The organism is Arthrobacter sp. BC5, from assembly GCF_056680255.1.
In genome coordinates this window covers 3447698-3505368 of record NZ_CM155273.1, presented here as the reverse complement: position 1 = coordinate 3505368, position 57671 = coordinate 3447698, and the positions used below count along the sequence as shown (strand labels likewise).

Below are 57671 nucleotides of genomic sequence, written 5' to 3'. Positions count from 1 at the left end.
CCGCGCGTCCGAAAGGCGACCATGAGCAACATCCCCGATGGCCTGTACTACACCGCGGAGCACGAGTGGGTCAGTGAGCCCGCCATCGACGGCACCGTGCGTGTCGGTATCACCGACTTCGCCCAGGACGCGCTCGGAGACGTCGTCTACGTCCAGATGCCCGAAGAGGGCACCAGCGTGGCCGGGTCCGACGTCATCGGCGAGGTCGAGTCGACCAAGAGCGTCAGTGACATCTACGCCCCCGTGACCGGAGAGGTGGTCGCGCGCAACGAGGCGCTCGACGACGATCCGTCACTGATCAACTCCGACCCGTACGGCGAGGGCTGGCTGCTCGAGATCAAGGTGTCCGATCCGTCCGTGGTCCAGGGCCTCCTGAGTTCAGCCGACTACTCCCAGCAGGTAGGCTAGATCTACCCTGCGGAAGGCAGCAGGGGTGGTGCGGTCGGCCACAATCAGCCGTACTGCAGTAGGGGAGGAATGACCGATGGTGCCCAACGACAATCCAGCCGTGAATGGAGAAGAGCCGCACATGACGTCTCCTGAGACAACGACGATCGGTCTGCCGCCGCAAGCCGCGGCGATCGAGCTGGAACGCCATCTGACGAAGGAGGAGCAGGCCTCCGTCGCTGCGCTCCCCGCCGGTTCCGCGCTGCTGATCGCGCACTCCGGTCCGAACGCCGGTGCACGTTTCCTCCTCGACGAGGACATCACGAAGGCCGGGCGCCACCCCAACGCCGACATCTTCCTCGACGACGTGACGGTGTCACGCCAGCACGCCGAGTTCCGCCGGACCGGGAACGGCTTCATGGTCGTGGACACCCGCAGCCTGAACGGGACGTACGTCAACAACGACCGCGTGGACAGCGTCGCCCTGCGCAACGGCAACGAGGTCCAGATCGGCAAGTTCCGTCTGACCTTCTACGCCGCCCGCACCCCGGCGGGCCAGTCCACGCAGCACACGACAGCGCGGGCCTAGTCCGGTTCATGCCTGCTTCCCAACCCGCCCGCCGACCGGCCGGCGTAGCTTCCGGCCATTCAGGCACCGGTGTCCACAACATCGGTGAGGTTCTGCGTGAACTGGCGGAGGAGTTCCCCCAGGTCACGGCGTCGAAGATCCGTTTCCTGGAGGAGAAGGGCCTGATCTCCCCCCAGCGGACGCGCGCCGGGTACCGCAAGTACACGGCACACGACGTCGAACGCCTCCGCTTCGTCCTGGCGCTGCAGCGCGACCAGTACCTTCCCCTCAAGGTGATCAAGGACTACGTCGACGCGATCGACCGCGGCGAGCGGCCCGAGTCCCTGCCCGGGGGCATGACGCTCTCACCGCGCGTGGTCTCCGACCAGTTGTCCCGCGAACTCAGCGCGCACGGTCGACGGCTCACCTCGGAGACCCTCGCGGCCGAGGCCGGGGCACCCCGCCGACTCGTCGACGACCTCGTGAGCTTCGGGCTCATCACCGCCGTGGACAACCGCTTCGACGAGCACGCGCTCAAGATCACGAAGGCGTGCGTGCAATTGGAGAGCCACGGGATCGAGCCGCGCCACCTGCGGCCGTTCCGTGCGGCTGCGGACCGTGAACTCGGTCTCGTCGAGCGCGTCGTCGCTCCTGTTGCGTCGCGGAAGGACGTGGCGTCCAAAGCCCGTGCGGCGGAGACGGCGCGCGAGATCAGCGAACTCTGCCTGGGACTGCACAGTGCCCTGGTGCACAGCCACATAGCCCGGATGGACAGTTAGGCGGCTTCCTGTGATCGAAGTAGAAGTAGTGGGCGTCCGGATCGAACTGCCGTCCAACCAGCCGTTGGTCCTGCTGCGGGAGATTGCGGGGGAGCGGCACCTGCCCATCTGGATCGGAGCCCCCGAGGCCAGCGCCATCGCCTTCGTGCAGCAGGGCATCGTGCCGCCGCGCCCCATGACGCACGACCTCCTGGTCGACGTCGTTGCCGCGGCCGGCAAGGAGATCACGGAGGTGCGCATCACCTCGGTGGAGGACACCGTCTACCACGCGCAGCTCGTCTTCCGTGACGGTGTGACCGTGAGCTCGAGGGCCTCGGACGCCCTGGCCGTGGCACTGCGCGTCCCGTGCCCCATCTACTGCGCCGAGGAGGTCCTCGCCGTCGCGGGCGTCGAGATCGCCGACGCCGATGCGGAGGACGCGGAGGATGGAGGGACGGAGGAGACAGCCGAGAAGGAGGTCCTCCAGTTCCGTGAGTTCCTCGCGGACGTCGAGCCGGAGGACTTCGAGCGCTGAGATCCGGGGCTCCGCCGGAACTGCGAACGGGCGGTACGCAGGCCGGCCGGCGACACGCTGATTCTTGAGTGGCTGCCTCTTTGACCTTGCCCCTTCCTCGATCTAACGTCGAAGCATACAGTTCCCATTGCGTGTGTGGGGGACTCGGGGCACACTTGAGTGCACGCCTGAGGTTCCGCCTGATCAGCAAACTTTGCGGGAACCCGACGAGGAGGCAACACGTGAGTCCGAAGGGTGACGCCGGCAAGGCAGCCAGCCCGGCAGGCGCTGGTGTCCCGGCAAGTGCCCAGGGCTTGCTGTTCACGGAAGACCTCCCCGTGCTGGATGAGGATGCGGGCTATCGCGGCCCCACAGCGTGCAAGGCCGCAGGCATCACCTACCGCCAACTCGACTACTGGGCCCGCACCGGTCTCGTCGAGCCTGCCGTCCGCGGCGCGTCCGGTTCGGGTACGCAGCGGCTGTACGGGTTCCGCGACATCCTGGTCCTCAAGGTGGTCAAGCGCCTGCTCGACACCGGAGTGTCCCTCCAGCAGATCCGAACCGCCGTCGAGCACCTGCGCGAGCGGGGCGTCGAGGACCTCGCGCAGATCACCCTCATGAGCGACGGCGCCAGTGTGTACGAATGCACGTCGGCGGACGAGGTCATCGACCTCGTGCAGGGCGGCCAGGGTGTCTTCGGCATCGCCGTCGGTCGTGTCTGGCGTGAAGTGGAAGGCAGCCTCGCGGCCCTTCCGAGCGAGCATGCGCTCGACCAGGACTTCCCGGGCGACGAGCTCAGCAAGCGCCGCGCCACGCGCCGGATCAGCTAGTCACCGAGCACCACCCACCGGGGGCGGAAAGCACCAGCAGGTAGTGCTGCTCGCCGGTCCACCTGCTTCAGCTGGCCCGGTCCGTCCCGGGCCGTCGAACCGCTACGGGCGATCGACGGGGGCAGCGATCAGCGCCTCGCGCCCCGACTCCGCATCCTGCCCGAGTCCATGACGCTCTTCAGCAGTTCGTCGAAGTACCCGGACGACTGCTGCGCGGAATCGCCCGGCCAGTGGTGCACGGAGTGGGCGGCGCCCTGGATCTGCTGCCAGTTGGCCTGGTCCGGGATGGCGGGGCTCAGCAGCAGATCGCCGAACATCTGCTTCATCTCAGCCAGGCGGAACGAGTGCTCGTTCGAGGTCGAGCGGACGCGGTTCGCGACGATTCCGGCAGTCTGCAGCTCAGGGGCGAATTCGCGGCGGAAGAGCTCGAGCGCGCGCATGGTCCGCTCGGTGCCCGCGACGGAGAACAGTGCGGGCTCGGCGACCAGGAGGACCTTGTTGCTGGCGGTCCAGGCGATACGCGTCAGTCCGTTGAGCGACGGCGGACAGTCGATCAGCACGAGGCTGTACCCCTCGACGCGGGACAGGAGGGTCGCCAGCCTGCGCTGGTCGCGGCGCCCGAGGTCCGGGCGGTCGTAGATACCGGAATAGGCGGAACCGATCGCGACGTCGAGCCTGGCCGCTCCTGCGCTCGACCGCTTCGCGGCAGTCTCCGCCCAACCACTCGGAACCGTGTTGGCGGCGAGATCGCCGCGCCTCGCGTTCTTCAGCAGCCGTCCGATGTCGGTCTGACCGGATGGCCGGACCGCGAGGCCGGTGGTGGCGTCCGCGTGGGGGTCGAGGTCCACCACGAGGGTAGGGATCCCCGCTGCCAGTGCCGCCGAGGCCAACCCCATGGTCACCGACGTCTTGCCCACGCCGCCTTTGAGGCTGCTGATGCTCACTACCTGCACGTGATAAACCCATACCTATCTTCGGCCGCCGGTCGGGGCGGCTCGCATGTTGATCCCCGTCCATCATAGGGCGCCGCGGCTGACGGTCCCGGAGGGGCAGTACCGGTGCGGCCAGCTGTGCCCATGGACGCCCGGGGCCTGCCGGGTAGGATCAGTGCAGCGTGCATGACCCGACCCGCAAGGATGCAGGAGTGCGATGTTCTCGAAGATTCTGGTGGCCAACCGCGGCGAGATCGCGATCCGTGCCTTTCGGGCCGGGCATGAGGTGGGCGCGAAGACGGTCGCGGTGTTCCCGCACGAGGACCGGAACTCGATCCACCGTCAGAAGGCCGACGAGGCGTACCTGATCGGTGAGGAGGGCCATCCGGTCCGGGCGTACCTGGACATCGAGGAGATCATCCGGGTGGCCCGTGAAGCCGGCTGCGATGCGATCTATCCGGGGTACGGGTTCCTGTCGGAGAACCCCGGCCTGGCACGTGCCGCGGCGGAGGCGGGGACCACGTTCGTGGGTCCGCCGGCGGATGTGCTGGAGCTGGCCGGGAACAAGGTCAAGGCCCTGGACGCCGCCCGCGCGGCGGGGATCCCTGTGCTGGCGTCGTCGCGTCCCAGCGCCGACGTGGACGAGCTGATCGCGGCGGCGGACGAGATCGGGTTCCCCGTGTTCGCGAAGGCCGTCGCCGGTGGCGGCGGGCGTGGCATGCGGCGGGTCGATACGCGTGAGGCGTTGCCGGAGGCGCTCGAGGCCGCGATGCGCGAGGCGCAGTCGGCGTTCGGGGATCCGACGATGTTCCTGGAGCAGGCGGTCCTCCGGCCGCGTCACATCGAGGTGCAGATCCTCGCGGACGCGCAGGGCAATGTGATGCATCTGTTCGAGCGCGATTGCTCGCTGCAGCGCCGGCATCAGAAGGTCATCGAGATCGCGCCCGCGCCGAACCTCGACGAGGGCATCCGGCAGGCGCTGCACCGGGACGCGGTGAAGTTCGCGACCGCCCTGGGCTACGTGAACGCCGGAACGGTGGAGTTCCTCGTGGACACGGTCGGGGAGCGGGCGGGCCAGCACGTGTTCATCGAGATGAACCCGCGCATCCAGGTCGAGCACACGGTCACCGAGGAGGTCACCGATGTGGACCTGGTGCAGTCCCAGCTGCGCATCGCCGCCGGTGAGACGCTCGCGGACCTGGGCCTGAGCCAGGACACGGTGACACTGCGCGGTGCCGCCCTGCAGTCCAGGATCACCACGGAGGACCCCGCGAACGGGTTCCGGCCCGACGTCGGACGGATCTCCGCGTACCGGTCCGCAGGCGGCGCGGGGGTGCGCCTGGATGGCGGGACGGTGTATGCGGGGGCGGAGATCAGCCCGCACTTCGACTCGATGCTCGTGAAGCTCACCTGCAGGGGCCGGGACTACCCGGCCGCGGTCACCCGCGCCCGTCGTGCCCTGGCGGAGTTCCGGGTCCGCGGTGTCTCCACGAACATCTCCTTCCTGCAGGCGGTCCTGGACGACCCGGACTTCATCGCAGGGAATGTGGCCACCTCGTTCATCGACGAGCGCCCTGAACTGCTCACCGCCCGGGTCCCTGCCGACCGGGGTACGAAGCTGCTGACCTGGCTCGCGGACGTGACCGTCAACCAGCCCAACGGCGCACGGCCCGCGCACCTGGACCCGAGGGAGAAACTCCCGGACCTATCGGAGGACCAGCGCGACCAGCCGTTGCCCGCAGGTAGCCGACAGAAGCTCCTGGAGCTCGGTCCGGAGGGCTTCGCACGGGCGCTGCGGGAGCAGACAGCCGTGGCGGTGACGGATACGACGTTCCGGGACGCCCACCAGTCACTGCTGGCAACCCGGGTGCGGACGCGTGACCTGACCGCGGCCGGTGCGGCGGTGTCGGCCCTGACGCCGGGCCTGTTCTCGGTGGAGGCGTGGGGAGGTGCCACGTACGACGTCGCCCTGCGGTTCCTGGGTGAGGATCCGTGGGAACGCCTGGACGCGCTGCGCCGCGACCTGCCGGACATCTGCCTGCAGATGCTGCTGCGTGGGCGGAACACCGTGGGCTACACCCCGTACCCGGAAGCGGTCACCGCGGCCTTCGTGCGGGAAGCGGCGGCGTCCGGGATCGACATCTTCCGGATCTTCGACGCCCTGAACGACGTGTCGCAGATGGAACCGGCCATCCGGGCGGTCAGGGACACCGGGACCGCCGTCGCCGAAGTCGCGCTCTGCTACACCGCGGACATGCTCGACCCGGCCGAGACCCTCTACACGCTGGACTACTACCTGGATCTCGCCCAGCGGATCGTGGACGCCGGCGCGCACATCCTGGCGATCAAGGACATGGCAGGGCTCCTCCGCCCCGCCGCGGCCGCGCGGCTCGTGACCGCGCTGCGGGAGCGCTTCGGCCTGCCCGTGCACCTGCACACCCACGACACCGCGGGGGGCCAGCTCGCCACGCTGCTGGCCGCGGTGGATGCCGGGGTGGATGCCGTGGATGTGGCCAGCGCACCCCTGGCCGGCACCACCAGTCAGCCCTCGGCCTCGGCCCTCGTCGCGGCCCTGGCCCACACACCCCGGGACACGGGCCTGGACCTGGGGAACGTGTGCGCGCTGGAGCCCTACTGGGAGGCCGTGCGGCGCATGTATGCCCCGTTCGAGTCCGGCCTGCCCGGACCCACGGGGCGCGTCTACCGGCACGAGATCCCCGGCGGGCAGCTCTCCAACCTCAAGCAGCAGGCCATCGCCCTGGGCCTGGGTGAGAGATTCGAAGCCATCGAGGACATGTACTCCGCGGCCGACAGGATCCTGGGCAGGCTCGTGAAGGTCACCCCGTCCTCCAAGGTGGTGGGGGATCTGGCCCTGGCCCTCGTGGGCAGGAACGCGGACCCCGCCGAGTTCCAGGAGAACCCGCAGGACTATGACATCCCGGACTCGGTCATCGGGTTCCTCAACGGGGACCTCGGGCTTCCTCCGGGCGGGTGGCCCGAACCGTTCCGCACCAAGGCACTGAAGGGCCGCGAACTCAAACCCCGCGACGTGGAGATCACCGCCGACGACGAAGCGCAGCTTGCCGGCACGTCGAAGGAACGCCGGGATGCCCTGAACCGCCTGCTGTTCGCAGGCCCGACGAGGGACTTCGCAGCCACCCGGGACACGTACGGGGACGTGTCGCTCCTGGGCACCGCGGACTACCTCTACGGGCTGCAGCCGAACACCGAGCACGTCATCGAGCTCGAGAAGGGGGTCCGGCTCATCGCGACCCTGGAGGCCGTGTCCGAACCCGACGAGAAGGGCATGCGCACCGTCATGTGCACCCTCAACGGGCAGATGAGGCCGGTGAGCGTCCGCGACAAGGCCATCACGAGCACCATCACCACCGCCGAGAAAGCAGACCCCGGCACCCCCGGACACATCCCCGCACCCTTCGCCGGATCCGTCAGCATCACCCTCGGCGAGGGGGACACCGTCACCGCCGGCGACACCGTGGCCACCATCGAAGCCATGAAGATGGAAGCCAACATCACCACGCCCATCACCGGCACCGTCCAACGCACCACCCACACCGGCGTCGCACCCGCCCAGGGAGGCGACCTCCTCCTCGTCATCGCTCCCGCGTGAGGCTGCGCCTCGCGCGAGCGGCGACAGGACGGCAGGCTAGAGTAGGGCGCTGGAGAAAGCAGGACGGCGGCTTCGCGCACCAGGGCGGAGTGGCGCGAGCGACGATGTGAGGAACCATGGCAAGCGATCCGACCGATCCTTCGGCAACCCACCCCGACGGTGTGCCGCCCGGCGGTGACCGGACGAGGACGGCCGCCACGCACGGCGTACCCATCGTCCCCGGCGTCCCGTTCCTGGCCGGACAGCTCACGGACACGCAGGCCCGTACGGACGATGCCGGTGACGGCGAGCGCGCAGCAGGGGAGGAGAGCGCAGCGGTGGCCGGCGAGGAACCGGGCCACGACCCTTCCGGGGATGCCGACAGCACCGACAGCACCGACAGCACCGACAGCACCGACAGCACCGACAGCACCGGCAGCGTGCCCGGCGGCGCGATAGCGCTGACGGGCGACGCGGCCACTGCGCCCAACGGAGTCCACCTCAACGCCTACGCGGTCCCGGTATCCGCCGTCCCGTCCGTCCTCCAGGGCCCGACCCTGACCGTCCCTGCACCGCTCACTCCTGCAGGCACGCCGACCCCCGCAGACAGCTTCGTACCGGCGGACGAGCCCGCCGCTGCGCGGGAGACGGACCCTCCGGGCTGGGTCCCGTCGACGACGGGCCCGGCATCGGCCGGCGCCTCCGCAGGTGCGCGCGAGACGCCAGTGGCAGCAGAAGCCTCGGCCCGCGCGGAGCGGGCCGGCCGGCGGGAGAAGGACCTGGGCCCGGAGCCGGCGTCGGCACTGACGGCCGACCGCCTGCTCATGGGGACCGCCAGGCCGCCGGTGGCCGGGTGGCGCCGCTGGCTCCACACGCTGACGTTCGGCCGTGTGAACCTGGGCGACTCGGACGCCGTGCGTGTCCAGCGCGCGCTGGAACACAGGATCTCCGTGCGGCTGGGCGGCAGGACGCGGTATGTCCCGGTACTCTCCCGCAAGGGTGGCGTGGGAAAGACGACCGTGACCACCCTGCTCGGCATGGCCCTCGCCGACATCCGCGAGGACCGCATCATCGCCATGGACGCGAACCCCGATCGCGGAACCCTGTCCGACCGCTCACCCGGACGAGCCGACCACACGGCGCGGCAGCTCGTGAAGAACCGCTACACCATCGACTCCTTCGCCCAACTGGCCGACTACGTGACCCGGGACGGCTCGCGGCTCCACGTGCTCGCCTCGGATACCGACCCGACGGTCGCGCAGGCCTTCGACGACTCGGACTACCGCGCCGTCACCGACCTGCTGAGCCGCTACTACTCCGTGGTGCTCACCGACTCGGGCACCGGCATGGTGCATTCGGTCATGAAGGGGACGCTCGAGAAGGCGGACTCCGTGGTGCTGGTGTCGGGCGGAAGCGTCGATGAGGCGAGGCTCGCCTCCGAGACCCTCAGCTGGCTCGAGGCACACGGACGGCAGGACCTCGTGGCCAGGGCGATCGTCGTGGTCAACCTGTCCTCCGGTCATGGCACGCAGGTCGACGTCTCGGAGATCGAGCAGCACTTCCGGTCTCGCGTGAGGACGGTCGTCCGCATCCCGTACGACCGGCACCTCGCCGAGGGCTCGCGGATCGACCTCGGCAAGCTGAGTCCGGCAACGCGACGGGCCGTGACCGAACTGGCGGCGCTCGTGGTGGATCAGCTGGCCACCTGAGCGCGGCTAGACTGCCGGGGTGACCCACTACGACCTCGCGATCATCGGCTCCGGCTCGGGCAACACGCTCATCTCACCGGAATGGGATGACCGGCAGGTCGTCCTCGTCGAGGGCGGCACCTTCGGGGGGACCTGCCTCAACGTCGGCTGCATCCCCACCAAGATGTACGTCTACCCGGCCGGGCTGGCGACCGCGGCGGCGGAGTCGTCGCGGCTCGGTGTGGACCTCTTCCTCGACGGAGTGCGCTGGCGGGACATCCGGGACAGGATCTTCACCCGGATCGATGCCATCTCCCGTGGCGGCAGGAAGTACCGGGCGGACGAACTGCGGAACGTGCGCCTGATCGAGGACTACGTCCGGCTCACGGGTGAGAGAAGTTTCGAGACGCCGTCGGGCGAGGTCGTCACGGCGGACCAGCTGGTGATCGCCACCGGTTCCCGCGCCGTCCGGCCGGAGATCCCGGGGATCTCCCTGCCCCAGGTGCACACGTCGGATACCGTCATGCGACTCGAGGACCTCCCGAAGCGCCTGCTGATCCTGGGCGGAGGATACATCGCGGCCGAGTTCGCGCACGTGTTCGGGGCCTTCGGCACCGAGGTCACCATCGCGGTGCGGTCAGGCGGCATGCTGCGCCACCTGGACGAGACCGTGTCCGAAGCGTTCACGGAGCAGGCCGCCCGCCAGTGGGACCTCCGCCTGCACACGGACGTCACCCAGATCACCGCCAACGACGACGGCAGCGTGACCGCACGCTTGAACGGCCCTGCCGGCCCGACGGACCTCGGGGTCGATGCCGTGCTCGTGGCCATCGGACGCACCCCCAACACGGACACCCTCGGCGCGGCCCAGGCCGGCCTGGACCTGCACGACGACGGCCGCCTCGCCGTGGACGGCTACCAGCGCGTCCTGCGGAACGGGGCGCCCGTCGAGGGGCTGTGGTCGCTCGGCGACGCGAGCAGCGCCTACCAGCTCAAGCACGTGGCGAACCACGAGGCGAAGATCGTCGCCCACAACCTGCTGCATCCGGAGGCACTGCGCGCGAGCGACCACCGCTTCGTACCGGCAGCGGTGTTCTCGCATCCGCAGGTCGCCGCCGTCGGCATGACGGAGGAGGAGGCACTCGCACACGCCGATGCGACGGGTGCCGCGGTCGTGACGGCCGTCCAGCACTACGGCTCGACGGCCTACGGGTGGGCCATGGAGGACACCACCGGGTTCGTGAAGATCATCGCCGAGCAGTCGACCGGGCGCATCCTCGGCGCGCACATCCTCGGTCACGAGGCGTCGCTGATCATCCAGCCGGTCATCCAGGCCATGTCCTTCGGTCTCGATGCGCAGACCATGGCCCGCGGGCAGTACTGGATCCACCCGGCACTCACCGAGGTCCTCGAGAACGCGTTGCTCAATCTGAAGACCGACTGACGGGCTTCCCGCCGCGGCACGCGGAGGGAAGCCCCGGGGTCAGACCCTGGCGGACGAGTAGATGGATTCGACGACGTCCGAGTAGTCCTTGAGCACCTGGGCGCGCTTGATCTTCAGCGACGGTGTGAGGTGACCGGTGGTCTCGGTGAAGTCGGTCGGGACGATGCGGAAGACCTTGATCGCCTCCGCCCGGGACACCGTCGTGTTGGCCGTGTCCACGAGTTCCTGGATCTCCGCGAGGATCTTCGGGTGCTCCGCCGCCTCGGCCGTGGTGGTGCCCGCGGGCAGCTGGTGCCTGTCGAGCCAGCCCGGCAGCGCCTCCTCGTCGAGGGTGATGAGCGCGGAGATGAAGGGGCGCTGGTCGCCGACCACGACGCACTGGGAGACGAGCGCGTTCGCGCGGATGGCGTCCTCGAGCATCGCGGGGATCACGTTCTTCCCGCTCGCCGTCACGATGATCTCCTTCTTGCGGCCCGTGATGCGGAGGAACCCGTCATCATCCAGTTCGCCGATGTCACCGGTGCGGAACCAGCCGTCGACGAACGCTTCGTCGGTGAGGTCCGGGCGGTTGAAGTAGCCCTTCATGACGCAGACGCCCTTCGCGAGGATCTCGCCGTCATCCGCGATCCGGACGGAGTTGCCGGGGAGCGGAGCGCCGACGGTGCCGATCTTGATGCGCTTGGGCGTGTTCACGGTGATGGGCGCCGTGGTCTCCGTCAGGCCGTAGCCCTCCAGGACCATGAGGCCGATCCCGTGGAAGAAGTGGCCGAGCCGGTCGCCGAGGGGAGCGCCGCCCGAGACCGCGTGCTGGACGCGGCCGCCCATCGCGGTGCGGATCTTGCCGTAGAGCAGCCGATCGAAGACGGCGTGCTTCACCCTGAGGGCCAGCGGGATCTTCCCCGCCTGTTCGGCCTTCGACCAGGCGATGGCGACGTCGGCCCCGGCGTGGAAGATCTTCCCCTTGCCGCCGTCCTCGGCCTTCAGCATCGAGTTGTTGTACACCTTCTCGAAGACGCGCGGCACGGCCAGGATGAAGGTCGGCTTGTAGCTCTGCAGGTCCGGGAGGAGGTTCTTGACGTCGGGCGTGTGGGCCACCGTCGCTCCGGCCGCGACGCACAGCACGGAGATGAACCGCGCGAAGACATGGGCGAGGGGGAGGAACATGATGGTCTGGGCGCCCTCGTGCGCCACTTCGGGAAGTGCGGCGGCGGCGTTCTCGGAGAGCTCGACGAAATTGCCGTGCGTCAGTTCGCATCCCTTCGGCTTTCCCGTGGTGCCGGAGGTGTAGATGATCGTCGCGATGTCGTCGAGGCCGGCGTAGGACCGTCGGTCGACGAGCATCTGCTCGTCGGTCCCCGCACCGGCGGTGCGCAGGGTATCGAGCCCGTCGCCGTCGAACTGCCAGACATGCTGCAGGGATCCGATGCCCTCCAGTGCCACGGCCTCGCGGACCACGTTCTCGTGCCGCGCCGACTCGACGAAGGCGCCGACTGCGCCGGAATCACTCAGGATCCAGGCGACCTGCGCGGGTGAGGAGGTCTCGTAGACCGGCACCGAGACGGCGCCGGCGAACCAGATGGCGAAGTCGGCAAGGGACCACTCGTAGCGGGTGCGGGCCATGATGGCGACGCGGTCCCCGGGCTGCACGCCGGAGCTGATCAGCCCCTTCGCGACGTCCTCGACCTGGCGGCGGAATTCGGTCGCGGAGATGTTCTCCCACTCGCCCGACGTCCCCTTGACGGCGAACAGCGCGGGATTCGACGGCTTGGCCGCCTGCCGGATGACGAGGTCCGCCGTATTGCTCCTGCGGGGGACGTCCACGAGGACGGGAACGCTGATGTCGCGCACGATAGCTCCTTTGATATCACCTTGACCCTGGGGTCGTTTCAGCCTATAGCTTTACCTGCTCAAATTACCGTCCAGTAATGTACAAGTCTGTAACGGCGGCGCCGGCGCGCTGATCCACGACCGGGAGAGGACCCCATGCCGATCATGCCCGATGCGGCGGGACCCCACGTCCGCCGACACCGCACCGAAGCAGGTCCGGCGTGGCGTGGCGACGGACGCCTGACCGCGCGGGCGGCGCGCAGCACCTTCCCCAATCCCGCGCGCCGCGGACTCTCCGTGGGTGTCGACATCGGCGGCACGAAGGTCGCGGCGGGCGTGGTCGATGTGCACGGGAGGATCCTGGCGGAAGCACGCCGGGCGACACCGGGCCAGGACGCCCGGGCCGTCGAGTCGGTCATCACCGAACTGGTGCGGGAACTCTCGCGGGAATACCGGATCCGCTCGGTCGGTATCGGGGCGGCGGGATGGATGGACCTGTCGAACAGCACCGTGCTGTTCAGCCCGCACCTCGCGTGGCGCAACGAGCCCCTGAGGAGGAACCTCGAGAAGCTGCTCCGCCGTCGGGTGACGGTGGTGAACGACGCCGATGCCGCCGCCTGGGCCGAGTGGCGGTTCGGTGCGGGCCGGGGGGAGCCGCGCCTGGTCTGCGTCACGCTCGGTACCGGGATCGGCGGGGCCATGATCATGGGCGGTCGGGTCGAACGCGGTCGGCACGGGGTCGCCGGGGAGTTCGGCCACCAGATCATCGTGCCCCAGGGTCATCGCTGTGAATGCGGCAACCGCGGCTGCTGGGAGCAGTACGCCTCCGGCAACGCACTGGGACGTGAGGCACGCGAACTGGCGGCGGCGAACTCCCCGGTGGCGCAGGCGATCATCGACGCCGCGCCTGCCGATGGCTCGGCGATCACGGGTGCGCTCGTCACCCGCCTCGCGATGGAAGGGGATCCCGCGTCCCAGGAACTCGTCGACGACGTCGGGCAGTGGCTGGGGCTGGGCCTGGCCAATCTGGCCGCTGCCCTCGATCCGGGGACGTTCGTCATCGGCGGAGGGCTCAGCACCGCCGGTGAGCTCCTGCTGGACCCGGCGCGGCGGGCCTTCGGCCGCAACCTGACCGGTCGGGGCTTCCGGCCGGCGGCGCGCATCGAGCGGGCCGCCCTGGGACCCGAAGCGGGCCTGATCGGGGCGGCAGACCTGTCCCGCATGCTCTCGCGCAGCGGAACCTGACCGCGCGGCGGCGCCCCGCGTCGGGTCAGACCTCCGCGCCGTCGTCCCCGATGTCCCGGTGCTTGGGCAGCTTGGTGACGAGGTAGCCGGCTCCCGCGAGGAACAGTGCGAGGACGCCGAGGGTCGCGGCCAGGGGGGCGTCCTGCCAGAACATCGCGAACAGCAGGAGCAGGATGGGACCGCCCGCCGCACCGACCCACGCGAGCACGGTCAGCGGATCGCCCGAGCCGAGGGGCGGAGGCTCCTCCGGGGTGAACCCGCCGTCGTCGTCCGGATCCTCGAAGGCCTCGTAGTCACGCGGGCCTGCCGACGTACCGGGCTGGTTCCGGAAGACGGCATCGACCCGCTCGCGGTCGGTCAGGCCGTCCCCGTCCGCGTCTGGTCTCGTTCGCGCGTCGTCGTCGTCGTCCGTCCTGCGGACCGCTGAGGTGCCCTGGTGCGGAGGAACCGGCCGGGCGGGCGTGGCACCGGACCGGCGCTGGGGCGCGTCGGGGGAGTCGGGATCCGCGGAGGGACCCTCGAGCCGCGCCACGAGGTCCAGCCAGACGGCGTCATCCGTGGATTCGTTCGGTTCCTGACCTCGGGGGCCCATAGTTTGCTACCTGCTGTCGCGTGGTGCGGCCTGGGTTCGGAGGGTCTCCGCCCGGCATCCTGGAAATCAGAGGGCGTGCTGGTTCAATCGTGGACACCGTGCGCCGCTACGTCAACCGGTCCCCAGCGTGTCGGTACCGCTCGACGTGCTCCCGGCGGCTCCCGTGCCATCCCGTCAGGGTGCGAAGCCCCGGCTTCCGCCGGAGGCCCGGCCCGCAGGGTCCTCGCATCGGGCGTCCTGGGCGACCACGCCCCTAGAGTAGGCTTCCAATGAAAAAGCGGGCGGCATGCCGAATGCCGAACCGTCCATGCAGGGAGGCTGGCAGCGTGTTCTATTGGGTGATGAAGCGGATCATCGTCGGTCCGATCCTCAATCTCCTCTTCCGGCCGTGGGTCAAGGGCCTCGACAACATCCCCTCCTCGGGCCCGGCGGTGATCGTCAGCAACCACCTGTCCTTCTCCGACTCCATCTTCCTGCCGATCGTCGTCCCCCGTCCCGTCGTCTTCCTCGCCAAGTCCGAGTACTTCACGGGGAAGGGCGTCAAGGGCAGGTTGACCGCCCTCTTCTTCCGGCTGTCGAACCAGCTGCCGATGGACCGCTCGGGCGGTGCGGCGTCGTCCTCCTCCCTCACGGCGGGCATGGACATCCTCAACGGCGGAGGTGTCCTCGGCATCTACCCCGAAGGTACCCGCAGCCCCGACGGGCGCCTCTACCGAGGCAAGACCGGAGTGGCGAAGCTGGTCCTCGCCACCGGTGTCCCGGTGATCCCCGTGGCCATGATCGGCACGGACAAGGTGCAGCCCATCGGCCGGCGCATCCCCAACATCCGCCGGGTCGGGATCATCATCGGCGAACCCCTCGACTTCTCCCGCTACGAGGGGCTCGAGGAGGACCGCTTCGTCCAGCGGTCCGTCACCGACGAGATCATGTACGAGCTGATGCGGCTGTCCGGTCAGGAGTACGTCGACGCCTACGCGAGCACGGTCAAGGAGCGCCTCGCCGCCGAGAAGGCTGCAGGGCGAAAGGCTCCGAAGCCCGGTGCCGACACCCGCAGGGCCGCGGTCAGGATCTCGAACGACGCCGGGACACCGGCTCCCGGCACCATCACCGAGATCGGCCGGCCCGCCGACACGCGTCCGTCCGCCGGCGACGGGAAGGGCGACGGCGGAGCAGCCGCACGCCCGGAGGCTGGCTAGGCCGACGAGGTCGACCCGTCCGGCTGCAGGACACCCGTCCTTTCTGTGTGACACCGCGCTAAGGGGCGATGACGGGCCGAATCGGGGCCCCGACGCCCAGCCGGTAGAATTCAGCTGTGACTGATTCACTAGCTCCCGTCCTCCCGCGTATCGCGGAATCCGCCTCATCCACCACCGCCGGCCTCGACGCCTGGCGCTCGATGACCGCGGTGCAGCAGCCCTCGTGGCAGGATCCCGGAGTCTATTCGGCGTCGGTCAAGGAGCTCTCGAGCCTTCCGCCACTGGTGTTCGCCGGTGAGGTGGATGTGCTGCGGGAGCGCCTCGCGGCCGCTGCGCAGGGCAAGGCGTTCCTCCTGCAGGGCGGCGACTGCGCGGAGACCTTCGACGGCGCGACGGCCGACAAGATCAGCGCCCGCGTCCGCACCATCCTCCAGATGGCCGTCGTCCTGACGTACGGCGCTTCCCTGCCCGTCATCAAGATGGGACGGATGGCCGGCCAGTTCGCCAAGCCGCGCTCGTCCAATGACGAGACGCGCGACGGCGTCACCCTCCCCGCGTACCGGGGCGACATGGTCAACGGCTACGACTTCACGCCGGAGAGCCGCGGGCACGATGCGTCGCGGATGGTGAAGGCGTACCACACCTCCGCCTCGACCCTGAACCTCATCAGGGCCTTCACCCAGGGCGGATTCGCCGACCTGCGGCTGGTCCACCACTGGAACAAGGGATTCATGGCGAATCCCGCCCACTCCCGCTACGAATCGCTCGCCCGGGAGATCGACCGCGCGGTGCGCTTCATGGATGCGTGCGGCGCGGACTTCGAGGCACTCAAGCGCGTGGAGTTCTTCGCGAGTCACGAGGCCCTGCTCCTCGACTACGAACGCGCGCTGACCCGCATCGACTCGCGGACCTCCCTCCCCTACGACACCTCCGCCCACTTCCTGTGGATCGGGGAGCGGACCCGCGACATCGACGGCGCGCACGTGGATTTCCTGTCACGCGTGAGGAACCCGATCGGCGTGAAGCTCGGACCCTCCACGTCGGGGGACGATGCGCTCGCGCTCATCGACAAGCTCGATCCGAACCGTGAACCGGGCCGGCTCACGTTCATCACGCGCATGGGTGCGCAGAACATCCGCGAGAAGCTGCCGAAACTCGTCGAGCGCGTGACCGGCTCCGGCGCGCAGGTGCTCTGGGTGACGGACCCGATGCACGGCAACACGGTGACGTCGCCCAACGGCTACAAGACCCGCAACTTCGACGACGTCATCGACGAGGTCCGCGGCTTCTTCGAGGTGCACAACTCCCTGGGCACGTTCCCGGGCGGCCTGCACGTCGAGATGACCGGTGACGACGTCGCCGAGTGCCTGGGGGGCGCCGACCCGATCGACCAGGACGCCTTCCTGGAACGCTACGAGTCGGTCTGCGACCCGCGCCTGAACCACATGCAGTCGCTCGAGATGGCGTTCCTCGTCGCCGGGGCCCTCTCGAAGAGCTGACGGACCGGTTCTGTCCCTGACGTCGCAGACGTCAGGGACAGTCCGACGGAGAGAAGGCGGTCACCCCGGGGTGACCGCCTTCTCCCCGTCGTGGCACCGTGCGCCTGCTCGCCTACGTGACGGTGATGCGGATGGTGGACCCCTCGGGTTGCTCACCCGAGGGGCTCTGCCCGGCCACCAGTCCGAGGACCGGGCTGCCGAAGGTGTAGTCGACCCGCACGACGAACCCGGCCGCCTCGAGCGTGGCGATGGCGCGCTCCTCGGACAGGGAGAAGACATTGGGGACCTTCACGATGCGCGGGCCCTGGGACAGTGTGAGCGTCACCGGCGACCCGCGCTGCGCCTCGGCACCCGACGGGCTCTGCTCCAGGACAGCGCCGGCGGGCACGGACGGGCTGTACTCACGCACCTCGCCCACCACGGCCTCGAGCCCGGCCTGCTCGATGGCCGCGACGGCATCCTCCTCGGGAAGCCCCGTGACATCCGGGACGGCGACCGGCGCCGGCCCGAGCGACACCACGAGATCCACGGCGGATCGACCGCGGCGTTCGGCACCCGCCTCCGGGGCCTGCCGGAGCACCTCTCCGGCTGCCACCGATTCGTCGTACTCCTCGTCCAGGCTGCCGACGGTGAGCCCGGCGGCGCCGAGCTCCGCGGCCGCCTCCACCTGCGTCCTGCCGAGCAGATCGGGAACGGTGAAGAGTTCAGGCCCCCGGGAGACGAGCAGCTCGACGCGTTCGAAGCGCCTCACCTCGGAAGCGGCGGCTGGATCCGTGCGGATGACCAGCCCTGCCAGGACGTCCTCGTCGAACACCTCCTCCGTCGACAGCGACCCCAGCCCTTCCTCGTCCAGGACGGCACGCGCCTCCGCCAGAGGGACGTTCGACACATCCGGGAGTGATACGACGCCCGCCGGTCCTGCGCCGAAGAACCAGGCTGTACCGGCCACCAAGCCCGCGAGCAGGATCAGCAGGACCACGAGGAGTCGGGCGGACCGGCGGGCCGTGCGGCCCTGGAGCGTCTTCTGCGGGCGCTGTGCCTGGCGGGCGAGCTGCCGCTTCGACAGCGGGCGCCCGGCGGGCCGCGCGGCCGTCGCCCCGGTAGGCGGCGGGCCCGACGTCGGGCTCGACGGTTGTGCGCCGATCACCCTCGTCGCATTCCGGTCCCTGCCGAGGACGCTCGTCGGGTTCTCCCCCTGCCGGACACCCGGCAGCACTTCCGTCCATCCCGCGCGGTCGGCGGGAGAGTCGCCGTCGTCCAGGCGTGGGGGCCAGGCCAGCGCCTCGGTCCGTGCGTCCTCCAGGAGGTGGCGCGGAACGACGGCGGCGGTGAGCTGGTCCTGTTCGCCGATCGGATCGGAGGCGTCCTCCGGCGCGAAATCCAGCTCGTCGTCGCTCAGGGTGGTGCGGATGTGCCGAAGCTCGCCGAGGAGGGCGGAGCCGTCGACCGGCCGCTCCTCGGGGTCCCTCGAGGTGCACCACCGGACCAGCTCGTCGATGTCCACTGCCAGGCCGGGCAGGAGGGCGGAGGGCGCCGGGACATCCGACTGCGCGTGCTGGACCGCCACCTGGATGGGAGTCTGCCCCGTGAAGGGCTGCTCTCCGGTGAGGAGTTCGAAGAGCATGACGCCGGTCGAGTAGATGTCGCTCTGCGCTTCCGCGGGCCTGCCCAGCACCAGTTCGGGGGAGAGGTAGGCGACGGTGCCCACGAGGGTGGCGGTCCCGGTAGTGGCCGAAACAGCACGCGCGAGGCCGAAATCGGCGATCTTGACGTGACCGGCGTCGGACAGCAGGACGTTCTCGGGTTTGACGTCCCGATGGATCAGTCCGGCCTCGTGCGCCGCGGCGAGGCCCTCGACGACGGAGTCCAGCAGCGCCAGTGCATGGCGAGGCGTGAGGCGACCGTGCTCGCGCAGGACATCCCGGAGGGTGCGGCCGGGAACGTACTCCATGACGAGGTAGGCGACGGGCTGCCCGTCGATCTCGTCGACACCCTGGTCGAGCACCCCGACCACGTGCGGGTGGGACAGCCGGGCGGCGGCCTTCGCTTCCTGCTCGAACCGGTCGATGAACCCGGGTTCCTCGGCGAGGTGCGGGTAGAGGACCTTGAGGGCAACACGGCGGTCCAGCCGGTTGTCCGTGGCCAGGTAGACGGTCGACATGCCCCCGCGCGCCAGCCGTGAATGGACGACGTACCGACCGTCGACAGTCGCGCCCTCGAGAGGGTCCTTCCGTTGCTGGTGCACCATCCGATAGTAAACGGGCACAGCAGGAGGGGACGGGACCACCACGCGATCCCGTCCCCTCCATCGCTCCGGCCCGGGCCGGGAGCTGACTACCGGAAGCTGTTCTGGTGGGCCTTGATGCCCGCGACGTAGCGCTTCGTGTCCTCGAACATGCCGCGGTTCTGGACCGAGTACTGCCCCTGGTAGTAGGAGGCGATGGCGATGTCCATCGACGGGCTGGTGCGCACCAGGGAGCGGATGATGGCGATGCCCGCCGTCGCGTTGTCGTGCGGATCCAGCAGGTTGAGCTTGCGGCCCACGAGAGTGCTCGCCCACTCGCCGGACGAGGGGATGACCTGCATGGTCCCGATGGCGTTCGCGGGGGAGACAGCGCGCTGGTTGAAGCTGGACTCCTGGAAGGCGAAGGCGAGTGCCAGGCTCGGGTCGACCCCCATGGAGCGTGCGGTGTCCGCGACGATCTGCTTCATCTCCGCCGTCGAGGGCGCGGGCATCGAGTTCAGCAGCGCCTTGTTGGCATTGGCATTGGCTACTACGCCCTGCGGGTAGGTGTAGCCGAGGAACGTCGAGGGCACGAGATTGGTCGGCGCCGGCGCCGAAGTCGGCGCGGGTGCAGAACCCTTGGCGGGGATCGAGAGCTGCTGGCCGGGGCGGATGATCGACGTCATCGAGAGGTTGTTCGCCTTGAGGAGTGCATCGAGCGCGACGCCGTTCCGGGAGGCGATGGCGCCGAGCGTATCGCCGGACTTCACCGTGTAGGAGGCGGGGGCCGGCGCGGGCGCGGGTGCCGCCTCCGGTGCCTTCGGCGTCGCCTGCGGAGTCACGCCTGCCGTCAGCGTGAGCGTCTGGCCGGGGCGGATGATCGACGTCATCGAGAGGTTGTTCGCCTTGAGGAGTGCATCGAGCCCGATGCCGTTCCGGGAGGCGATGGCCCCGAGCGTGTCACCTGACTTGACCGTGTAGCTGGCGGCGGCCGGAGCAGGAGCGGGTGCGGGAGCGGGTGCGGGGCTGCCCGGAGCTGGAGCAGGCGCGTTGCCGCCGAGATTCAGCTTCTGGCCGGGGTAGATGATGGAGTTCATCGAGAGGCTGTTGGCCGTCAGGACGCTCTGCAGGCTGACGCCGTTGCGGGCGGCGATCGCCCCGAGGGTGTCACCGGGCTTGACGACGTAGGTCGACCCGGAAGTCTGGGAGGCAGGGGCCGGAGCGGCAGGGGCCGGCGCTGCCGCCGGTGCGGTGCTCCCGGTCAGTTTGAGCTTCTGGCCCGGGTAGATGATGGTCCGCGCGTCCAGGCGGTTGAGCGTGAGAACGGCGTCCGTGGACAACCCGAAGCGCTTCGCGATCGCGCCGACCGTGTCGCCCGGCTTGATCGTGTACTCGCTCGGAGTGGTCTCGGTGCCGACCGTGATCTTCTGCGCGGGTACCTGGACGGCGACGAGCGCGGCGGGCACGACTGCTCGTGGGGGAATCGGTGTCGCTGTCCCTCCGAGATGCCGGGCGGCGGGAGCCTGCGGGGCTGGTGCCGCCGTCGCCGGCTGGGCGAGGGCGACGGAAGAGAGAATCACCGCGGGCAGGGCGGCGGTGGTTACGGCGACGTTCAGGCGGCGGCTGGTGCCGGCGGCCTTCCTGCGGGTGCCGTTCAGCGGTGCATTCGATCGCTGGGCAGTCATGTTTCGTTCCTCGTCTGTTGGCGGCTGAGTCCGCGCGGACGCACGTGCCCGGCAGGGGAGTCCGGCCGGCTGCGTGCAAGTACTGGTAATGCTGTTGCTAGTGTTACTTGTGTGACTCCTGTGAATTTACACGAAAAAGGGAGTAGCACAAGAGGCGCCGAAAGCCCGTGAACCGGCACTCCTGCGTGTCGCGCTCCGGCCGGGCCACGTCGCGGCCGATCCGCCCGCCGGGCACCGTCCCCCGTGCGCCGAGCGAAGTGGAGTTGGGTGCCGGAGCATGGCACCCTTGGACGGTGACTGAACTAGAACACCTCGTACCTGCCTGGCTGAACCTTCCGCAGGTAGCAGAAGCCCTCGATCTGCCGATCACGCGAGTGCACTCGCTCATCAGCGATCGATCCCTCGTCAGTGTCCGGATCGGGGAGCGCAACATCCGCAGCGTGCCCGCCGACTTCCTGGTCGACGGCGCCGTCCTCGACAGCCTGCGCGGCACCGTGGTGGTGCTGTCGGATTCCGGGTACGGCGACGAGGACATCATCAGCTGGCTCTACACCGAGGACGAGACCCTCCCCGGGCGTCCGATCGACGCGTTACGTGAGGGACGGAAGACCGAGATCCGGCGTCGAGCCCAGGCAGCCGCCTGGTAGCAGGCGCCCGACGCGGGGCCCGAGCGGCGCGGCATACGTGTCCGCGGCCTCACGCACTCCGCGTGACGGCCGCTTCCGCGAGCAGGCGGAGCGCGCGCTGGGAGACGGGGTCGATCGGGAGCCCTTCCAGCGCCGTGAAGGCTTCCTCGGACTTCTCCGCAATGAGCTGTTCGGTGTGTTCGAGGGCGCCGCTGCCGACGATCAGGCGGCGCAGGGTCGCGACCGCCGTGTCGTCCAGGGCGATGTCGCCGAGCATCGCGTTGATCGTGGCCCGCGTGTCGTCACCGCTCGCCCTCAGCGAGCGTGCGATGAGAAACGTGCGTTTGCCCTCGCGGAGGTCGTCTCCCGCGGGCTTGCCCGTCACCTCCGGGTCCCCGAAGACGCCCAGGACGTCGTCGCGCAGCTGGAACGCCTCACCCAGTGGCAGCGCGAAGGCCGAATAGGCCGACAGGAGATCCTCGTCCGCTCCGGCCAGAGCGCCGCCGAGCATGAGCGGACGCTCCATGGAGTACTTCGCCGACTTGAACCGCAGGATGTTGAGCGCACGCTCCTCCGCGATCTCGGGCGTCTGGTCCGGTCCGACAGCCTCCTCCAGGAGATCGAGGTACTGGCCGGCCATGACTTCGGTGCGCATGCGGTCGAAGATCACGCGGGCTCCGGCTCCCGGCGTATCGGAGCAGGATGCCGTGAAGAGCTCCTCGCTGAAGGCGAGGCAGAGATCCCCTGCAAGGATCGCAGCCGCCACGCCGAAGCGCTCCGGATCGAGGTGCCAGCCGGCCTCCGAGTGCCGGGTGCTGAACTGCCGGTGGACGCTGGGACGCCCGCGCCGCGTGTCGGACCGGTCGATGATGTCGTCATGGATCAGGGCCGCTGCCTGGAAGAACTCGAGTGCGGTCCCGGCGATGACGGGAGCGGTTGCGCCGGCCGGTCCTCCAGCTGCACGCCAGCCCCAGTAGCACAGGAGCGCCCGCATCCGCTTCCCGCCACTCGTCAGGGCCGAGATGCTCGAGATGAGCGGAAGGGACTCTTCCGAGATCTCTGCCAGGACGTTCCGCTGCTCGGTGAGGAACTCCTCGATGGTCCGGGTGAGGGAGGACCGGAAGCGGTCCTGCTCCGCGGAGACGGCATCGGGAACGTGGCCGCCCCGGTCAGGGGTGGCGGGTGCGGACAGCATGGATCTCCCGGGCAGCTCGGCTGGACGTGGTGCTCCCACTCTAGTGGGCGGTCCGACGGCGCCGACCGTAGCCGCCGACCGTAGCCGCCGACCGTAGCCTGGGCCCCGGGAGCAGGGGCATGCGTCAGCACGGGCCGGACGGCGGGGTGTCGGTGGCACTGCGTACGATATGGGCGTGGTGAAGGACCGGGAGCAGGGGATGATCGAGCACGCCGAGTGCCACATCCTCCACATCGACATGGATGCCTTCTTCGTCTCCGTCGAGCTCCTCGACCATCCCCATCTGCACGGTGTGCCGGTCGTCGTGGGTTCCCCGACGGGACGGTCCGTGGTGCTGTCCGCCTCCTACGAGGCCCGGCGGTTCGGTGTGCGCTCGGCCATGCCGATGTCGGTCGCGATGCGCCAGTGCCCGACGGCGATCATCCTGCCACCCCACCACGGCCGCTACTCGGAGGTCTCGGCCCAGGTGATGCGGATCTTCCGGTCGGTCACGCCGGAGGTCGAGCAGTTGAGTGTGGACGAAGCCTTCCTCGATATCGCCGGGTCGATCCGCAGACTGGGCAGCCCGCGCGACATCGGCGAGCAGGTGCGTGCCGAGATCCGCTCGACCCTCGGCATCACCGCGAGCGTAGGAGCCGCGACCACGAAGTTCGTCGCGAAGATCGCCTCGACGAGGGCGAAACCCGACGGCCTGCTGCTCATCCCCGGGGACCAGACGGTCGCCTACCTCCACACACTGCCGGTGTCCGCCCTGTGGGGAGTGGGCTCGAAGACGCAGGAAGTACTTGCGAGGATCGGCATCCGTTCCGTCGAGGATGTCGCCCATACGCCCCTCAGCACTCTCAAGCGCCTGCTCGGCGCCTCCGGTGAGCACGTGCACCACCTGGCGTGGGGGCGGGATCCACGGCGAGTGGTGGTCTCCCGCCCCGAGAAGAGCATCGGTGCGGAGGAGACCTTCTCCTCCGACATCGACGACTCCGAGATCCTGCGCCGCGAACTCCTTCGACTCGCCCACCGGACGGCCGCGCGGCTGCGGGCCTCCGGCCACCGCGCAGGCGGGATCGCGCTCAAGCTGCGCTATGCGGACTTCTCCACGCTCACCCGGTCGAAGAAGCTCGACGCGCCGGTGGACAGCGCCAACGCGCTCTACGGGGCGGCGACAGCGCTCCTGGACGCCCTGGGGGATCGCCCCATGGCGGTCCGGCTGATCGGCCTGCGTGCGGATTCCCTCGAGACGGGCGGGGACGGGTCGACGCAGCTGACGATCGACCGGAGGGACGACAACTGGCGGATCGCGGAACGGGCACTGGACGACGTGAACCGGAAGTTCGGACAGGCCGGCGTGGTGCCGGCCGGCCTGCTCTCCTCGAAGGGAAGGGCGGGCGCGGTCGGCGGGTCCCGTGAGGGCCCGGGCGGGCGGCGGGCGGAGGCCGGCGGGGCCGGTCCTCGCTCCTCCCGGCAGGGGCCTCCTGGGCGCTTCCCGGATGCGGATGCCGGGGACCCCTGAAATCCGTGCCGGCGAGCGGCTGAGGGGGTGGCTATCATCCCTCGGAGGCGCGTATCAACGCCGCATTGTGACTTTGCACCCACCAGGTAGCAAACTAGTCTTTAAGCAGGTGGTCCAGCTGCCGCCCAGTACGCACGTCAGTCGCCCGGAGCCCGTGGTCCGGGACCCCTCCGCCGGGAACCTGGCCGGCGTTCGGGACGTTGGCTGGATGGAGGAACGTTGGTACCCACATCAAGGAGGCGGTCATGGCACTCTCGGAACACGAGCAGAGGTTGCTTGATCAGCTTGAACAGCAGTTGCACGCCGACGATCCCAAGTTCGCGCACTCGATGGCTTCGGACACCCGTAAGTCGATGTCGACCAGGCGCCTGGTCATCGGGTCGCTCATCACGATCGCCGGAATCCTCGTCCTGCTCGCAGGCATCGTTTATCAGAACATCTTCATCGGGGTCGCGGGCTTCCTGATCATGGGTGGTGGCGTCTACTTCGCCACCTCGAAGTCCCGGCAGGTCGAGGCCGGCCCGGCGGCCGGCGGTCCCTCGAAGGCCCCGACGGGTGGCAAGAGCGGATTCATGTCCAGCCTGGAGGACAAGTGGGACGAACGGAAGCGCGACCAGTCCTAGGCTCGATGCGCCGGCACAGGGACTCATCCCCTGGCACGTAAACGGAGAAGAACCCGCCACGGCGGGTTCTTCTCCGTTTAACGCCCTTGTCCCCGTCCTGACCGATCGGCCTGCTGCGCGGCCGGCTCGTCCAGCTCCCTCCACTTCGCTCCCCGGCAGCCGCAGGTCCGTCGCACCGCGCCGTTACCGGACCGGACATCCCGGAAAGGGGCCCGGAAGGGGGCGCGCCACGGCCCGGGTACGTTGACGGTGGGGACTTGTGGAGTAAAGTGGGGAATATAAGAGCAAGGCAGCAACGGGCTGGGCTTGGCGGACTCGGAACAGGCGGTCAGGGATGTTCCTCGGAACTCACACCCCCCGCCTGGACGAGAAGGGCAGGCTCATTCTCCCCGCCAAGTTCCGGGAGGAACTGAGCGAGGGGCTGGTCCTCACGAGGGGCCAGGAGCGCTGCATCTACGTGTTCAGCATGAGTGAGTTCGAAAGGGTTCACGAACAGATGCGGGCGGCGCCGATCTCGTCACGCCAGGCGAGGGACTACAACCGCATCTTCCTGTCAGGGGCCTCGGACGAGGTGCCCGACAAGCAGGGCAGGATCACCATCCCGCCGGCACTCAGGACGTACGCGGGACTGGACCGGGACCTCGCGGTCATCGGAGCCGGAAGCCGCGCGGAGATCTGGGATGCCGGGGCATGGGAGTCCTACCTGACGGAGAAGGAGACAGCGTTCTCCGAGACGGACGAGGATGCCTTCCCGGGCATCATCTGACAGCACAGCAGGACCAGCAGGACAAGAGCGCAGCAACGACGCGGGTGGGAACGTCTCCTTGGATGAGATCTCCAGCCGCCGGACAGGTCATCCACCTGGCTCCACTTCCCCGGAGCCAGGCGACGATCCGCCGGCCGGATGGGGGTCTGATTCAAGAAGGCGCACAGTCCTCCATGCAGCCTGCAGAACACCGAGACGACGTATGACGAACTGCAGGGAGGAGAGGGTGCATGCGCGGTGACCGGCCGACGGGCGAGCGACACATTCCCGTCCTCCGAGATCGGTGCGTCTCCCTCCTCGCGCCGGCCGTCGCCGCAGCCGAGGCCGCTGGACGCCGCGCCGTCGTCCTGGACGCGACGCTCGGCATGGGCGGACACTCCGAGAGCATGCTGGAACGCTTCCCCGATGCCCACCTCGTGGGGATCGACCGCGACACCGAGGCCCTCCAGCTGGCAGGGGAGCGCCTTGCTCCCTTCGCCGGCCGCACCGACCTCGTCCATGCCGTGTACGACGAGCTGCCCGAGGTGCTGGAAGACCTGGGCATCGACGGTGTCGACGGCGTCCTCTTCGACCTCGGTGTCTCATCGCTGCAGCTCGACGAGCGCGACCGCGGCTTCGCGTATTCCTTCGATGCGCCGCTCGACATGCGCATGGACACGAGCAGGGGCATCACCGCTGCCGAAGTGGTCAACACCTATGCCGCGGAGGACCTGCTGCGCATCATCCGTACGTGGGGCGAGGAGAAGTTCGCCGGCCGGATCGCGACGGCGATCGTGCAGGCGCGCCGGACCGAGCCCTTCCGCACCACGGCCCAGCTCGTCGAGGTCATCCGAGGGGTCGTGCCGGCTGCGGCAGCGCGAACCGGGGGACACCCCGCCAAGCGGACGTTCCAGGCGCTGCGGATCGAGGTCAACGAGGAACTGACCGTCCTCGAGCGAGCCGTACCGGCTGCCGTCGACGCGATCCGCGTCGGTGGCCGGGTCGTCGCGATGTCCTACCACTCCCTCGAGGACCGCATCGTGAAGAGCGCCTTCACCGCAGGAACGAAGTCCTCGGCGCCCGTCGGGTTCCCTGTGGAACTCGAGGAGCACAAGGCGTACCTCCGTTCGTTGACGCGCGGCACCGAAGCGCCCACGCCGGCGGAGATCGAAGAGAACCCACGCGCTGCCTCCGCCAAGCTGAGGGCAGTGGAGCGAATCACGGCACGACCCGTCGACAGGAAAACCAGATGAGCCAGGCATTGACTGTTGAGAAGCGACACGGCGCTGTCGCCTTCGCGGGGAACGGCGCCCTCGCCGTCTCCCACGAACGGCTGGCGGGAGCCTCCACCGGCGCGGTGCGGGAGACGGTGCAGAGGCCCCGTACGCCGCTGTCGGTCGTTCCTGCCCGGCCCACGCGCCGGCGCGTGCCGTTCGCGGTCTTCAGCCTCCTCGTGCTGGGGGCCGCCCTGGCCGCCGTCCTCATGCTGAACATCTCCGTGTCCGGCACCCAGTACGAACTGGTGCAGCTCCGGAACCAGCAGGTCGCCCTGAGCCAGCAGAACGAGGCTCTCGTCCTCGAGATCGAGGGGAAGGAAGCCCCGCAGAACCTCGCGGCGTCCGCCACGAAACTCGGCATGGTCTCCTCCCCGACCTTCGGGACCATTGAGCTAGGTTCGAAGAAGGTGACGGGCACCCCGGAGCCTGCGAAGGAAGGCCCGAAGCCCGAGGTCCTGATCTCCGCGCCCCACCTCGCCACCGGGCAGCCGGGTGCGGTGGCAGCGGAGGCGCCTGCGGAAGCGGGCGTCGAGGGCGACGGTGTCGCAGCGGAGAGCGCGGCCGCGGAGGCGGACAGCTCGGCGTCGGGAACGATCCCCGGCCCCGAGCAGGTCGGGTCCGACCGGTAGCAGGCGACACGCCCGTCGTCCCGCTATCCGCAGCACCCTTTGATCGACAAGGATTCCTCCGTGACCCCTGCACGCACCGGCAGCCCCGACAGCCTCCGTCTGGCCCTCGGATCGACCCGGCTCCGCGTGGGGCTGGCCTTCGTCCTGGTCCTGCTGACGGTCCTGGGCCTCCGCCTGTTCCAGCTCCAGGCACTCGACCTCGACGGGATGGCTCAGGCCGGGCTGTCCAAACGGCTGACAAGCACCGCGGTACAGCCGATCCGCGGTTCGATCGTCGACATGAACGGCAAGTACTTCGCGCGGAGCGTCGAACGCTACGACATCGTGGTCGACCAGCGGCTGAGCGCCGTCGAGGAGTTCGACCGCACGGCGGTCGGCTCGGACGAACGCGAGACGGACATCCCCATCGATCAGGGATTCGACGAACTCTCGGCGGTCCTCGGGATTGACGCGGAGACCCTGAAGGCGTCCATCATGGGGGACAAGAGCTTCAACTACGTGGCGCAGTCGGTGACGCCCGAGGTCAAGGACCGTGCCCTCGCCGTCGGCATCCCCGGTGTCTACGCCGACATGACGAGCGTCCGTACCTACCCGGCGGGGCCGGTCGCCGGATCGATCATCGGCTACGTGGGGACCGACGGCGCCGCGCGGTCGGGGCTCGAGGTGTCCCTGGACGACCAGCTGACGGGCGAGGCCGGAAGCCGGACCTTCGAGATCGGTGGGGACGGCATCCGCATCCCGTACGCGACGAACGAGGACGTCCCGGCAGTGGACGGGCAGAGCGTACGGCTGACCATCGACCAGGACCTGCAGTGGTTCGCCCAGCAGACCATCGCCTCCCAGGTGAAGGACTACGACGCGGAGTGGGGCAACATCGTCGTCGTCGAGGCGAAGACCGGTGCGGTCCGCGCGATGGCTGAGTCGACCACCCTCGACCCCAACGACCCCGAGGCGACACCGGGGGACAAGCGCAGCCCGAACTCCGTCAGCGCGTCCTTCGAGCCGGGTTCGACGACGAAGGTCGTCACAATGGCCGCGGCACTCGAGAAAGGACTGATCGAACCGACCTCGAAGTTCGTCCTCGAGAACCGGTACACGGTGGGGAACCAGACCTTCAAGGATTCGTCCGAGCACGAGACCGAGAAGCGGACCGCCGCCGGCATCCTCGCGAAGTCCATGAACACCGGCACCGTGCAGATCGGCGAGAAGCTCACCAAGCAGGAACGCTACGACTGGCTGAAGAAGTTCGGGATCGGCGAGCCGCTCGGAACAGGTCTCGGCGAGGAGAACCAGGGCCTGCTGACGACGCCGGACAACTGGGACGACCGCCAGCAGTACACCGTCCTGTTCGGGCAGGGCCTGACCCAGACGGCACTGCACACGGCGATGGTGTACCAGACCATCGCCAACGACGGCGTGCGCCTCACGCCACGCCTCATCGACGCCTACATCGATCCGGACGGCACGGAGCACGAGGTGCCCCAGGACGAGGGTACCGAGGTGGTGTCCGAAGAGACGGCCACCGAGATGCGTAAGATGCTCGAGACGGTGACGCAGGAAGGCTCGGGCAAGTCGGGAGAGCTCGAGCAGTACCGTGTCGGTTCCAAGACCGGCACCGCGGAGGCGCCCAGCGCGACCGGCGGATACGACGGCTACACTCTCTCCTACGCCGGGATCTCGCCCATCGAGGATCCCGAGTACGTCGTCGTCGTCACGCTTCAGCGGCCCCAGGGAGACCTGTACTACCTCATTCCCGGGCAGTCCTTCCAGAAGGTCATGAAGCAGGTCCTCAATTCGAACAACGTCCCGGCCTCGACGACCAAGCCGGACATCTACCCGGTCGAATACTGACCCGGAGGCCATAGCACCGTGCAATCGAACACCACGCAGGGAAGCGCCGCTTCCCTGATGCGACCCCGTGTCCCGCACCCGGTAGGCCTGTCGGAGGCCCTCGACGCCATCGGGACGCTCGCCGGTCCCTCCGTCCCGAGGGAGCTGCCGGTCGTCTCCGGCATCACGCTCGACTCGCGGTCGATCCTCCCCGGCGACGTCTACGCCGCCCTGCCGGGCGCAACCCGGCACGGGGCCGAGTTCGCTGCGCAGGCCGTCCTCGCCGGAGCCGTCGCCATCCTCACCGACCCTGCCGGGGCGGAGATCGTGGGACGCCGGGCCACACCGGGTCGCGATCTCCCTCCTGTGGTCGTCGTGCCCGACCCGCGGCGCGCCGTGGGGCCGCTCGCCCGCGCCATCTTCGGTGGCCGGCCGGACGACGACGGCTCCGCCCCGACGCTCTTCGGGATCACGGGGACGAACGGCAAGACGACCTCCACCTACTTCCTCACTGCGCTCCTCGAGGCACTGGGCAGGTCCACGGGCCTGATCGGGACCATCGAGATCCGCGCGGGCGGCGAGGCCATCCCCAGCGCGCTGACCACCCCCGAATCGCCTCAGGTCCATTCCCTCCTCGCCCTGATGCGCGAACGTGGCCTGGCGGCGGCCTCCATGGAGGTGTCCTCCCATGCGCTGGAGTTCGGTCGCGTGGACGGCGTCCGCTTCGACGTGGCCGGATTCACGAACCTGACCCAGGACCACCTCGATCTCCACGGCAGCATGGAGGAGTACTTCGCCGTCAAGGCCGCACTCTTCACCCGCGAGCGCACCCGCCGCGCGGTGGTACTGGTCGACGACGCCTGGGGCCGCAGGCTCGCCGGAACCGCGGAGGTCCCCGTCCTCACCCTGCGCACCCGGGCGGAGACACGCGAGGATCCGTACCCCGCCGACTGGACCGTCAGCGACATCGAGCAGAGCGGGCTGGGGCACGCCTTCGTCCTCCGGTCCCGCGCGGGAGACCAGCTCCGGGTGCGCAGCGGACTGCCCGGGACCTTCAACATCTCGAACGCGGCGCTCGCGACCGTGATGGTCCTCGCGTCGGGAGTCCCCGTCCAGGACATCCAGCACGCGCTGGCTACGCATGACCCGTTCACCACCGAGGTTCCCGGCCGCATGCAGCTCATCGGGGAGGCCCCGGCGGCGATCGTCGACTTCGCCCACAACCCCGATGCGCTCGAGCGCACGCTTGCGTCGGTGCGGAGGCCCGGAGGCCGGGTCATCTCGGTGTTCGGGGCGACCGGCCAGCGTGACGAGACGAAGCGCCCGGTCATGGGTGCGGTGGGCGCACGCCTGTCCGACATTCTGATCGTGACGGACGACGATCCCCACGACGAGGACGACGCCGTGATCCGACGTGCGGTCCGGGAGGGCGCCGAAGCCGCCGTACGGGACGAGGGGCTGGCGTGCGAGGTGCTGGAGGTGTTCCCGCGAGCCGATGCGATCGACCGCGCCGTCTCCCTGGCCACGGCATCGGACACCGTCATCGTCGCCGGCCGCGGCCACGAGGTGTGGCAGGAAGTGAAGGGCATCAACCTCTCCCTCGACGACCGCGTGGAACTGCGTTCCGCGTTGACAAGGCACGGATTCTCTGGGCTTTCCGCGTCCGGGATAGAGTCCTGAACCGACATGATTGAATTCAGCGCAGCCGAGATCGCGGCACTCACAGGAGGGGTCCTGGTCGGTACCGACCCCGCCGGTCCTGCCATCACCGTCACCTCCGCGGCCACCGATTCGCGCGAGAGCGTCCCCGGGTCGCTCTTCGTCGCGAAGCCCGGTGCGGAATCGGACGGGCACCTGTTCGTCGAGTCCGCCTTCCGGCGCGGCGCCGTGCTCGCGCTGGCCGAACGGTCGGTGCCCGACGCCGACGGCGTCCCGTTCCCGTCCGTCGTCGTGCCCGACGCCGTGCTCGCGATGGGCACGCTGGCCGCCGAGACGGTCCGCCGCCTGCGCGCCGCCGGAGACGTGACGGTCATCGGGATCACCGGCTCGGCCGGGAAGACCACCACCAAGGACCTCCTGGCCGGGATCCTCGCGGCCGAGGCACCCACGGTCGCGCCCCGCGGCTCCTACAACGGCGAGGTCGGCGTGCCGCTGACCGTCTTCGAGGCGGGGTGGGACACGCGCTACCTCGTGATCGAGATGGGCGCCACCAAACCCCGCCACATCGCCTACCTCGCCTCCCTCGTGCAGCCGGACATCGGCGTCGTCCTCGGCGTCGGCTCTGCGCACGCCGGTGAGTTCGGCGGCGTCGAGAACATCGCCCTGGCCAAGGGAGAGCTCTTCGAAGCGCTGGCGCCTGCCGGCACGGCCGTGATCAACGCCGACGACGAGCGCGTCCTGGCGATGCAGGGCCGCACCGGGGCACGGAAGGCGTTCTTCACCTCGTCGGCCGATTTCCCCGTGGACGGCCACGATGTCGTGCGCGCGCGGAACAGCACGACGACCTCGGCGGGCAACCCCTCCTTCACCCTGGTCTTCCCGGACGGCAGCGAGCACGACGTCGTCTCCCCGCTCCTCGGCCTGCACCACACCGTGAACCTGCTGGCCGCCGCAACCGTCGCCTACGGGCTCGGCGTCGCTCCCGACCGCATCGCCGCGAGCCTGCGGATCCAGACGGCCGCGAGCCGCTGGCGCATGGAGCGCACGGAGCGCGCCGACGGCGTGACCGTCATCAACGACGCCTACAATGCGAACCCCGAATCCATGCGGGCCGCTCTGCGGACCCTCGCCGAACTCGGGCGGGAACGGGGACGGCGGACCTGGGCGGTGCTCGGGGAGATGCTCGAACTGGGGGACCGCTCCATCGAGGAGCACGACCTGCTCGGCCGCGTGGTGGTCCGTCTGAACATCTCGAAGCTCATCTGCGTGGGACCGAACACGCGGGCGCTGTTCAACGGAGCAGTGCTCGAGGGCTCCTGGGGGAGCGAGGCGGTGCACGTCGAGGACGTTCAGGCGGCTGAGCGGCTGCTGTCGGCCGAACTCGAGCCCGGTGACATCGTCCTCTTCAAGTCCTCCAACGGCGCCGGACTGCGCTTCCTCGGCGACCGCGTGGCCCACGCGCGGCCGGGCGCGGCGCCCGGCGAACAGGCAGCCGGCACGTCAGACCTCCCGAACGCAGACCTCGAGGCGGACAGCGCGTCTGACGCCTCCGGAAAGGCCCACCAGCCGTGATAGCACTCCTCATAGGCTCGGCCTCCGCGCTCTTCTTCGCGTTCGTCGGCACGCCCCTGTTCATCAGGCTCCTGGTGAACAAGGGCTACGGCCAGTTCATCCGCGACGACGGACCCACCGCCCACCACACCAAGCGCGGTACGCCGACCATGGGCGGGGCCGTGATCGTCGGTTCCGTCCTGCTGGCGTACTTCCTGACCCATCTGCTCATGATGGCCACGGGAGCCCCGGTCGGCGGGCCCAGCGCCTCCGGACTGCTGCTGCTGTTCCTGGCCGCGGGCATGGGGCTGGTCGGGTTCGCCGACGACTACATCAAGATCTCCAAGCAGCGTAGCCTCGGCCTGAGCGCCCCGGCCAAGATCATCGGCCAGAGCGCCGTCGGGATCGTCTTCGGGGTCCTGGCACTCAAGTTCCCGAACGACGAGGGCCGCACACCGGCCTCGACGGCCATCTCCTTCATCCGCGACACCCCGATCGACCTGGCATTCGCCGGGACTCTCGTCGGCGCGATCCTCTTCGTCGTGTGGTCCAACCTCATCATCACCGGGGCGAGCAACGGCGTGAACCTCGCCGACGGGCTGGACGGACTCGCGGCGGGAGCCTCCATCCTCGTCTTCGGCGCCTACATGCTGATCGGGATCTGGCAGAGCAACCAGAGCTGCGGTACGCCCGGCGCCGGCAGTGTCTGCTACGAGGTGCGTGATCCGCTGGACCTCGCCCTGATCGCCGGGGCCATGTGCGGGGCGCTCGTCGGGTTCCTCTGGTGGAACACCTCACCCGCGAAGATCTTCATGGGGGACACCGGATCGCTCGCCATCGGCGGCGCGATCGCGGGCTTCGCCATCCTGTCCCGCACCGAGCTCCTGCTGGTCATCCTGGCCGGACTGTTCGTCATGATCACGCTCTCGGTCATCATCCAGGTCGGCTACTTCAAGCTCTCCGGCGGCAAGCGCGTGTTCAAGATGGCGCCGCTGCAGCATCACTTCGAGCTCAAGGGCTGGCAGGAAGTGACGGTCGTGGTGCGGTTCTGGATCCTCGCGGGACTGTTCGTGGCCGGAGCGCTCGGGATCTTCTATGCGGAATGGGTCGTGGGATGAGCGGGGCGGACGGCGTCGCGCCCCCCACCATATGGGAGACCCCACGGCTGGAGGACCTCACCACCTGGGACGCGGACTGGGCCGGCCTCCGGGTCGTCGTCGCCGGCATCGGCGCCTCCGGTTTCTCGGCAGCGGACACCCTGATCGAGCTGGGCGCCGTCGTCGTCGTCGTCGACGGCAGCGCAACCGAGGAGAACGAGGCGAAAGCCGACACACTGCGCATCGTGGGCGCCCGTGACGTGCTCCTCGGCGCCGAGCACGCCGCCGCACTCCCGCGCGTGGACGGCGAGCAGCCCGACCTCGTGGTGACATCGCCCGGCTGGCGACCCACGCAGCCGCTGCTGGTGGACGCAGCAGCCTCCGGTGTCCCCATCTGGGGGGACGTCGAGCTGGCGTGGCGCGTGCGGATCCGGGAGGGGCGTCCCACTGCGGAGTGGCTGACCATCACCGGCACCAACGGGAAGACGACGACGGTGGGCCTCACGGAGTCCATGCTCCTGGCCGCCGGGAAGCGGGCCGTCGCGGCAGGTAACGTCGGCACCCCGATCCTCGACGTGATCCGCGACCCGCAGGGCTACGATTTCCTCGCCGTCGAACTGTCGAGCTTCCAGCTCCACTGGGCCCACTCGATCTCGCCGCTCGCCAGCGTGTGCCTCAACATCGCCGAGGACCACGTCGACTGGCACGGCAGCTACGAGGCCTACCTCGCGGCCAAGGCCTCGGTCTACGAGCGGACCCGGGTCGCCTGCATCTACAACGCCGAGCAGCGGGAGACGGAGGTGATGGTCGAGGACGCCGACGTCGTCGAGGGCTGCAGGGCCGTGGGATTCACCACCGGCACGCCCTCCGTCAGCATGATGGGCGTCGTCGAGGACCTGCTGGTGGACCGTGCGTTCATCGAGCAGCGCAAGGACTCCGCCGCCGAACTGGCCTCCATCGGCGAACTCGGCGAGGTCGTCCCGCGGCACCTGGTCGCCAATGCCCTGGCTGCGGCCGCCCTCGTGCGCGCCGCCGGCATCCCGGCGTCGGCCGTCCGCGACGGCATCCGGGCGTTCCAGCCGGGGGACCACCGGATCCAGGTCGTGGCGAACGAGGACGGCGTGCTCTGGATCAACGATTCGAAGGCCACCAACCCGCACGCCGCCTCCGCGTCCCTCGCCTCGTTCTCCTCCGTCGTCTGGATCGCCGGCGGCCTCTCCAAGGGCGTCTCCTACGACGACCTCGTCACGGGCCACGCGAAGCGCCTCCGCGCGGTCGTCCTGCTCGGGGCGGACCCCGCCCCGCTCCAGGGGGCCCTCAGCCGACACGCGCCCGAGGTTCCCGTCTCCCTCCACCCCAGCCTTCACACTGGACGGGGGCCGACGAGCGGCGGGTCACCCGATCCGGTAGCCGGCGAAGCCCTGATGCAGTGGGCTGTTGCCGAAGCAGCGCGCCTCGCCCGGGACGGCGACACCGTGCTGATGGCTCCGGCTGCCGCGTCGATGGACCAGTTCTCCTCCTATGCGCATCGGGGAGCCGCCTTCATGGCGGCCGTCCGCGCACGTGGCGCTCAGGGGACAAGCGCGAAGGAGGCGTAATGGCGACCACGCCAACCCGTCCTGGCGGACGCAAGCCGTCCGTCCGGCCTGCCCGGGCCAAGGAGGCGGTCCGGCCGGCCGGTCCAGGCGGTGCAACCCCGGCCTCCGCCGGCACGAGTGCCGCTGCCAAGGCGCATACCGTGAAGGCGGGCGGGGCGACGACGGCGGCGCACCCGGCGGAGACGGCGGAGCAGCAGCCGAAGGGCCTGCGTGCACGCCTGCGGCGCGGCTGGGTGCTCCTCGAGGGATCGGACCACACCCCCTCGGGATCGAGCTACTACCTGATTCTCGGTGCGGCCCTCGCACTCACGGCCATCGGCCTCATGATGGTGCTCTCGGCATCCTCCGTGGAGGCGATCTCCGAGGGCAAGGACACGTTCGACCTCTTCATCAAGCAGGCCGTCTGGGCCGGAGCAGGGCTGGTGCTGATGCTCGTGCTCTCCCGGCTCGGCCCCCGCGCCTACAAGGCGCTGGCCTGGCCCAGCCTCGGTATCGCCATCGTGCTGCTGGTCCTGGTGCTCGCCATCGGCGTCGAGATCAACGGCAACAAGAACTGGATCCGGATCGGCAGCCAGACCTTCCAGCCGTCCGAGCCGACCAAACTGGCGCTGGCGCTGTGGTTCGCGGCCGTGCTGGAACGCAAGAAGGCGCTCATCAGGGACTGGAGGCACGCCCTGATCCCGGCCCTGCCGTTCGGCGGACTCCCGATCGGCCTCGTGCTGATCGGTGGCGACCTCGGGACCGGGCTGGTGCTCATGATGATCGCGGGGGCTGCACTGTTCTTCGCGGGCGCCCCCCTCAAGCTGTTCGCCCTCACGGGGACCGCCGCGCTGGCCGGTTCCCTGCTGATGGTCGCGACGAGCTCCAATCGGGGCGGGCGCATCAGCGCCTGGCTCGGGCTCAACTGCGACGACGGGGCGGATCTGTGCCTGCAGTCCGACAACGGGCTGTTCGCCATGGCCTCCGGCGGATGGTTCGGCGTGGGGATCGGCCAGAGCCGGCAGAAGTGGAACTGGATCCCGGAAGCGCACAACGACTTCATCTTCGCCATCATCGGCGAGGAGTTCGGACTGATCGGCACCCTCGTCGTCGTCCTCCTGTTCGGCATCCTCGCGGTGGCCACCATCCGGGTGGCACTGCGCTACACCGATCCGTTCGTGCGGATCCTCATGGGCTCGATCCTCGTGTGGCTGATCGGGCAGGCCTTCGTCAACATCGGCATGGTCACGGGCCTGCTGCCCGTCATCGGGGTGCCGCTGCCCTTCACCTCCTATGGAGGGTCCGCCCTGACCTTCACACTCGCCGCCGTCGGCGTCCTGCTGTCCTTCGCGCGCAAGATGCCGCACGCACAGGCACCGGTATCGGCGGCCTCCCGAATCGCCACGCCCTCCACCCCAGGAAGAGACCACGCACATCCATGACACACCCCTCCACGCCTGAACGCGCGGTGTCGGTCGTCCTCGCGGGCGGCGGCACGGCCGGCCACATCAGTCCCCTCCTCGCGATCGCGGGGGCGATCGTCGACCAGCGGCCCGGTACCCGCATCACCGCCGTCGGGACCGAGGCCGGCATGGAGACGCGACTCGTCCCCGCCGCCGGCTTCGAGCTGCGCACCATCGACCGCGTGCCCATGCCGCGGCGCCCGTCGGTCGACCTCGTCAAGCTGCCGGTCCGCCTCGTCCGCGCCGTCCGGCAGGCCCGCGCGATCGTGAGGGAGGCCGCCGCCGACGTCGTCGTGGGAGTCGGCGGCTATGTCTCCACGCCCGTCTACCTGGCTGCGTGGATGCAGCGCGTGCCCGTGGTGATCCACGAGGCGAACGCACGTCCCGGGATCGCGAACCGCGTCGGCGCCCGGATCGCCTTCCGCGTCGCCGTCGCCTTCGAGGGCACCGGCCTCGCCGGCGCCGTGCTGGTCGGGATGCCCATGCGCCGGAGCATCGCCGAACTGGACCGCGCCGTGACCCGTGACGGGGCCCGCGCCGCCCTCGGGCTGGAGCGGGACCGGCCGACCCTCATCGTGACCGGTGGGTCATCCGGGGCTGCCAGCCTCAACCGCTCCATCGCCGCCGCCGTGCCCGCGCTGACCGCGGCCGGCGTCCAGGTGCTCCACATCACGGGGCGTGGCAAGGAGGTCCTCGGGGAGGACGGCGCCCGGCTCGCAGTGCCCGGCTACCACCAGGTCGAGTTCGTCGACGGCATGGAGCGCGTCTACGCGGCGGCCGACCTCCTGATCGCCCGTGCCGGGGCTGCCACGGTGAGCGAGATCAGCGCCGTCGGCCTGCCGGCCGTGCTCGTACCGCTCCCGCACGGCAACGGGGAGCAGAAGCTCAACGCCGCGGGACTCGTGGAGTCCGGCGGTGCCGTCCTCGTCGAGGACGCGGCCTTCACCGCCGACTGGATCCGGGCGAACGTCCTGACGCTGGTCACCGATCCCGCGCGGCTCAGGGCGATGTCGGGTGCGTCCTATGCGCGGGGCGTGCGGGACGCCGACCGCCGGATGGCCGGCCTGGTCCTCGAGGCTTCGGAGGGAGCACGATGAACGCCGCCCTGCAGGAACCCGTGCACTTCATCGGACTCGGCGGCGCCGGGATGTCGGCCGTCGCTCGCGTCCTCCTCGGCCAGGGACTGCGCGTCTCCGGCTCGGACGCCGCCGACTCCAGGGGCCTCCGCGCCCTGGCGGCCCTCGGAGCCGACGTGCACGTCGGGCACACGGCGGGTGCCGTGCCGGCCGGGGGGACCGTCGTCGTGTCCTCCGCGATCCGTGCGACGAATCCCGAACTCGTCGAGGCCCGTCGGCGCGGGCTCCCTGTCCTGCACCGGTCGCAGGCACTCGCCGCAGCGATGAACGGATGCCAGGCGGTCGCCGTCGCCGGGACGCATGGGAAGACCACCACGACGGCGATGATCACCGTCCTGCTGCGGCAGGCGGGGCTGAATCCCTCCTTCGCGATCGGGGGCGACGTCGCGGCGCTCGGAGTGAATGCCGAGTGGACCGGCGGGGCCGTCTTCGTGGCGGAAGCGGACGAGTCCGATGGTTCCTTCCTCAACTACACCCCGCGGATCGCCGTGGTCACCAACGCCGAGGCGGACCACCTCGACCACTACGGCACGGCCGACGCCGTGCACGAGGCGTTCCGGCAGTTCGCCCGGCGCGTGCCCGAGGACGGCCTGCTCGTGGCCTGCGCCGACGATCCCGGGGCCGCCGCGCTGGCCGCCGGGGTGCCGGAGCCGCGCCGCGTCCGCACCTACGGGTACGCCGCGACCGCGGACATCAGGATCAGTGACACGAGGGCCGTCGGCAGCACGACCAACAGCGTGCTCTCGTTCGCCGTCGACGGACTGGACGCCCAGCAGGAGCTGCAGCTGAGCGTGCCGGGACGCCACAACATCCTGAACGCCGCGGCGGCCTTCGCCGTGGCGCTGGAACTCGGTGTGGACCCGGCGGTCGCGGCCACGGGCCTTTCGCTGTTCTCCGGAGCGGCGCGCCGCTTCGAGGCACGCGGCGAGGGCGACGGCGTCCGCGTCGTCGACGACTACGCCCACCACCCGACCGAGGTGCGGGCGGCCCTCACCGCAGCCCGCACGGTCGCCGGGCAGCACCGCGTCCACGTGCTCTTCCAGCCCCACCTGTTCTCCCGCACGCGGGAATTCGCCGGTGGATTCGCCGACGCGCTCTCCCTCGCGGACACCGCGACCGTCCTGCCGGTGTACGCGGCCCGTGAGGATCCGGTCGACGACGTCGGGGGCTGGACGATCACCGACCTCATGCCAGGGTCCGGTGCAGCGTACGTGGAGGACCCGGCCGAGGCCCTGCGGATCGTCGCCGGGCATGCGCGGGCCGGAGACATCGTCCTCACCATCGGTGCGGGAGACGTCACCCAGTACGGCGTCCAGCTGGTGGCACGCCTCAGGGAACGCGCCGTCGCTGCAGGACCGTCGGAGGGCACGGAATGACGCCACGGAAGCCGCGCGTCACGACGCGCACGGCACCGGGTCGCGGCAGTGTGTCGCTGCTCGACCGCCAGGACGGAGCCCTGCCGCAGGGGAACGTCCTCGACTTCCCCGCGCGGAGGAGATCGCACCGGCTGCGGAACGCCCTCCTCGCGGTCATGACGGTGGTCCTGGTCCTCGGCGGCGTCGTGGCCTACGTCGTCTTCTCACCCGCCCTCGCCCTGCGGGCCGTCGTGGTCGAGGGCAACTCGCTGGTCACGACAGCGGAGGTCGACGCCGCCCTCGCCCCCCTGATGGGGACATCGCTCACCAGGATCTCGCCCGAGAAGGTGCGCGGGCTGCTCTCCGACAAGGCGCCGATCGAGGACGTCGACATCGCCGCTGAACCGCCGTCGACCCTCGTGGTCACCGTCCGGGAGCGCGTCCCCGTCGCCGTCCTGCAGAACGGTGCCTCGTTCGTCCTCATCGACTCGGAGGGACGCCAGCTCACGAGCGTGGCACAGCGCGAAGACGTCAGGCTGCCGTTGATCGACGGCGGGACCAACGCGGTCAACTCCGAGGTCTTCTCGTCGATCACCACGGTCCTGGCCGAGCTGCCCGCCTCGGTCCTGTCCCGGCTCAACAACGCGTCGGCGGCGAGCGTGGACTCCATCCGCCTGTCCCTGGCCGGGGACCGGAAGATCTTCTGGGGGAGCGCGGAACGCAGCGCGGAGAAGGCCGACGTGCTCGAAGCGCTGCTGGCGATGCCGGAGACCGATCCGCCGGTCAAGGAGTTCGACGTCAGCACCCCCGGCCGGCCGGTGACGAGGTGACGGACGCGCAGCGCATCCGGGCAACACGCCGCGCCGACACGCCCGACACGCGGTGTCGGGTCGTTGCAACGTCCGACGCATGCACTAGCGTCGGACATAGAAGTTACTTGACATAACGTTAACTCTCAACCTGAACGTTAACGTTGTTGCAGGTGAAGGTTGAAGCCGGACCACCGGCAGCCCCCGTACAGCACACAGATTCGAACAAGGGACACAGGACGTGGCAGCACCTCAGAATTACTTGGCCGTCATCAAGGTCGTCGGCATCGGCGGCGGCGGCGTCAACGCCGTCAACCGGATGATCGAGGTCGGGCTCCGCGGCGTGGAGTTCATCGCCATCAACACGGACGCCCAGGCGCTGCTCATGAGTGACGCGGACGTCAAGCTCGACGTCGGCCGCGAGCTCACCCGCGGCCTCGGTGCAGGAGCGGATCCGGAAGTGGGCCGTCGGGCCGCCGAGGACCACTCCGAGGAGATCGAGGAGGTCCTGCGCGGGGCCGACATGGTCTTCGTCACGGCAGGAGAGGGCGGTGGCACGGGCACCGGCGGCGCCCCCGTCGTCGCCCGCATCGCGCGGTCCCTCGGCGCCCTGACCATCGGCGTCGTCACGCGTCCCTTCACCTTCGAGGGGCGCCGACGCTCCAACCAGGCGGAGAGCGGTATCGACACCCTGCGCGAGGAGGTCGACACCCTCATCGTCATCCCGAACGACCGCCTGCTGTCCATCAGCGACCGCAACGTCTCGATGCTCGACGCCTTCCGGTCGGCCGACCAGGTCCTGCTGTCCGGTGTCCAGGGCATCACCGACCTCATCACCACCCCGGGCCTGATCAACCTCGACTTCGCCGACGTGAAGTCCGTGATGCAGGGCGCCGGCTCGGCGCTCATGGGTATCGGCTCGGCCCGCGGCGAGGACCGCGCCGTGAAGGCGGCGGAGCTGGCCATCGCGTCGCCCCTGCTCGAAGCATCCATCGATGGCGCGCACGGTGTGCTCCTCTCGATCCAGGGTGGTTCCGACCTCGGGCTCTTCGAGATCAACGAGGCCGCCCGCCTCGTGCAGGAGGTCGCCCACCCGGAGGCGAACATCATCTTCGGTGCGGTCATCGACGACGCCCTCGGCGACGAGGCGCGCGTGACGGTCATCGCGGCCGGCTTCGACCAGGTCGATGCCACCTCGCAGCCGGCCGCTGCCGCCGCTCCCGCCAGCCGACCGGCCGTCGCGCCGAGCGTCGGAGGGGACCAGCGCCGTATGGCCGGTGCCGCGACTGCAGGCCTCGGCGCATGGTCGCAGCAGCGCGCGCAGAACGTCCAGGCCGTGCCCGCCGACTCGGGCTTCGACGTGGACCTCCCCGCCATCGTGGAGCCGGACCTGTCCGCGGGACGCTCGGACGATCTCGACGTCCCCGACTTCCTGAAGTAGTCCGGCAGTCCATGCACCCAGCCGCTGGTCCCGTACGGACCTCCCCGTTCTACTGGAACGAGGAGGTCCGTCCCGGTCTCCGGGTCGGCTTCACGTCCGCAGCCGCCGGGAACCTCGCCCTCCACGTGGGTGGGGACCCGGACCGGGCCCGGAGCAACCGGCTGGTGCTGGAGTCCATCATGGGCGTCGCGGCGGGATCGCTGCGCTTCATGAGCCAGACCCACTCCGATCGCGTCGTGCTCGTCGGCGGGGCGGAGACCCGGGCCCCGGATGCCGACGGGATGGTCTCCCCGGACGGAACGGATGCGCTGGCCGTCCTGGTCGCGGACTGCGTGCCGATCGTCCTGGCGGATGCGTCCGCCGCGGACGGCGGCACGGGAGCCACCGCCGTCGTCCACGCCGGGCGCGCGGGCGTGGGCAACGGAATCGTCCCGGGTGCCGTCCGGGTGCTGCGGGAGCAGGGCGCACGGGCTCTCTCGGCGTGGATCGGCCCGTCGGTGTGTGGATCCTGCTACGAGGTGCCCGCGGACATGATGCTGGCACTCGCGGCGGAGTGTCCCGAGGCGGCCTCCCGTACGCGGGCCGGTACGCCGGCGCTCGACCTGCCGGCGGCCGTACGCCGTCAGCTCGAAGAGTCGGGGGTCACGGTGGAGCAGGTGTACGGCACGGGAACGGCCTGCACCCTGGAGAACGGCGCGTTGTACTCGCACCGCCGAGAACCGGGAGCCGGCCGTATCGCCGGACTGGTCTGGCGCACGTGAACGGCCCGGACAGCAACCGGGAAGCGGACGGGCGCGCTCAGGACCTCGAGGCGCGCCTCGCCTCGGTCCGGGCCCGCATCTCCGCGGCCGCAGCCGCGGCGGGGCGGCCCGAACCCGAACTGATCGTCGTGACCAAGTACTTCCCGGCGTCGGACGTGCGGATCCTCGCCGGTCTCGGCGTGAGGGCCGTCGGCGAGAACCGCGACCAGGAAGCGGCCGCCAAGGCAGCCGAACTGGAGGACCTCGGCCTCGCCTGGCACTTCATCGGGCAACTGCAGACCAACAAGGCCCGATCCGTCGTCCGGTATGCCCGGAGCGTGCACTCCGTGGACCGCGCACCGCTGGTCGTGTCCCTGGGGAAGGCCGTCGCGGCGGAGCAGGAACGGCGGGCCGCTGCGGGCATCCCCGCCCGTGCCGACCTCGACTGCTTCCTCCAGTTCGACCTCGACCCGGGAGCCGCGTCCGGGGGAAGGGGAGGAGCCCTCCCGGAGGAGGGAGCCGACCTCGCCCGTGCCGTGGTGGGGACCGCCGGTCTCCGGCTCGCCGGCGTCATGGCCGTCGCGCCGCTGGGTGCGGACCCGGCAGCGGCGTTCGGTCGTCTGCTGCGGATCGCGGACACGGTGCGCGCCGTCGCACCCTCGGCTTCGGCCGTTTCGGCCGGTATGAGCGGCGACCTCGAGGAGGCTGTCGCAGCCGGGGCGACACACCTGCGGATTGGATCTGATGTTCTCGGTCCGCGTCCGGCCGTGGGGTAGCGTCTGAGCTAGAACGGCGGCACGACGGGCGGCCGGGTCTGCCGAGTGGGGCATGCCCCGGAACCCACCAATCCACTCTCTCAGAACAGGAGTCACCATGGCTGGCGCACTGCGCAAGACGATGATCTACCTTGGGCTCGCCGATGGTGATGAGCACTACGAGCCCGAAACGAAAAGCGCGCACAGCAGGAACGAGGAGTACTCAGTGGACTACGACCGCGACGAACGCCACCTGGAGCCCGCTCCCGCCGCCCGCGTAGCTCCCGCCGAGGAGTACCGCGCTCCCGTCACGCCGATCAAGCGCGCGCCGTCGTCCCGCGAGGACTCCGCGGCCCTGCGCCAGATCACCACGATCCACCCCCGCTCCTACAACGACGCCAAGCTGATCGGAGAGAGCTTCCGCGACGGCATCCCCGTGATCATGAACGTCACCGACATGGGCGAGGCAGACGCCAAGCGGCTCGTCGACTTCTCGGCAGGACTGGTCTTCGGCCTCCACGGCAGCATCGAGCGGGTCACCAATAAGGTGTTCCTGCTCTCGCCGTCGTATATTGAAGTCCTCGGCGAGGACTTGAAGGCGAGCGAAGCACAGACCAGCTTCTTCAACCAGAGCTGAGCCCGGCGGCCGCCACGGTCGCGTTCGACCCCCTCAAGGCCCGAAGGACTGGAACCGCTCTGTGAGTTTGGTATTCGCACTGATCTACCTCGTACTGATGCTCTTCCAGCTCGCCCTGATCCTGCGCATCATCTACGACGCCGTCCAGGGCTTTGCTCGCGACTGGCGGCCGCAGAAGTCCGCACTGGTGCTCGCCTCGGGCGTCTACTCGGTCACCGACCCGCCCATCAAGGCCCTCCGCCGGCTCATCCCACCGCTCCGTCTCGGCGGAGTGCAGCTCGATCTCGCGTTCCTGGTGCTCTTCATCGTGGTGCTGATACTGATGTCCGTGTCCGCGGGTCTCGCGGACTAGCGTCCGAGTCCGTTTCGTGATGCAGTTCGAGTAGATATACGCTGATTCACAGTTCGGCGTGAATCGAGTAATTCATGTCCACAATTCGGTACCGCAGCCATGTCCGCTTTTCACGTGGGCGGGCTTCCCAGAGTATGAGGTGACCAGATGGCCTTGACGCCAGAAGACGTTGTCAACAAGAGGTTCCAGCCGACCAAGTTCCGCGAGGGCTACGACCAGGACGAGGTGGACGACTTCCTCGACGAGATCGTCGTCGAACTCCGCCGCCTGAACTCCGAGAACGAGGAACTGCGACGCAGGATCGGCGACGGCCCCTCCGATGCCACGCAGACCACGTCGGTGCCCGCCCCGGTCGCGGCGAGCTCGCAGACCGAGGACGTCTCCACGGATGCCAAGGCAGCAGCAGTCACCGCGACGGACGAGGAACCCACACCTGCTCCCGCGCCTGCCGCTCCCGCAGCGTCGACAGGAAGCGCCGAGTCCGCCGCAGGCGTCCTGGCCATGGCGCAGCGCCTGCACGACGAGTACGTCAACGCCGGTGTCGAGCAGCGCGACAAGATCATCGCCGAGGCGCAGATCGAGGCCAGCGGCCTCGTCAACGACGCCCAGGAGAAGAGCCGGAAGACCCTCGGGGACCTCGAGGAGCAGAAGAGCGTCCTCGAGCGCAAGGTCGAGCAGCTCCGAGGCTTCGAGAGCGACTACCGGGCGCGGCTCAAGGCCTACATCGAGGGCCAGCTCCGCGACCTGGATGCCCGCGGTTCGCTCGCATCGGACGCGGCGGCCTCCTAGCAGTACATCCGGCCCGACCGCCGTCGGGCCCGCTACGGAAGGGCCGGTTGCCGGGGGCATGACCCCTGCAACCGGTCCTTCCGCCGTTACGGCCCTCGTAGCGGCACTCCATCAGCACCGAGACCTTGGATGGATCGTGAACGAGCACCAGCCAGCCGACCCCACGCCCGAACCGGACAGGGCGAGGCAGGCCCCAGAGGATTCCGCGGCGCAGACCCGGCCCCGCGCCGAGCCCGGCGATGCCGGGAGGAACCCGGCGCGCTACGGCGTCGTGATGCTCCTGTGCACCGTCACGGCCTACGTGATCGACCAGCTCACGAAGTGGTGGGTCGTGTCGACCATGAGCGAGGGGCAGGTCACGCCGGTCCTCCCGCCGCTGCTCAACTGGCGCTTCATCCGCAACCCCGGCGCGGCCTTCTCGATCGGCACGGACTACACCTGGGTCTTCACGATCATCATGGTGGTCGTCGCCACCGCGATCGTGCTGCAGGTGCGGAAGGTGGCGTCGTGGGGCTGGTCGGTGGCGCTGGGCCTGGTCCTCGGTGGCGCGCTCGGCAACCTCACGGACCGGCTCTTCAGGCAACCGTCCTTCGGCCAGGGACATGTGGTGGACTTCATCGCCCTGCCGAACTTCGCGATCTTCAACATCGCCGATTCCGCCGTGGTGAGCGGAGTGGTGCTCATCTGCATCCTGACCCTGCGGGGGATCGGCATGGACGGCAGCCGCGGCGAGGACGGGCGGGCCGGCGCCGCGACCCCGCCCGACGATGCCGTGGGTCCCACGGACGGAGACGATCATGGCCGGTGAACGCCGGGAGGTCGTGATCGCGGACGCCGACGGGGGAAGCCGCGCCGACGCCGCCCTCGCACGGCTCCTGGAGGTCTCCCGGTCCGCGATCGCGCAGTGGTGCGCCGACGGGAGGGTGCTGCGCGACGGCGCCCCCCTCGCGAAGTCCGACCGTGTCCGGAGCGGCGACCGCATCCACGTGGACCTGCCGGATCCCGAGGACAAGCACCGTGTGATCCCGGAGGCCGTCGACGGCATGGGCATCCTGCTCGACGACGAGGACTTCGTCGTCGTGGACAAGCCGGTCGGCGTCGCCGCGCACCCGTCACCAGGGTGGGTCGGACCGACCGTCGTCGGAGCCCTCGCGGCCGCCGGGTACCGGATCTCGACGTCGGGCGCATCCGAGCGCGTGGGCATCGTGCACCGTCTCGACGTCGGGACCTCGGGTGCGATGGTGGTCGCCAAGACGGAGCCCGCCTACACCGCCCTCAAGCGCGCCTTCAAGGAGCGGACGGTCGAGAAGGTCTACCACGCCGTGGTGCAGGGCTTGCCGGAGCCGCTGAAGGGCACGATCGATGCCCCCATCGGCCGCCATCCCCACCACGAGTGGCGCTTCGCGGTGATGGAGGGAGGCCGGGACTCGGTGACCCACTACGAGGTCCTCGAGGCCTTCGGCCGTGCCAGCCTCGTGGAGGTGCACCTCGAAACGGGCCGCACACACCAGATCCGGGTGCACTTCTCCGCGCTGCGCCACCCCTGCGCGGGAGATCTCACGTACGGGGCGGATCCGCGGCTCGCCGCCGAGCTCGGCCTCACGCGGCAGTGGTTGCACGCGCACCGGCTGGGCTTCGCACACCCCCGGACCGGGGAGCCGGTCTCGGTCACGAGTCCCTATCCCGTCGACCTCGCCTACGCGCTGACCGCCCTGTCGAACGGACTCGTGTGACACGCCGTAGCCACCTCGGGCGATAGGTCCGACGACGGCCCGCGCGGTGCGGGAGCACTAGACTTGTCCGGTGGCTACTCCTGCATCAACAGACTCGTTCGTCCATCTCCACAACCACACCGAGTACTCGATGCTCGACGGCGCGGCCCGCCTGACGGACCTGTTCAGCCACACCGAGGAACTCGGGATGAAGGCCCTCGCGACCACGGACCACGGGTTCGTCTTCGGGGCCTTCGACTTCTGGAGCAAGGCCAACAGCGCGGGTATCAAGCCCATCATCGGCGTCGAGGCATACCTGACCCCGGGCACCGCCCGGAACGACCGCACGCGTGTCCAGTGGGGCGGCGGAGGGCGCGACGACGTCTCGGGTGCCGGCGCGTACACCCACATGACCCTCTGGTCCGAGACCACGGGCGGCATGCACAACCTCTTCCGGATGTCCTCGCTGGCGTCCCTCGAGGGCTACCTCTACAAGCCCCGCATGGACCGCGACCTCCTGCAGACCTACGGCAAGGGCCTCATCGCGACGACCGGCTGCCCCTCGGGCGAGGTGCAGACCAAGCTCCGGCTCGGCCTCTACGACGAGGCACGGCAGGCGGCATCGGACTTCCGTGACATCTTCGGTGCGGAGAACTACTTCTGCGAGCTGATGGACCACGGGCTCGACATCGAGCGGAACGTCAAGGCCGACCTGATCCGGCTCGCGAAGGAGCTCGGCCTGCCCCTCGTGGCCACCAACGACCTGCATTACACCCACGCCGAGGACTCCAAGGCGCATGCTGCGCTGCTCTGCGTCCAGTCCGGCTCGACCCTCGCGGATCCCAAGCGCTTCAAGTTCGACGCCGACGAGTTCTACCTCAAGTCTCCCGCCGAGATGCGGGCGATCTTCAGGGACTACCCCGAGGCCTGCGACAACACGCTGCTCATCGCCGAGCGGTGCGACGTCGAGTTCAACACCAAGGCCAACTACATGCCGCGCTTTCCCGTGCCGGAGGGGGAGAACGAGCAGTCCTGGTTCGTCAAGGAGGTCGAGACGGGCCTGCAGTTCCGCTACCCGGCCGGCGTGCCCGACGACGTCCGCAAGCAGGCGGAGTTCGAGGTGGGCGTCATCACCCAGATGGGCTTCCCCGGCTACTTCCTGGTGGTCGCGGACTTCATCAACTGGGCCAAGAACAACGGGATCCGGGTGGGCCCGGGCCGTGGCTCGGGTGCGGGCTCCATGGTGGCGTACGCGATGCGCATCACCGACCTCGACCCGCTCAAGCACGGGCTCATCTTCGAGCGGTTCCTGAACCCCGAGCGTGTCTCCATGCCCGACTTCGACGTCGACTTCGATGATCGCCGCCGCTCGGAGGTCATCCGCTACGTCACCGAGAAGTACGGCGACGAGCGCGTGGCCATGATCGTCACGTACGGCACCATCAAGGCCAAGCAGGCCCTGAAGGACTCCTCCCGCGTCATGGGCTACCCGTTCTCCACGGGCGAGCGCCTGACGAAGGCCATGCCGCCGGACGTCATGGGCAAGGGCCTCGCCCTGGCGGACGTGCACAACAAGGATGCCAAGCGCTTCTCGGAGGCCGAGGAACTGCGCGAGCTCCTGAAGACCGACGCCGACTCCGCGAAGGTCTTCGAGACGGCGCTCGGCCTCGAAGGGCTCAAGCGCCAGTGGGGCGTGCACGCCGCGGGCGTCATCATGTCCTCGGATCCGCTGATCGACATCATCCCGATCATGCGCCGGGAGCAGGACGGCCAGATCATCACGCAGTTCGACTACCCCACGTGCGAGGGGCTCGGACTGATCAAGATGGACTTCCTCGGCCTGAGGAACCTGACGATCATCACGGACGCGGTCGAGAACATCAAGGCCAACAAGGACACCGAGCTCGTGCTCGAGGACCTCGAGCTCGACGACAGGGAGTCCTACGAGCTCCTGGCGCGCGGCGACACCCTCGGCGTCTTCCAGCTCGACGGCGGTCCCATGCGGTCCCTGCTGAAGCTCATGCGCCCCGACAACTTCGAGGACATCTCCGCCGTCCTCGCGCTCTACCGGCCCGGCCCCATGGGCGTGAATTCGCACACGAACTACGCGCTGCGCAAGAACGGGCTGCAGGACATCGAGCCGATCCACCCCGAGCTCGAGGGGCCGCTCGAGGAGATCCTCGGCGGGACGTACGGCCTGATCGTGTACCAGGAGCAGGTGATGTCGGCCGCGCAGAAGCTGGCGAACTTCACCCTCGGCCAGGCGGACATGCTGCGCCGCGCCATGGGCAAGAAGAAGAAGTCCGAGCTGGACAAGCAGCAGGCGGACTTCTTCGCGGGCATGAAGTCCAACGGGTACTCGCAGGCCGCGATGGACAAGCTGTGGACCGTGCTCGAGTCCTTCTCCGACTACGCCTTCAACAAGGCCCACACCGCGGCCTACGGCCTCGTCTCCTACTGGACGGCGTACCTCAAGGCGCACTATCCGGCGGAGTACATGGCGGCGCTGCTCACGAGCGTCGGCGACGACAAGGACAAGCTGGCGATCTACCTCAACGAGTGCCGCCGCATGGGCATCACCGTCCTGCCGCCGGACGTCAACGAGTCGAGCGTGAACTTCACCCCGGTCGGCAAGGACATCCGCTTCGGCATGGGTGCCATCCGCAACGTGGGTGCGAACGTCGTCGGCGCGATGGTCGGCGCGCGGGAGGAGAAGGGCGCCTTCGGCTCCTTCAGCGACTTCCTGCAGAAGGTGCCCGCCGTCGTCTGCAACAAGCGCACCATCGAATCCCTCATCAAGGCCGGGGCCTTCGACTCGCTGCGGCACCCCCGCCGGGCCCTGGCGATGATCCACGAGGAGGCCGTGGACTCCGTGATCGTCCTCAAGCGCAACGAGGCGGCGAACCAGTTCGACCTGTTCAGCGCGTTCGACGACGGCGGGGGCGCCGTGGGCGGGCTCTCCGTGGAGGTGCCCGACCTGCCCGAGTGGGACAAGAAGGACAAGCTCTCCTTCGAGCGGGACATGCTCGGGCTCTACGTGTCCGACCACCCGCTGCAGGGCCTGGAGGGCATCCTCGGCCAGCACGCCGATTCCTCCATCCCGTCGATCATCAGCGAGGAAGGACCGGCGGACGGCGCCATCGTCACCATCGCGGGGATGATCACCTCCCTGCAGCGCAGGATCGCGAAGAACAGCGGCAACGCCTACGCCCGTGCCGAGGTCGAGGACCTCGCCGGTTCCATGGAGGTCATGTTCTTCGGCCAGGTCTACGGTCCGATCTCCGGGGTGCTGGCGGAGGACCTGATCGTGGTGGTCCGGGGACGCCTGCAGCGCCGGGACGACGGCGCCGTGATGCTCAACGCGCAGGAGCTCTCCGTGCCGGACCTCAGCGAGGGGCACTCCGGGCCGGTGGTGATCTCGATGCTGCAGCACAAGGCCACCGAGACGGCCGTGACCGCGCTCGGCGATGTGCTCAGGACGCACCCGGGAACGAGCGAGGTACTGATCCGCCTCAACGGGTCCCGCAAGGTCGAGGTGATGAAGCTCGGCGTCGACCTGCGGGTCAATCCGACGCCGGGACTCTTCGGCGACCTCAAGGTGCTGCTCGGCCCCGCCTGCCTCGACGCGTGAACCGCGCCGGCTAGATGACGTAGTCGGTGGCCGTCGGTGTGCCGTAGCTGCCGCCGTGGTAGAGCAGGGGAGCGCCGTCCGGCCCGATGCTCGCTGCGACGACCTCGGCGACCACGACGGCGTTGTTCTCGAAGGACAGGCGCATGCTGATCCGCCCCACGAGCCAGCCGGCCACGTCCTTGAGGACGGGCACTCCCTCAGGCCCCGGTTCCCAGTGGTCGCCCGTGAAGCGGTCCTTCGTGCGGGCGAAACGGTTCGCCAGTCCCTCGTTCTCCGTGCTGAGCATGTGGACCCCGACGAAGTTGGTGTTCGCGACCGCCGGCCACGAGGAGGACGTCCTGGCCATGTTGAAGGAGAAGCGCGGCGGCTCGGCGGACAGCGAGGCGACGGACGTCGCGGTGAAGCCGTACGGCACGCCGTCGTAGGTCGCCGTGATGATGGCGACGCCGGCGGCATGGCGCCGGAACACCTCGCGGAATGAATCGCCGTGCAGTTCGGGCGCTGGCTGCAGGGCTGCTGGCGCGATGCTGGGGTTGTTCACGTGGTTCCTCCGGAGGATCGACGGCGGCGGACAACGCGCTTGCGGACGGGCCCCTCCGAGCGGAGGCCGTTCACGCTGCCACCACCACCCTAGGCGCGGTGCCCGGACGCAGGGCGGTTTGTTAATGTAGAAGTCATGCGCGCCAGACAGGAACCGGACACCGGTTCGAGCAACTACCCGCCTCCTGTCTACGCGGTGGCCGAGGACCGCCGGTCGGTTCCGCCGGCCGGCGTGTTCTGGTGGCTCGGATCCACGATCCTGCTCGGCGCCGTGCTCGGAGCGGCCTGGTGGCTCCTCGCCCCGACCGGGCGCCTCTTCGGGGATCCCGAGGTCGCCACGGAATGGGTGCTCCGCGACCTCACCCTCGCCGGGCTCGAACTCGTCGCCGGCGTCGCCGTGGGAGCCGTCGTCGCGAGCCGCCTGAACCTGCCGGGAGTGGTGGCGCGCATCCTGGCCGCGATCGGGGGATCGATCCTCGGGTCACTCCTCGCCCTCGGGGTCGGTGAAGGCTTCGCCTACCTCTTCGGACCGCACGGGCAGGACGACCTGCCCGGTTCGGACTTCCTGCTGCAGTCCTATGGGGCCCTCGCGATCTGGCCGGCCGTCGCCGCGGTGATCATCTTCGCCACCGCCCTCATCGGGCTGGCGCGTCGCAGGACCTGATGCCTCCGCGGCAGCAACCTTCCTGCAGCGCTCCCGATAGACTTCGAGGGTGACTCCAGCGCCCAGCACCTCCCCGACCATCGGCTTCCGCACCATCGATCTCCGGGGGCGGACCCTGTCCCCGGGGGACCTTAAGAACGCGATGCCGAGGGCGGCGGCCAGTGCCCAGTCCTCGGAGGCCGCCGTCCAGGCGATCATCGACGACGTCCGCGCGCGCGGGTTCGAGGCGCTGGGCGAGCTCGCCCGGCGGTTCGACGGCGTGGAGCAGGAACACCCGCGGGTGCCGGAGCACGTCATCGAGGCTGCTGCAGCGGGGCTCGACGACGACGTCCGCGAGGCCCTGCAGGAGGCCATCCGGCGTGCGCGCATCTTCGCGCAGGCGCAGGTTCCCGCGGACGTCGAGGTGGAGGTGGCGCCCGGCGCCCTCCTCACGCACAAGTGGATCGCCGTGGACCGTGTGGGTCTCTACGTTCCCGGCGGGCTGGCCGTCTACCCGTCGTCCGTGGTGATGAACGTCGTGCCGGCGCAGGCCGCCGGGGTCGGCTCCATCGCCCTCGCCTCGCCGCCCCAGAAGGAGTTCGGTGGCTGGCCGCACCCCGTCATCCTCGCGGCGGCAGCGATGCTCGGGATCACCGAGGTGTACGCCATGGGTGGCGCGCAGGCGGTCGCGGCCCTGGCGTACGGCATCCCGGACCCGTCGGGATCCGGCCGTAATATCGACCCCGTCAACGTCGTCACGGGGCCGGGCAACGTGTTCGTGGCGACCGCCAAGCGCCTGGTCCGGGGGAAGGTCGGCATCGATTCCGAGGCCGGCACCACCGAGATCGCCGTCCTCGCCGATTCCACGGCGGACGCCGAGCTCGTCGCGGCCGACCTCGTGAGCCAGGCCGAGCACGATCCCCAGGCGGCGTCGGTGCTCGTGACGGATTCGGCGGAACTCGCCGCCGCCGTCGTCGAGGCCCTGGAGGTGCGCGCAGGTGCGACGCGCCACGCCGATCGGGTGCGGACGGCTCTGTCCGGCCCGCAGTCAGGGGTGATCCTGGTCGACGACATCGAGCACGGTATCGCGGTGTGCGATGCCTATGCGGCGGAACACCTCGAGATCCAGACGGCTGATGCCCGCACCGTGGCAGGCCGGATCCGCACCGCGGGTGCCGTCTTCGTCGGTGCGTACAGTCCCGTCAGTCTCGGGGACTACTGCGCCGGATCCAACCACGTCCTGCCCACGAGCGGGACGGCGGCCTTCGCCTCCGGGCTCAACGTCACCACCTTCCTGCGAGCGATGCAGCTCGTCGACTACGATCGTGCCGCGCTGCACGAGGTGGCGTCGTCCATCGTCTCCCTCTCGCAGGCGGAGAACCTGCCGGCGCACGGCGAGGCCGTCGCGGCACGGTTCCAGGGCCCGCCGGCCGGGGCCATGGAATGATCCCAGCCACTACATCTGGTAATTACAGTGTTGTTGTTTCACCATATGTAGTTCTAAACTGGGTGCGACGATCGTTTTCGAGGCGGAGGGGTAGCGATGTACTGTCCGTACTGCCGTAACCCCGACTCCCGGGTCGTCGACAGTCGCCTCGCGGATGATGGGTCAGCGATCCGCCGGCGCCGCCAGTGCCCCCAGTGCGGCCGTCGTTTCAGCACCGTGGAGACCACGAGCCTGAGCGTCGTCAAGCGCTCGGGCGCGGGCGAACCCTTCAGCCGGACGAAGATCATCAACGGCGTCCGCAAGGCCTGCCAGGGCCGGCCCGTGACCGAGGACGACCTCGCGCTCCTGGCTCAGGAGGTCGAGGAGAACGTCCGGGCGAGTGGCGTGGCGGAGATCGATGCCCACGAGGTGGGGCTCGCCATCCTCGGACCGCTGCGGAAGCTGGACCAGATCGCCTACCTGCGCTTCGCGAGCGTGTACCAGGGCTTCGAATCGCTCGAGGACTTCGAGGAAGCCATAGAGACCCTCCGCCGGCAGGCGAAGGACAACGAGCGGGTGCCCGCCGGGGCGCAGCGGCCGTTGACGGCGCACTAGCGCCCAGAAGACCCCGGTGGTGGCTGCGGAGGGGAAGCCGACGCCACCACCGGTTCCACCGTCCGCACCAGCGTGGCCGGTGCCCGGGAACGCGGAAGCCCGGTACGGATCCGATCCGTACCGGGCTTCTGTGTCGGGGGGCTCAGGCCTTCGGCGTGAACAGCAGCGCCGCCTGCAGGGCCGCGCCCACGATGCCGGCGTGATTCTTCAGCTGCGCCGGGATGATGGGGGTGCGCAGCTGCAGCGACGGCAGGTACTCGCTGCTCCGCTTCGAGATGCCGCCGCCCACGATGAACAGCTCGGGCGAGAAGAGGAACTCCACGTGCGAGAAGTAGCGCTGGAGGCGGACGGCGTACTCGTCCCAGTCGATGCCGTCGCGTTCGCGGGCGACGGCCGAGGCCCTGGTCTCGGCGTCGTGCCCGTCGATCTCGAGGTGGCCGAGTTCGGCATTGGGCACGAGCTTGCCGTCGAAGATGAAGGCCGAGCCGATGCCCGTGCCGAGGGTGATGACCAGGACGGTGCCCATCTTCCCCTTGCCGGCGCCGTAGCGGACTTCGGCGAGGCCGGCGGCATCGGCATCGTTGATCACGTGGACGTCACGACCGAGCACCTGCGTGAACAGGGCATCGACGTCGGTATCGACCCAGCTCTTGTCCACGTTCGCTGCAGAACGCGCGACCCCGTGCTGGATGATGGCGGGGAACGTGACCCCCACCGGCACCTCGGCGGGGGGTCCTTCGGGACGCGACGACAGTTCGGTGACGATCTGCGCGACGACGTCGGCCACGGCTTCCGGCGTGGCGGGCTTCGGCGTCGGGATGCGGTACCGCTCGCCGATGATGACACCCTTGTCCAGGTCGACGATGCCGCCCTTGATGCCGGTACCGCCGATGTCGATACCGATGACGGTGGTGGGAATCTTCTTCGATTTCTTCTTGTCGGTGTCCTTGGGCATGATTCTCCGTCGAAGTGTGGGCCGGCGCGAGCCGGGATCGGGGTGGTGCAGTGTGCGGTAAGGGTCCGCGGGCGGCTGCTTCAGGGCAGGGTCAGGATCTCCGCGCCGCGGTCGGTGACAACGAGTGTGTGCTCGAACTGCGCTGTCCTCTTCCGGTCCTTCGTGACGACGGTCCAGTCATCCCCCCACATGGTCCAGTCGATGGTCCCGAGCGTCAGCATCGGCTCGATGGTGAAGACCATCCCCGCCTCGATGACGCGGTTGTAGGCGGGAGCGGCGTCGTAGTGCGGGATGATCAGGCCCGTGTGGAACGCTTCCCCGACGCCGTGCCCGGTGAAGTCACGGACAACACCATAACCGAAGCGCTTCGCGTAGGACTCGATGGCGCGTCCTATGACGTTGATCTCGCGGCCGGGCGCCACGGCGCGGACGGCGCGGTTCAGGGACTCCTGCGTGCGTTCGACGAGCAGGCGGGACTCATCGTCGACGTCGCCGATGCAGAACGTGTAGTTCGTGTCGCCGTGGACGCCGTCCTTGTAGGCGGTGATGTCGATGTTCAGGATGTCGCCGTCCTGGACGACCGTCGAGTCGGGGATACCGTGGCAGATGACCTCGTTGAGCGAGGAGCACAGCGACTTGGGAAAGCCCCGGTAGCCCAGGGTCGAGGGGTAGGCGCCGTGGTCGAGCAGGAATTCGTGGCCGATGCGGTCCAGCTGGTCGGTCGTGACCCCGGGCTCCGCGTGCCTGCCGACCTCCACGATGGCGGAGGCCGCGATCCTGCTGGCGATCCGGATCTTCTCGATCGTCTCCGGGGTCTTCACCTCGGATCCGGTGAACGGCGCCGGCGCCTTACGGCCCACGTATTCAGGTCGGGTGATGCCCGGGGGAACGGGTCGCTGGGGCGAGACGGTGCCGGGGGTCAGGGTCCCGAGGGGAGCGGTGGCGGAAGACTGGGGCATACCCTTGATCCTATAGCGGGCTCCGGTGGGCGGCCGAAAGGCGGCGACGCCGTGATCGGCCGGTGACACCGGCCCTGTCCCCGATCTAGGAGGTCGTCATGACGGAGTACTGGTTCAATGTGCGCACGCACGAGGTCGAAGAGGACCGGCAGTCGGACTGGTCCCAGCTGATCGGTCCGTACGCCACACGGGCCGAGGCGGAGAAGGCCCTCGAGAAGGTCCAGCAGCGCAACGACGCCTGGGACAAGGACGACGACTAGGGCACGTCCGGGCGGGTGCCGGCCGGCTAGAAGGTGTGCTCCGGGCCCGGGAACGTGCCGTCCCGCACGTCGTCCGCATAGGCCCGGGCAGCGCCCGAGAGGATCGCCCGCACATCGGCGTACTGCTTGACGAAGGTGGCCTGCCTGCCGCCGCGCAGCCCGGCCATGTCCTGCCAGACGAGGACCTGCCCCGTCGTGCCCGGCCCCGCGCCGATGCCGATGGTCGGGACCCGAACGGCGGCATCCACCGCGTTCGCCGTCTCACCGGGGACCATCTCCATCAGGATGCAGAACGCGCCCGCGTCCGCCAGCGCGACGGCGTCGTCCACGATGCGCCGGGAGGCGTCACCCCGGCCCTGGACCCGGTAGCCGCCGAGGGCGTGTTCGCTCTGCGGCGTGAAGCCGATGTGCGCCATGACCGGGATCCCGGCACGGACGAGGGCACGCACGGTGTCCGCGTAGTCCGCGCCTCCCTCCATCTTGACCGCCTGCACCAGGCCCTCCTTGAGGAGGCGGACCGAGGACTCCACGGCCTGCTGGGGGGAGACCTCGTAGCTGCCGAAGGGGAGGTCCGCCACCACGAGCGCACGCTTCGCCGCCGTGCTCACCGCCCGACTGAACAGGATCATCTCGTCCAGGCTGATCGGCAGGGTCGTGGCATGCCCCAGCACGTTGTTGGCGGCCGAATCGCCCACGAGGAGCAGCTCGATGCCTGCCTCGTCGAAGACCTGGGCCGCGTACTGGTCGTACGCCGTCAGCATCGCGAAGTGCCTGCCCTGGTCCTTGGCCTGCTGCAGGTGGTGGATCCGGATCCGCCCGGGCCGCGTCGGGGTGGCGGCGCCGGAGCGGGGGGCCGCGGCCGCTCCCTCTCCGTAGGGTGCAGGCAGTTCGGCGGAAGTCATGCAACGAGACTATCGGACGGCCGGCGCCGCTTCCCGGCCCCGTCCCGCCCAGCCGGCAGGGCCCCATCGCCCGTTCGCGGGGCGCGTAACCGGGCGTTAACGTCGGCACGCCAGAATGGACGGGGCCGCCACGCCTGATCAGCCCGTCCGGGTCAGTAGAGTGAGGACGGCAGGCCCACGCGCGCCCGACGGCACGGTGGGTGCGCCCTGGGTGCCCCGAGCGGGCGCGCCGGACGCGCACGACGTCGGGCATGGACAGCCCGCAGCCCGAGAGGGCGCGGGTGACGAATCAAGGAATGAGGATGGTCATGGACCGGCAGCAGGAGTTCGTACTGCGAACGATCGAGGAGCGCGACGTCCGTTACGTGCGCCTGTGGTTCACCGACGTCGTCGGTTCGCTGAAGTCCGTCGCCCTGGCGCCCGCGGAAGTGGAAGGAGCCTTCGAGGAAGGTCTCGGCTTCGACGGATCATCGATCGAGGGCCTCGCCCGGATCTATGAATCGGACATGCTGGCCCAGCCCGATCCGACGACGTTCCAGATCCTGCCGTGGCGCGGCGACAAGGAGCAGACGTCGCGCATGTTCTGCGACATCCTGACGCCCGACGGCCAGCCGTCCACCGCTGATCCGCGCGGCGTGCTCAAGAAGACCCTGGCGAAGGCCGCCGACATGGGTTTCACCTGCTACACCCACCCGGAGATCGAGTTCTACCTGCTGAAGTCCGCCGAACTCGGCATCGACGGTCAGCCCGTGCCCGTCGATTCCGCCGGATACTTCGACCACGTGCCCGGCGGCGTCGCCCAGGACTTCCGCAGGACCGCCGTGGCGATGCTCGAGTCCGTGGGTATCTCCGTCGAGTTCAGCCACCACGAGGCCGGGCCGGGCCAGAACGAGATCGACCTGCGGTATGCGGACGCACTGCAGACCGCGGACAACATCATGACGTTCAGGACGATCATCAAGGAGGTCGCGCTGACGTCCGGCAGCTACGCCACCTTCATGCCGAAGCCCTTCTCCGAGCACCCCGGCTCGGGCATGCACACGCACTTCTCGCTGTTCGAGGGCGACACCAATGCGTTCTTCGAGGCCGGCGCCGAATTCCAGTTGTCGACGACGGCGCGCCAGTTCATCGCCGGCATCCTCCGGCACGCCCCCGAGTTCACGGCCGTGACCAACCAGTTCGTCAACTCGTTCAAGCGGCTGTGGGGCGGCGGAGAGGCGCCCAGCTACCTCTCCT

50 protein-coding genes (1 of these 50 cut by a window edge) are annotated in these 57671 nt (G+C 69.4%); 40 read left to right on the top strand and 10 right to left on the bottom strand.

What is annotated here, in order from left to right; all coding sequences use genetic code 11:
- Nucleotides 1-21 precede the first annotated feature (21 nt).
- The 5 genes from gcvH (at nt 22) to AC1MFI_RS16395 (ending at nt 3057) form a co-directional block, all read left to right on the top strand.
- Nucleotides 22-408: a glycine cleavage system protein GcvH gene (gene gcvH, locus AC1MFI_RS16415; protein ID WP_479818240.1), complete on the top strand. Its 387-nt coding sequence runs from the start codon at nt 22-24 to the stop codon at nt 406-408.
- Nucleotides 409-529: 121 nt separating this feature from the next.
- Nucleotides 530-976 carry an FHA domain-containing protein gene (locus AC1MFI_RS16410; RefSeq protein WP_479818238.1) on the top strand — a complete coding sequence of 149 codons (447 nt, stop codon included), beginning with the start codon at nt 530-532 and terminating at the stop codon, nt 974-976.
- A gap of 8 nt (nt 977-984) precedes the next feature.
- The gene (gene ftsR, locus AC1MFI_RS16405; protein ID WP_479818236.1) at nt 985-1734 is read left to right on the top strand and encodes a transcriptional regulator FtsR; all 750 of its coding nucleotides are present in this window, start codon (nt 985-987) and stop codon (nt 1732-1734) included.
- Between the two features lie 10 nt (nt 1735-1744).
- A complete protein-coding gene (locus tag AC1MFI_RS16400) occupies nt 1745-2248 on the top strand; it encodes a bifunctional nuclease family protein (RefSeq protein WP_479818234.1) in 504 nt (167 codons plus the stop codon).
- Nucleotides 2249-2469: 221 nt separating this feature from the next.
- Nucleotides 2470-3057: a MerR family transcriptional regulator gene (locus tag AC1MFI_RS16395; protein WP_479818233.1), complete on the top strand. Its 588-nt coding sequence runs from the start codon at nt 2470-2472 to the stop codon at nt 3055-3057.
- Between the two features lie 128 nt (nt 3058-3185).
- On the opposite strand, the gene AC1MFI_RS16390 is transcribed toward AC1MFI_RS16395, so the two are convergent.
- Nucleotides 3186-4010: a ParA family protein gene (locus AC1MFI_RS16390; RefSeq protein WP_479818232.1), complete on the bottom strand. Its 825-nt coding sequence runs from the start codon at nt 4008-4010 to the stop codon at nt 3186-3188.
- Nucleotides 4011-4206: 196 nt separating this feature from the next.
- Here AC1MFI_RS16390 and AC1MFI_RS16385 point away from each other — a divergent pair, with 196 nt between their 5' ends.
- The 3 genes from AC1MFI_RS16385 (at nt 4207) to AC1MFI_RS16375 (ending at nt 10731) form a co-directional block, all read left to right on the top strand.
- Nucleotides 4207-7620, top strand: a complete 3414-nt coding sequence (locus AC1MFI_RS16385) for a pyruvate carboxylase (RefSeq protein ID WP_479818230.1) — start codon at nt 4207-4209, stop codon at nt 7618-7620.
- A gap of 116 nt (nt 7621-7736) precedes the next feature.
- Nucleotides 7737-9308, top strand: a complete 1572-nt coding sequence (locus tag AC1MFI_RS16380; protein WP_479818228.1) for a MinD/ParA family ATP-binding protein — start codon at nt 7737-7739, stop codon at nt 9306-9308.
- A 19-nt stretch (nt 9309-9327) separates the two neighbouring features.
- Nucleotides 9328-10731: a mycothione reductase gene (locus tag AC1MFI_RS16375; RefSeq protein WP_479818226.1), complete on the top strand. Its 1404-nt coding sequence runs from the start codon at nt 9328-9330 to the stop codon at nt 10729-10731.
- 39 nt (nt 10732-10770) lie between these two features.
- Here AC1MFI_RS16375 and AC1MFI_RS16370 read toward each other — a convergent pair whose 3' ends face one another.
- Entirely contained in the window at nt 10771-12579 is a 1809-nt protein-coding gene (locus AC1MFI_RS16370; RefSeq protein ID WP_479818224.1) for an AMP-dependent synthetase/ligase, read from the bottom strand.
- Between the two features lie 135 nt (nt 12580-12714).
- Here AC1MFI_RS16370 and AC1MFI_RS16365 point away from each other — a divergent pair, with 135 nt between their 5' ends.
- Complete coding sequence (locus AC1MFI_RS16365; protein WP_479818223.1) at nt 12715-13803, top strand: ROK family glucokinase; 1089 nt, start codon at nt 12715-12717, stop codon at nt 13801-13803.
- Nucleotides 13804-13828: 25 nt separating this feature from the next.
- Here AC1MFI_RS16365 and AC1MFI_RS16360 read toward each other — a convergent pair whose 3' ends face one another.
- Nucleotides 13829-14395 carry a hypothetical protein gene (locus AC1MFI_RS16360; RefSeq protein ID WP_479818221.1) on the bottom strand — a complete coding sequence of 189 codons (567 nt, stop codon included), beginning with the start codon at nt 14393-14395 and terminating at the stop codon, nt 13829-13831.
- A gap of 326 nt (nt 14396-14721) precedes the next feature.
- Between AC1MFI_RS16360 and AC1MFI_RS16355 the strand changes: the two genes are divergently transcribed.
- Entirely contained in the window at nt 14722-15591 is an 870-nt protein-coding gene (locus AC1MFI_RS16355; protein WP_479818220.1) for a lysophospholipid acyltransferase family protein, read from the top strand.
- Nucleotides 15592-15707: 116 nt separating this feature from the next.
- On the top strand, nt 15708-17090 hold the full coding sequence (locus AC1MFI_RS16350) for a class II 3-deoxy-7-phosphoheptulonate synthase (RefSeq protein ID WP_400484878.1): 1383 nt from the start codon (nt 15708-15710) through the stop codon (nt 17088-17090).
- Nucleotides 17091-17202: 112 nt separating this feature from the next.
- Here the strand turns inward: AC1MFI_RS16350 and AC1MFI_RS16345 are convergent, their stop codons facing one another.
- Complete coding sequence (locus AC1MFI_RS16345; protein ID WP_479820927.1) at nt 17203-19338, bottom strand: Stk1 family PASTA domain-containing Ser/Thr kinase; 2136 nt, start codon at nt 19336-19338, stop codon at nt 17203-17205.
- Between the two features lie 86 nt (nt 19339-19424).
- Nucleotides 19425-20999, bottom strand: coding sequence for a LysM peptidoglycan-binding domain-containing protein (locus AC1MFI_RS16340; RefSeq protein ID WP_479818218.1), 1575 nt, complete (start codon nt 20997-20999; stop codon nt 19425-19427).
- Nucleotides 21000-21292: 293 nt separating this feature from the next.
- Here AC1MFI_RS16340 and AC1MFI_RS16335 point away from each other — a divergent pair, with 293 nt between their 5' ends.
- On the top strand, nt 21293-21646 hold the full coding sequence (locus tag AC1MFI_RS16335) for an Rv2175c family DNA-binding protein (protein WP_479818216.1): 354 nt from the start codon (nt 21293-21295) through the stop codon (nt 21644-21646).
- A gap of 49 nt (nt 21647-21695) precedes the next feature.
- Here the strand turns inward: AC1MFI_RS16335 and AC1MFI_RS16330 are convergent, their stop codons facing one another.
- Nucleotides 21696-22820 carry a polyprenyl synthetase family protein gene (locus AC1MFI_RS16330; protein ID WP_479818214.1) on the bottom strand — a complete coding sequence of 375 codons (1125 nt, stop codon included), beginning with the start codon at nt 22818-22820 and terminating at the stop codon, nt 21696-21698.
- 169 nt (nt 22821-22989) lie between these two features.
- On the opposite strand from AC1MFI_RS16330, the gene dinB reads away from it, so the two are divergent.
- From dinB to dnaE, 23 genes are all read left to right on the top strand, one after another.
- The gene (dinB, locus tag AC1MFI_RS16325; RefSeq protein WP_479818212.1) at nt 22990-24327 is read left to right on the top strand and encodes a DNA polymerase IV; all 1338 of its coding nucleotides are present in this window, start codon (nt 22990-22992) and stop codon (nt 24325-24327) included.
- Between the two features lie 245 nt (nt 24328-24572).
- The gene (locus tag AC1MFI_RS16320; protein ID WP_479818210.1) at nt 24573-24950 is read left to right on the top strand and encodes a DUF3040 domain-containing protein; all 378 of its coding nucleotides are present in this window, start codon (nt 24573-24575) and stop codon (nt 24948-24950) included.
- Nucleotides 24951-25284: 334 nt separating this feature from the next.
- Complete coding sequence (gene mraZ / locus AC1MFI_RS16315) at nt 25285-25716, top strand: division/cell wall cluster transcriptional repressor MraZ (protein ID WP_479818208.1); 432 nt, start codon at nt 25285-25287, stop codon at nt 25714-25716.
- A 230-nt stretch (nt 25717-25946) separates the two neighbouring features.
- Entirely contained in the window at nt 25947-26948 is a 1002-nt protein-coding gene (gene rsmH, locus AC1MFI_RS16310) for a 16S rRNA (cytosine(1402)-N(4))-methyltransferase RsmH (RefSeq protein WP_479818206.1), read from the top strand.
- Nucleotides 26945-27601: a cell division protein FtsL gene (ftsL, locus tag AC1MFI_RS16305; RefSeq protein ID WP_479818204.1), complete on the top strand. Its 657-nt coding sequence runs from the start codon at nt 26945-26947 to the stop codon at nt 27599-27601. The genes rsmH and ftsL overlap by 4 nt, the downstream gene beginning before the upstream one ends.
- A gap of 60 nt (nt 27602-27661) precedes the next feature.
- Nucleotides 27662-29452 (top strand): peptidoglycan D,D-transpeptidase FtsI family protein, encoded by a 1791-nt coding sequence (locus AC1MFI_RS16300; RefSeq protein WP_479818202.1) that lies wholly within the window; start codon nt 27662-27664, stop codon nt 29450-29452.
- 57 nt (nt 29453-29509) lie between these two features.
- Nucleotides 29510-31111 (top strand): UDP-N-acetylmuramoyl-L-alanyl-D-glutamate--2,6-diaminopimelate ligase, encoded by a 1602-nt coding sequence (locus tag AC1MFI_RS16295; protein WP_479820926.1) that lies wholly within the window; start codon nt 29510-29512, stop codon nt 31109-31111.
- A gap of 6 nt (nt 31112-31117) precedes the next feature.
- Complete coding sequence (locus AC1MFI_RS16290) at nt 31118-32662, top strand: UDP-N-acetylmuramoyl-tripeptide--D-alanyl-D-alanine ligase (protein WP_479818200.1); 1545 nt, start codon at nt 31118-31120, stop codon at nt 32660-32662.
- Nucleotides 32659-33759: a phospho-N-acetylmuramoyl-pentapeptide-transferase gene (gene mraY / locus AC1MFI_RS16285; protein ID WP_479818198.1), complete on the top strand. Its 1101-nt coding sequence runs from the start codon at nt 32659-32661 to the stop codon at nt 33757-33759. The genes AC1MFI_RS16290 and mraY overlap by 4 nt, the downstream gene beginning before the upstream one ends.
- Nucleotides 33756-35336 (top strand): UDP-N-acetylmuramoyl-L-alanine--D-glutamate ligase, encoded by a 1581-nt coding sequence (gene murD / locus AC1MFI_RS16280; protein ID WP_479818196.1) that lies wholly within the window; start codon nt 33756-33758, stop codon nt 35334-35336. The genes mraY and murD overlap by 4 nt, the downstream gene beginning before the upstream one ends.
- Nucleotides 35336-36757, top strand: a complete 1422-nt coding sequence (ftsW, locus tag AC1MFI_RS16275) for a putative lipid II flippase FtsW (protein ID WP_479818194.1) — start codon at nt 35336-35338, stop codon at nt 36755-36757. The genes murD and ftsW overlap by 1 nt, the downstream gene beginning before the upstream one ends.
- Nucleotides 36754-37875, top strand: coding sequence for an undecaprenyldiphospho-muramoylpentapeptide beta-N-acetylglucosaminyltransferase (gene murG / locus AC1MFI_RS16270; RefSeq protein WP_479818192.1), 1122 nt, complete (start codon nt 36754-36756; stop codon nt 37873-37875). The genes ftsW and murG overlap by 4 nt, the downstream gene beginning before the upstream one ends.
- A complete protein-coding gene (gene murC / locus AC1MFI_RS16265; RefSeq protein WP_479818190.1) occupies nt 37872-39290 on the top strand; it encodes a UDP-N-acetylmuramate--L-alanine ligase in 1419 nt (472 codons plus the stop codon). The genes murG and murC overlap by 4 nt, the downstream gene beginning before the upstream one ends.
- On the top strand, nt 39287-40099 hold the full coding sequence (locus AC1MFI_RS16260; protein ID WP_479818188.1) for a cell division protein FtsQ/DivIB: 813 nt from the start codon (nt 39287-39289) through the stop codon (nt 40097-40099). The genes murC and AC1MFI_RS16260 overlap by 4 nt, the downstream gene beginning before the upstream one ends.
- Before the next feature lie 220 nt (nt 40100-40319).
- Nucleotides 40320-41519 (top strand): cell division protein FtsZ, encoded by a 1200-nt coding sequence (gene ftsZ / locus AC1MFI_RS16255; protein ID WP_479818186.1) that lies wholly within the window; start codon nt 40320-40322, stop codon nt 41517-41519.
- A gap of 11 nt (nt 41520-41530) precedes the next feature.
- Nucleotides 41531-42280, top strand: coding sequence for a purine nucleoside phosphorylase YfiH/LACC1 family protein (locus AC1MFI_RS16250; protein WP_479818184.1), 750 nt, complete (start codon nt 41531-41533; stop codon nt 42278-42280).
- The gene (locus AC1MFI_RS16245; RefSeq protein WP_479820924.1) at nt 42268-43035 is read left to right on the top strand and encodes a YggS family pyridoxal phosphate-dependent enzyme; all 768 of its coding nucleotides are present in this window, start codon (nt 42268-42270) and stop codon (nt 43033-43035) included. Before AC1MFI_RS16250 ends, AC1MFI_RS16245 begins: the two co-directional genes overlap by 13 nt.
- A 97-nt stretch (nt 43036-43132) precedes the next feature.
- The gene (locus tag AC1MFI_RS16240; protein ID WP_400484395.1) at nt 43133-43651 is read left to right on the top strand and encodes a cell division protein SepF; all 519 of its coding nucleotides are present in this window, start codon (nt 43133-43135) and stop codon (nt 43649-43651) included.
- 61 nt (nt 43652-43712) lie between these two features.
- Nucleotides 43713-44003, top strand: coding sequence for a YggT family protein (locus AC1MFI_RS16235; RefSeq protein ID WP_479818182.1), 291 nt, complete (start codon nt 43713-43715; stop codon nt 44001-44003).
- A 147-nt stretch (nt 44004-44150) separates the two neighbouring features.
- Nucleotides 44151-44792, top strand: coding sequence for a DivIVA domain-containing protein (locus AC1MFI_RS16230; protein WP_479818180.1), 642 nt, complete (start codon nt 44151-44153; stop codon nt 44790-44792).
- Between the two features lie 136 nt (nt 44793-44928).
- Nucleotides 44929-45600, top strand: coding sequence for a signal peptidase II (gene lspA / locus AC1MFI_RS16225; protein WP_479818178.1), 672 nt, complete (start codon nt 44929-44931; stop codon nt 45598-45600).
- Nucleotides 45590-46525 (top strand): RluA family pseudouridine synthase, encoded by a 936-nt coding sequence (locus AC1MFI_RS16220; protein WP_479818176.1) that lies wholly within the window; start codon nt 45590-45592, stop codon nt 46523-46525. Before lspA ends, AC1MFI_RS16220 begins: the two co-directional genes overlap by 11 nt.
- A 70-nt stretch (nt 46526-46595) precedes the next feature.
- Entirely contained in the window at nt 46596-50135 is a 3540-nt protein-coding gene (gene dnaE, locus AC1MFI_RS16215) for a DNA polymerase III subunit alpha (protein ID WP_479818174.1), read from the top strand.
- A 10-nt stretch (nt 50136-50145) separates the two neighbouring features.
- Here dnaE and AC1MFI_RS16210 read toward each other — a convergent pair whose 3' ends face one another.
- On the bottom strand, nt 50146-50676 hold the full coding sequence (locus AC1MFI_RS16210; protein ID WP_479818172.1) for a flavin reductase family protein: 531 nt from the start codon (nt 50674-50676) through the stop codon (nt 50146-50148).
- A gap of 135 nt (nt 50677-50811) precedes the next feature.
- On the opposite strand from AC1MFI_RS16210, the gene AC1MFI_RS16205 reads away from it, so the two are divergent.
- The 3 genes from AC1MFI_RS16205 to nrdR all read left to right on the top strand — a co-directional run bounded on the left by AC1MFI_RS16205 (nt 50812) and on the right by nrdR (nt 53359).
- Entirely contained in the window at nt 50812-51339 is a 528-nt protein-coding gene (locus AC1MFI_RS16205; RefSeq protein ID WP_479818170.1) for a hypothetical protein, read from the top strand.
- Between the two features lie 49 nt (nt 51340-51388).
- Nucleotides 51389-52765: a histidinol dehydrogenase gene (gene hisD, locus AC1MFI_RS16200; RefSeq protein WP_479818168.1), complete on the top strand. Its 1377-nt coding sequence runs from the start codon at nt 51389-51391 to the stop codon at nt 52763-52765.
- 96 nt (nt 52766-52861) lie between these two features.
- Nucleotides 52862-53359 carry a transcriptional regulator NrdR gene (nrdR, locus tag AC1MFI_RS16195; protein ID WP_479818166.1) on the top strand — a complete coding sequence of 166 codons (498 nt, stop codon included), beginning with the start codon at nt 52862-52864 and terminating at the stop codon, nt 53357-53359.
- Between the two features lie 142 nt (nt 53360-53501).
- Here nrdR and ppgK read toward each other — a convergent pair whose 3' ends face one another.
- Nucleotides 53502-54314, bottom strand: coding sequence for a polyphosphate--glucose phosphotransferase (gene ppgK / locus AC1MFI_RS16190; protein ID WP_479818163.1), 813 nt, complete (start codon nt 54312-54314; stop codon nt 53502-53504).
- 80 nt (nt 54315-54394) lie between these two features.
- A complete protein-coding gene (gene map / locus AC1MFI_RS16185; RefSeq protein ID WP_479818161.1) occupies nt 54395-55273 on the bottom strand; it encodes a type I methionyl aminopeptidase in 879 nt (292 codons plus the stop codon).
- A gap of 98 nt (nt 55274-55371) precedes the next feature.
- Here map and AC1MFI_RS16180 point away from each other — a divergent pair, with 98 nt between their 5' ends.
- Nucleotides 55372-55533, top strand: coding sequence for an SPOR domain-containing protein (locus AC1MFI_RS16180; protein ID WP_140395032.1), 162 nt, complete (start codon nt 55372-55374; stop codon nt 55531-55533).
- A 26-nt stretch (nt 55534-55559) separates the two neighbouring features.
- Here AC1MFI_RS16180 and panB read toward each other — a convergent pair whose 3' ends face one another.
- Nucleotides 55560-56435: a 3-methyl-2-oxobutanoate hydroxymethyltransferase gene (gene panB / locus AC1MFI_RS16175; RefSeq protein ID WP_479818158.1), complete on the bottom strand. Its 876-nt coding sequence runs from the start codon at nt 56433-56435 to the stop codon at nt 55560-55562.
- Nucleotides 56436-56743: 308 nt separating this feature from the next.
- Here panB and glnA point away from each other — a divergent pair, with 308 nt between their 5' ends.
- Nucleotides 56744-57671, top strand: partial view of a type I glutamate--ammonia ligase gene (gene glnA / locus AC1MFI_RS16170; protein ID WP_479820922.1) — the 5' portion only. Its footprint extends 413 nt past the window's final position; 928 of the gene's 1341 nt are visible here — the first part of the coding sequence; its start codon is at nt 56744-56746; the stop codon falls past the right edge of the window.

Coding starts and splice junctions, on each gene's coding strand:
- gcvH (WP_479818240.1), top strand. CDS start 22: ATGAGCAACATCCCCGATGGCCTGTACTACACCGCGGAGCACGAGTGG.
- AC1MFI_RS16410 (WP_479818238.1), top strand. CDS start 530: ATGACGTCTCCTGAGACAACGACGATCGGTCTGCCGCCGCAAGCCGCG.
- ftsR (WP_479818236.1), top strand. CDS start 985: ATGCCTGCTTCCCAACCCGCCCGCCGACCGGCCGGCGTAGCTTCCGGC.
- AC1MFI_RS16385 (WP_479818230.1), top strand. CDS start 4,207: ATGTTCTCGAAGATTCTGGTGGCCAACCGCGGCGAGATCGCGATCCGT.
- AC1MFI_RS16380 (WP_479818228.1), top strand. CDS start 7,737: ATGGCAAGCGATCCGACCGATCCTTCGGCAACCCACCCCGACGGTGTG.
- AC1MFI_RS16365 (WP_479818223.1), top strand. CDS start 12,715: ATGCCGATCATGCCCGATGCGGCGGGACCCCACGTCCGCCGACACCGC.
- AC1MFI_RS16360 (WP_479818221.1), bottom strand. CDS start 14,395: ATGGGCCCCCGAGGTCAGGAACCGAACGAATCCACGGATGACGCCGTC.
- AC1MFI_RS16345 (WP_479820927.1), bottom strand. CDS start 19,338: ATGGTGCACCAGCAACGGAAGGACCCTCTCGAGGGCGCGACTGTCGAC.
- AC1MFI_RS16340 (WP_479818218.1), bottom strand. CDS start 20,999: ATGACTGCCCAGCGATCGAATGCACCGCTGAACGGCACCCGCAGGAAG.
- AC1MFI_RS16330 (WP_479818214.1), bottom strand. CDS start 22,820: ATGCTGTCCGCACCCGCCACCCCTGACCGGGGCGGCCACGTTCCCGAT.
- dinB (WP_479818212.1), top strand. CDS start 22,990: ATGGGCGTGGTGAAGGACCGGGAGCAGGGGATGATCGAGCACGCCGAG.
- AC1MFI_RS16320 (WP_479818210.1), top strand. CDS start 24,573: ATGGCACTCTCGGAACACGAGCAGAGGTTGCTTGATCAGCTTGAACAG.
- mraZ (WP_479818208.1), top strand. CDS start 25,285: ATGTTCCTCGGAACTCACACCCCCCGCCTGGACGAGAAGGGCAGGCTC.
- rsmH (WP_479818206.1), top strand. CDS start 25,947: ATGCGCGGTGACCGGCCGACGGGCGAGCGACACATTCCCGTCCTCCGA.
- ftsL (WP_479818204.1), top strand. CDS start 26,945: ATGAGCCAGGCATTGACTGTTGAGAAGCGACACGGCGCTGTCGCCTTC.
- AC1MFI_RS16295 (WP_479820926.1), top strand. CDS start 29,510: ATGCGACCCCGTGTCCCGCACCCGGTAGGCCTGTCGGAGGCCCTCGAC.
- AC1MFI_RS16290 (WP_479818200.1), top strand. CDS start 31,118: ATGATTGAATTCAGCGCAGCCGAGATCGCGGCACTCACAGGAGGGGTC.
- murD (WP_479818196.1), top strand. CDS start 33,756: ATGAGCGGGGCGGACGGCGTCGCGCCCCCCACCATATGGGAGACCCCA.
- ftsW (WP_479818194.1), top strand. CDS start 35,336: ATGGCGACCACGCCAACCCGTCCTGGCGGACGCAAGCCGTCCGTCCGG.
- murG (WP_479818192.1), top strand. CDS start 36,754: ATGACACACCCCTCCACGCCTGAACGCGCGGTGTCGGTCGTCCTCGCG.
- murC (WP_479818190.1), top strand. CDS start 37,872: ATGAACGCCGCCCTGCAGGAACCCGTGCACTTCATCGGACTCGGCGGC.
- AC1MFI_RS16260 (WP_479818188.1), top strand. CDS start 39,287: ATGACGCCACGGAAGCCGCGCGTCACGACGCGCACGGCACCGGGTCGC.
- AC1MFI_RS16250 (WP_479818184.1), top strand. CDS start 41,531: ATGCACCCAGCCGCTGGTCCCGTACGGACCTCCCCGTTCTACTGGAAC.
- AC1MFI_RS16240 (WP_400484395.1), top strand. CDS start 43,133: ATGGCTGGCGCACTGCGCAAGACGATGATCTACCTTGGGCTCGCCGAT.
- AC1MFI_RS16230 (WP_479818180.1), top strand. CDS start 44,151: ATGGCCTTGACGCCAGAAGACGTTGTCAACAAGAGGTTCCAGCCGACC.
- AC1MFI_RS16220 (WP_479818176.1), top strand. CDS start 45,590: ATGGCCGGTGAACGCCGGGAGGTCGTGATCGCGGACGCCGACGGGGGA.
- AC1MFI_RS16205 (WP_479818170.1), top strand. CDS start 50,812: ATGCGCGCCAGACAGGAACCGGACACCGGTTCGAGCAACTACCCGCCT.
- nrdR (WP_479818166.1), top strand. CDS start 52,862: ATGTACTGTCCGTACTGCCGTAACCCCGACTCCCGGGTCGTCGACAGT.
- ppgK (WP_479818163.1), bottom strand. CDS start 54,314: ATGCCCAAGGACACCGACAAGAAGAAATCGAAGAAGATTCCCACCACC.
- map (WP_479818161.1), bottom strand. CDS start 55,273: ATGCCCCAGTCTTCCGCCACCGCTCCCCTCGGGACCCTGACCCCCGGC.
- AC1MFI_RS16180 (WP_140395032.1), top strand. CDS start 55,372: ATGACGGAGTACTGGTTCAATGTGCGCACGCACGAGGTCGAAGAGGAC.
- panB (WP_479818158.1), bottom strand. CDS start 56,435: ATGACTTCCGCCGAACTGCCTGCACCCTACGGAGAGGGAGCGGCCGCG.